We start from the raw sequence: 57671 nt of genomic DNA, 5'->3' as shown, positions 1-57671 counted from the left end.
TATTTTACTCGCCTTTATGGAAAGCTGACCACTTAATTGAGTCAAAACAGATACTATTGGCTCAGCGAAAAGTAGGTACTGACATGTACACAATGGATAGCAATAAAATGAAAAGAGTCGTGATCACCGGAATGGGTGTTGTTTCAAGTATCGGTAATAACAAGCAAGAAGTGACCGAGTCACTGAAAGCGGGCCGCAGTGGTATTACGCATTCAGCTCAGTTTGAAGAGATGCAATTACGTAGCCATGTATGGGGTGACATCAAGTTAAACCCTGCTGAGCATATCGATCGTAAGGCATTGCGTTTTATGGGTGATGCGGCAGCTTATGCCTACATTGCTATGCAAGAAGCGGTTGTCGATGCCAATTTAACTGAAGAACAGTATTCAGATCCGCGCGTAGGTTTGATTGTGGGTACAGGCGGCGCATCATCGTCTAACCAAGTACAATCTGCCGATACATTGCGTGAAAAAGGCGTTAAACGCGTAGGTCCGTATATTGTGCCTCGCATCATGTCGAGCACGGCCAGCGCTTGTTTAGCCACGCCATTTAAAATTAAAGGCATGAATTATTCTATCAGTTCAGCCTGTGCAACTAGCGCCCACTGTATTGGTCATGCTGTTGAACTTATCCAAATGGGTAAGCAAGACATGGTGTTTGCCGGTGGTGCTGAAGAAGTGGATTGGACACTGACCATGGGCTTCGATGCTATGGGCGCACTGTCAACCAAGTACAATGCCACACCAGAAAAAGCCTCTCGTACCTATGATGCAGACCGTGATGGTTTTGTTATCTCTGGCGGCGGCGGTATTTTAGTGGTTGAAGAGTTAGAGCATGCTCTGGCTCGCGGCGCAAAAATTTACGCTGAAGTGATTGGTTATGGCGCGTCTTCAGACGGTTATGACATGGTGGCGCCATCGGGTGAAGGCGCTGTGCGTTGTATGCAAATGGCGATGATGGATGTCGATACCCCAATCGATTACATCAATACTCACGGCACTTCAACGCCAGTGGGCGACGTGCGTGAATTAGAAGCGCTACGTGAAGTTTTCAAAGACAAGTGCCCACCGATTGCATCGACTAAGTCTATGACAGGTCATGCATTAGGCGCCGCAGGCGTACATGAAGCGATTTACAGCTTAATTATGATGGAAAACAGCTTTATTGCCCCAAGCATCAATATTGAAAATCTGGACGAAGCGGCGAAAGATATGCCTATCGTGCGTGAGTATCGTGATGCTGAGCTGAATACAGTCATGAGTAACAGTTTTGGTTTTGGCGGTACAAACGCCACGCTAGTGATGCGTAAATTCAAATAAGTTTGTTTATCAAACGTGATAGAAGGGAAGCTTAGGCTTCCCTTTTTTATGGGCGTTTTTTGTAAACCTGTTGCATCGACAAGGATTTATCCCATTAGTCTTGTTAGAATACCGAGCATCTTGATGCCTTCCATTCCCACTTTTTTAGATCAGGTGCCCATGAAGATTTTAGTCGATGAAAATATGCCCTATGTTGAACCGCTATTTGGCGATCTCGGGGAAATTATTCCTGTTAATGGCCGCACGTTAACCGCAGCGCAAGTGCGCGATGCCGATGTGTTATTAGTGCGCTCAGTCACCAAAGTGAATGCCGAGTTGCTCTCGGACAATCATCAACTGAAGTTTGTCGGCAGTGCCACTATAGGCACAGATCATGTGGATTTAACCTACCTTGCCGAGCGTAATATCCCCTTCTCTAATGCGCCAGGTTGCAATGCGACTGCGGTTGGGGAGTTTGCTTTTATCGCTATGCTGGAGTTAGCACAGCGGTTTGATTCGCCGCTTAAGGGCAAGGTCGTCGGCATAGTGGGCGCGGGCAATACCGGTACTGCAACAGCTAAATGCTTGCAAGCCTACGGTATTAACGTGTTGCTTAATGATCCCATCAAAGAGAAACAGGGCGATCCACGCAGTTTTGTGAGTTTAGAGACCATCATGGCGCAGGCCGATATCATCAGTTTACATGTGCCAATCACGCGAACGGGCGAGCATAAAACCAAATATTTATTCGATGAGGCGCGCTTAAAGGCGCTCAAACCCAATACTTGGTTAGTTAATTGCTGTCGTGGCGATGTGATAGATAACAAAGCACTTGTCAGAGTTAAACGCCAGCGTGATGATCTTAAATTAGTGCTCGATGTGTGGGAAGGCGAGCCAACACCGATGCCTGAACTGGTGCCACTGGCTGAATTTGCCACCCCGCATATTGCAGGTTACAGCTTAGAAGGTAAGGCGCGCGGCACTTTTATGCTCTATCAAAAGCTGTGTCAGTTACTTAATATTACTGCCGATAAAAGTCTGCTGGATCTCTTGCCAAGCTTTAACATTAAGGCGGTCGAACTTGCGACCGCGCCGAATGAAAAAGCGTTATTACAGCTTGCGCGTTTTGTCTATGATTTGCGCGATGATGACAAGATGTTCAGAAATACATTCTTAAATGAGAATGGCTTCGACACTATGAGAAAAAATCACCAACATAGACGCGAATTTAGTGCATTGGCGCTGGCTTATGACGGTCAATCTGAGGTAGATTGGTTGTCCAATTTAGGTTTTTCAGGAGTCGGTCAGTAGCTATGTCACAGGAATTTAATGTTGTCGTTTTAGGTGCATCGGGCGCAGTGGGTCAAACTATGATAGAGATCCTCGAAGAGCGTAATTTCCCGGTTGCCAATTTGTACCCTTTAGCCAGTAGCCGCAGCGCCGGTGAAACGGTCAGCTTTCATGGCAAACAAATTACCATTCTCGACGTAGAAACCTTCGATTGGACCCAAGCTCAAATTGGTTTCTTCTCTGCAGGTGGTGATGTTTCCGCCAAATGGGCACCGATTGCCGCTGAAGCAGGTTGTGTTGTGATTGATAACACCTCTCACTTTAGATACGACATCGATATTCCTTTGGTTGTACCTGAAGTGAATCCGCATGCTATCGCTGATTTCCGCAATCGCAATATCATTGCTAACCCAAATTGCTCAACCATTCAAATGCTGGTGGCACTTAAGCCAATTTATGATGCCTATGGTATCAGCCGCATTAATGTGGCAACGTACCAGTCAGTATCGGGCACAGGTAAAAAAGCCATTGAAGAATTAGCGCATCAGTGCACTAAATTACTGCAAGGTTTACCTGCTGACGCTGAAGTTTATCCAAAACAAATTGCTTTTAACGTATTGCCACAAATCGATAAATTTATGGATAACGGCTATACCAAAGAAGAAATGAAAATGGTCTGGGAAACCCAGAAGATTTTCGGTGACGATGAGATTTTAGTGAATGCGACTGCCGTACGTGTGCCTGTGTTTTATGGTCACTCGGAAGCCATTAATATCGAAACTCGTCAGCCAGTTGATGCCGAAGACGTTAAAGCTTTACTGCGTAATGCCGAAGGAGTGGTATTGTTTGAATCCGATGATGATTATCCAACAGCAGTGACAGATGCCGCAGGAACCGATCCGGTTTATGTGGGTCGCATTCGTAAGGATATTTCTCATTCTCACGGGATTAATTTGTGGGTCGTGTCAGACAATATTCGTAAAGGCGCAGCCTTGAACAGTGTGCAAATTGCCGAGATCTTAGTGAGAGATTATTACTAAGCATTAGATTGCATTTGATGCCCATTGAAAAGCCTGCTGTCAGCAGGCTTTTTTTGTTTTACAATTGTGAACAGTAGCAGGGCGGGGATTTCTGGTTTATAGTAATCTCAATAAATACAATTGCCTAAAGCCTGTTATCAGTGAGATAACTTTATAGCGCTTCAAAGGGAAGGATTGATGAAATTTCGCACTTCGTATCTTGTGGGTCTAATGGCCACTGTTTTAGCTGTTTCTTCTACCGCTTATTTTATTGATCCCGCCGTTGCTGCAGATACACCAAGATTAAAACCCTTAAAAATCATGGGGCCAGACGGACAGATCCGTCAAGTTAACCATCAATATGGTCCAACAACATCGAAAGACACTTTTTGGAGCATAGCGCAAAAAGTCCGTCCTGATGCCAGTGTTAGCGTCTATCAGGTGATGGCCGCCTTATACGATGCTAACCCTCATGCGTTTAACTCTGCCAGTTATAACAGTTTAGAACGCGGTATGATCCTGCTCATTCCGTCTAAAGAAGTCATGCTGTCGATCCCCAATCGTATGGCGATAGCCAGAGCAGAGCAAAGTGATAGACAATCTCGGGCTCCGGCGAAAGCAACATCTAAACCGCCAGCTAAGGTGACGACAGCTAAAGCGCCAGTCACGGCTCCTGCGGTGATTGTTGAAACGAAAGTGACACCACCTAAAGCGGTTGCTGAAACACCTGTTCAAGAAAAGCCCAAGATGCTGAGTTCAGATGTGACGGCGCGGTTAGAAGCGGCAGAAAGCAAAAATCTGTCATTAACCGATGAATTAGCCCGCACGCAAGATCAACTGTCAGTTCGCACTTCAGATGTTGAAGCGCTAAAAGTTAAAGTTGAAGAATTAAATCAACGGATTGCTGTGCTGGAAGAAACACTTCAAGCCAGTAAACTACAAAACCAAGCCTTGAAAGCCGAAGTTGAAGCTGCGCAAGTGCCAGAGACGACAGCTGTTGAAGCTGAAGTAGAGGCAGAGGCACCGATTGAGCCCGATGACTTGTGGCGCAATATCCTTAATAGTCCTGTGTTATTGATTGCCGCGGCTGTGATCCCTGCCTTGTTCTTACTGCTTGCTGTGTTCTGGTTCCTGCGCCGTAAACGCAATAAAGAACGTCGTGAAATGCAGACACAAGAAGCGGTTATGGCCGCCGGTGCCGCTGGGATTGCGGGTACCGCCATCATGGACATGGATGATGACGATTTAGACGATATGGCGGTACATTTAGATTCTGACCATGCGGACTCCATCGATAGTCTTCTTGATATGGGCAGTGTCGATTTACAACCTGAGCAAGATTTGACTGACTCCCACGATCAGATGGATATGGCTTCTGAAATGTTTGTCGATCCGGGGATCTCTGCCGAACCTGAGGTTGAAGACGAAGGGCAATCTCTTGATGACCTGTGGGCAGAAGCTATGGGCGATCAGGAGGATGATATTCCTGAAGAGAAACCCAAATCTGGCAATATTCTTGAGGAAGCCGATCTTGATGCACTATTAGCGGGCCTAGGTTCTGACGACAGCACCGAAGCCGAAGAGAATTTAAGTGAATTAGAGCGTAACTTTGCGAGCGATTTAGCTCAAGAAGATGACAGTAATGATATTACTTCTAAGCTGAATGATGTTGAAGTCGCAGACACTACACCTGCCGATGAAGCCATCGCGGATGACGATGATCTTGATGCATTACTTGCCGAGTTTAGTGTTCCTGCTGAAGATACTGAGATTGCACAAGCGCCTGCACCAGACGTTGTTGCGTCTGATGATGAAGATCTCAGTGCTGCCATCGCGGCAGAACTCAGTGATGAGCTAGATGATGAACTTGGCGGAGAAGACATTGATGATATCGATGCCTTATTAGCTGATTTCGATAAACCAACGCCAGTCGCTGAACCTGAAGTCGAGCCTGATCTTGGCGCTGAAATTGCTGCTGAACTAGATGCGGAGCTTAATGAACTGGGTGTAGAAGACACCGGTGACATCGATGCCCTGTTAGCCGATTTCGATAAACCAGCAGAACCTGAAGTTGAACCTGATCTCGGCGCTGAAATTGCTGCAGAGCTAGACGCTGAGCTTGATGAGCTAGGTGTGGAAGATACCGATGATATTGATGCTCTGTTAGCCGATTTCGATAAACCAGCAGAACCTGAAGTTGAACCCGACCTCGGCGCTGAAATTGCCGCCGAGTTAGACGCTGAGCTTGATGAGCTGGGTGTGGAAGATACCGACGATATTGATGCTCTGTTAGCGGATTTTGATAAACCGACGCCAGCGGCTGAACCTGAAGTCGAGCCCGATATTCGTGCTGAAATTGCCGCTGAGTTAGACGATGAGCTTAATGAATTAGGCGTAGAAGAATCCGATGATATTGATTCACTACTGGCGAGTTTTGATGCTGAGCCTGAACTCAAAGTCGATGCAGAAGATGATGATATCAGTGCAGAAATCGCCGCAGAATTAGAAGCTTCGTTACCTGAAGACATAAAAGCTGAAGCGTCAGGTGATGATGATTTAGATGCACTCTTAGCTGAGTTTGATGTGCCGGAGCAATTGGATGCCGATGAAGATGAATTCGACTTCGATATGGAAACGGCGCAGCTCGATTCAGAAGACAATTCAGTTGACGAAGATAATTTACTTAAAGGCATAGGTGCGGCTCACTCTATCGACGGCACCGATGATACTTTTACATTAGCCGAGGAACTGAGTGACGATAACGACACTGATGTATTAGCGACGGCCGCAGTCACTTTGGCCGCTGCTGCAGCCGCGGCCAGTGTTAAAGAAAAAGAATCTTCTTTCTTTAATGATTTAAAAGCCAATAAGAGCAAAGATCCCCATGTGCTCGATTGGGACTCAGAGCTAGATTTTGCGCCTAAGGCTAAGCCTGCGGCAGCGCAAGCAGATGTAACGGCTAATGATGTTGAGCCTAACAAAGATGCCACAGCGCTCGATTATGCTTCTCAAGAGAAGCCCATTAAGGCTACGCGTAACGATATTGATTTTAGTGAAGATTTTAAACTTGATATCAAAGAAGACGCGGATGATTTTGACCTTGAGCAAGGGCTAGACTTAAGTGACGATAATGTGCTCGCCGCTTTTACAGCCAATACAGATTATGACGATGAAGATGTGTTGACGTCGGAAGACAGTTTCTCTCTGGTCGATGATCATAATCTTACCGTCGATGAAGCCTTGGCTGCACTCGATGCCCAGGAGTCGCGAAAAGCGCAGAAAAAGTTTGTTCCTGACCATGATTTAACCAGTTTTCAAAATGAAAACGGTTTTATCGACATCGACAAGTTGCTGAATGATGCCGATGAAGAGGGCGCAGATACCGATTTGTATTCGGAAGTTGACGTTGAGATGAGTGATGTCGGTGCCTTAATCGGTGATGCTGCGATGATCGATGTTGATGATGAAGAAAACTCAGTCAACGCTAAGCTGGATTTAGCGCGTGCTTATATCGAAATTGACGACAGCGACAGTGCGAAAGCCCTGCTCAAAGAAGTGCAAATTGACGGTAACGAGCGCCAGCAGGATGAAGCAGGACGTTTGCTCAAAGAGATTAGTTAATCTCGGTTGAGAGTGTTTCAATCTAACGGCGCCTTCAGCGCCGTTTTTTTTATGGGCTGCTGTGATAAAATGCGCCGCTAAATCAATTGTGAGGATAAGTGGATGCGGATTGCATTAGGTATTGAATATGACGGTAATGGTTATTTTGGCTGGCAACGTCAGGCCGAAGTCGATTCAGTACAAGGGCAATTAGAACGGGCGTTATCGATAGTGGCTAATGAGCCTATCGGCGTCTTCTGCGCTGGCCGTACCGATGCGGGCGTGCATGCCACAGGCCAAGTGGTTCATTTTGAAACCAATGCCATTCGTAATGAAGGTGCATGGACCTTAGGGGTGAATGCTAATTTGCCCGACAATATTGCCGTACGTTGGGTCAAAGAAGTCGACGAGAGCTTCCATGCGCGCTTTTCGGCGACCGCCAGACGCTACCGCTATGTGATTTATAATCACACTTTTCGCCCTGGGATTTTACGCCATGGTGTAAGCCATTATCACGGCAATATCGATGCTGACAAAATGCACCAAGCGGCACAGGCACTCTTGGGTGAGCAGGATTTTACTAGCTTTCGCGCTGTTCAGTGTCAGTCGAAAACACCGTTTCGTAATGTGCATTGCGTTAATGTCACGCGCCAAGGTATGTATGTGATTGTTGATATCGCCGCGAATGCTTTCTTGCATCACATGGTGCGCAATATTGTCGGTTCATTGTTAGAAATCGGTCTAGGTAATCAGCCACTGACTTGGATGGGCGATTTGCTCGCGTTAAAAGATAGAAACCAAGCCGCAGCAACGGCTAAACCCCATGGACTCTATTTAGTTGATGTGACTTATCCAGAACAATATCAATTACCTAAGCTCGCCCTTGGGCCATTATTCATGTTGGATTGAAAAGATCTTATTTGAGAGATAATCGAATACGAGGATATACGGACATGCTTACAGTACCAGCGTCAAATGCAGCATTGGAACAGTGGTTGGATTATTTGCTATCTATACATCCAACCGAAATCGATATGGGGTTAACCCGTGTCTCTAAGGTCGCGCAAACCCTTGGTCTTTTGGATTTAGGTCCAACCAAGATAGTGACAGTGGCGGGGACGAACGGCAAAGGTACCACCTGCGCCATGCTCGAAAATATTCTGCGCTTATCGGGTTTGACGGTGGGCGTATACAGTTCGCCACACATGCTGAAGTACAACGAGCGAGTGCGTATCAATGGTAGCGATGTCAGTGATAGCGATTTTGTTACGGCATTTGAGCAAATTGAAGCCGCGCGCGGCGATATTTCTCTGACATTTTTTGAATACGCTACGCTTGCAGGCTTGATACTCTTTAAAGCCGCTAAGCTTGACGTGGTTATCTTAGAAGTCGGTTTAGGTGGACGGTTAGATGCCACCAATATTATCGATGCCGACATTAGCGTACTGACGTCGGTCGATTTAGACCATGAAAGTTATCTCGGTAATACCCGTGAGCTTGTGGGCCGTGAAAAGGCGGGCATTTTCCGCCGTGGTAAACCTGCCATTGTCGGTGAACCCAACTTGCCACACACTGTCAATGATGTCGCCAATGAGGTTGGCGCCATCTTGTATCGCGTCGGTAACGAATTCAGTTATCAAGCCCATGGCAATCTGTGGGATTTTCAAGGTCAAGTGCTCAAACTGCACGATTTAGCGTTACCAACTTTGCCATTACCTAATGCGGCGACTGTATTGGCAGTGATTGAGCAGGGCTGGCCGGATATCACGCCTTCAATTATTGCTGAGGGTATTAGCACGGCTCGGTTAACGGGTCGATTAGAGCGGGTGAGTGAGCAGCCGTTAGTGTTACTCGATGTTGCCCATAATCCCCATGCAGCGCGGTTTTTGGTACAACAGTTAGCGCCAATCGTTGTGGGTAAGCGCGTGTTCGCCCTTTGCGGCATGCTGAAGGATAAAGATATTGCAGGTGTGTTGCCTGTGATCAATCCACTGATCGACACTTGGTATTTGGTCAGTCTGCACGGTGAGCGTGGCGCGAGTTCGGCCATGCTACGCAAAACATTAGCCACTGAGGCTGCTGCATTTGAGTTTGAGGACATATCTGAGGCTTGGTCTGCATTAAAAGCGCAAATTAACCCAGATGATGTGGTAATTGTGTTTGGCTCCTTTTACACTGTGGCAGGTTTTAAGTCTCAATTTATGCAGGAAGTCAGTTTTGTCTAGCCAGTTTCATAATCGTTTAGTAGGCACTGTGGTGCTGGTTGCGCTTGGGGTAATTTTTTTGCCGGATATTTTGGATGGCAAAAAAGATCGCCAAGAAGAGCAGTTTTCCGAAATTCCTTTGCGCCCGACCGTGATTGAGCAGCAAAAAGCCGACGATGATATGTTTGAAGTCTTGTCAGCCGAGGATGCTGCCGCGCTGAATGGGACTGAGGTCGCCTTAGCCGAAATGCCAGTTAATGCTGACAATGAAAAGTCTGCCGTTGCGCCAGTAATCGAAGTCGCAAAGCAAGATGTTAAGAAAGACGTTAAGCCTGATGTTAAAAAAGCAGAGCCTAAGCCTGAAACGAAACCTGAAGCTAAAAAAGAGCCGCCTAAAGCCACTGTAAAAACTGAGCCGGCTAAAAAAGCGGACGCTAAAGCGACTACTGTGGCTAAGGCTGAAAAGCCGAAAGCAGAAACGCCCAAAGCCAGTGCAGCCAAAGAGGATGCCGTTAAAGTGGTCAGCCGTGACAGCTTGAAAAGTGGCTTTACCTTGCAGCTTGGCAGTTTTAACAACGCAACGAATGTTAAAGCCTTGGTTGCACAGCTGCGTAAGAGTGGTTTTAAAGCGTACACTATTCCTGAAAACCCTAAAGATGGCGTATTAACTAAAGTGTTTGTCGGACCCGATGTGTCTGAGGCAAAGCTGAAGAAAGTACAAGTTGAGGTGGAAAACCTTACACGTCTCAAGGGCTGGATTGTTCCTTTTAATCCCTTAGAATCTTAATGTTGATACAACACACGAGACTGAAAATGATTTATTTACCTCACTAGGGGTGAGAATCGTTTCAGTCTCTGGTAGAATCGCGCCGTCTTAAAGCCCATGTCGGAAAGCCATCTCAATGGTTTGGATTGATTACGCTATCATATTCGTCATCGGATTATCGACTCTCATCAGTCTGATCCGTGGATTTGCCAAAGAAGCCATGTCCTTAGTGGTATGGTTTGCGGCTTTCTTTGTTGCCAGCCAATTTTACCAAGATCTTGCCGTTCACTTAACACAAATGAACGATGAGATGCTGCGTAATGGCGTTTCTATTGCCATCCTCTTTATTACCACTTTGGTACTCGGTGCCTTAGTTAACTATATTCTCGGACAACTTGTTGTCAAAACCGGATTATCTGGCACTGACAGGCTTTTGGGCTTGTGCTTCGGTGCTATTCGAGGCGCGCTTATTGTTAGCGCCTTGTTGTTTTTCATGGATGCTTTCACAGGATCTCCCAACTCCCAATGGTGGAAAGATTCTGTGCTAGTACCCGAATTTGGCGTTGTTATTCAATGGTTTTTTGACTATTTGGAAAATACCTCCAGCTTTGTACCCAAACTATAAGAAAGAAAATAAAATAATCCTAAGTGATAGAACATCTTACAATGAGGAAGCTTACCCATGTGTGGTATCGTCGGAATAGTTGGCCAATCATCGGTTAATCAGACCATTTATGATGCACTGACAGTGTTGCAGCACAGAGGTCAGGATGCGGCAGGTATTGTGACCATTGATCGTGGTGCTTTCAGACTACGTAAAGCCAATGGTTTGGTTAAAGACGTTTTTGAAGTCAAACATATGCAACGCCTACAAGGTAATGCTGGTATTGGCCATGTGCGTTATCCAACTGCGGGCAGTTCAAGCGCATCTGAAGCGCAGCCTTTCTATGTTAACTCGCCATTTGGGATCTCATTAGCCCATAACGGTAACTTAACCAACACAGTCGAATTAGCCGAAGGGCTGATCAAAAAACGTCGTCATGTGAACACCACTTCGGATTCTGAAGTGTTGCTCAATCTGTTGGCCGACGAACTGCAAAAAACCACGAGTTTGACTCTGACGTCGGAAGAAGTGTTCGATGCGGTCGCTAACGTACACCAACAAGCTCGTGGCGCCTACGCGGTTGTTGCCATGATTATTGGTCAAGGCTTAGTCGCGTTCCGTGACCCATTTGGTATTCGTCCTTTGGTATTAGGTAAGCACGAAACTGCCACTGGCACTGAATACATGGTGGCTTCTGAAAGTGTGGCACTCGATGCAGTTGGCTTTGAAGTGATGCGTGATGTAGCACCGGGTGAAGCGATTTATGTTTCAATTGACGGTCAGCTGTATACCCGTCAATGTGCAGCCGAGCCTAGCTATGCACCTTGTATCTTCGAATTCGTCTATTTTGCCCGTCCAGATTCGACGATCGACAAAGTGTCTGTATATGCAAGTCGCGTCAACATGGGCGCTAAGCTTGGCGAGAAGATTAAGAAGGAATGGTACGATCACGATATCGACGTGGTTATTCCTATTCCTGAAACCTCTTGCGATATCGCGCTGGAAATTGCCCGTTGCATGGACTTACCGTACCGCCAAGGTTTTGTGAAAAACCGTTATATTGGCCGTACCTTCATCATGCCTGGTCAACAGGAGCGCAAGAAGTCAGTGCGTCGTAAGTTGAATGCCATTAACACTGAGTTCAAAGGCAAAAATGTCCTGTTGGTGGACGACTCTATCGTTCGCGGTACGACCTCAGAGCAAATCATCGAAATGGCCCGTGAAGCAGGTGCTAAGAAAGTGTACTTTGCCTCTGCCGCACCGGAAATTCGTTTCCCGAACGTGTACGGTATTGATATGCCAACATCGAATGAGCTTATTGCACACGGTCGTGATGCCGATGAAATCGCCAAGTTAATTGGTGCTGATGGCATTATTTTCCAAGACTTGCCCGATTTAATTGAAGCGGTAAGAATGGAGAATCCTGCGATTAAACGTTTCGAAACGTCCGTATTTGATGGTCACTACATCACGAACGACGTTGACCAAGCGTATTTAGATCACTTGACGCAACTGCGTAATGACGATGCCAAAGCCGATCGAAATAAAGATATCGGCACTAACTTAGAGCTGCATAACGTCTGTCACCCATAAGGATTGTGGGTCATTCAGTATCGTAAAGTTTGTGTCCTTTTTGTTCTAAACGATACAAAAAAAGCCAGTGAGAAATCACTGGCTTTTTAATGGCTTATATTTGCTTAACGGATCATCGTGGTAACGTCTACGTATTTATGCGTTGCGCTGTTTCAGTCATTACATTTTCTTCAGCGTGTTTGCGTTCAACCCAGTAATCCGCATTTTTAATCCCCAGTTTTACCGGGTCGAAAAGTGGCTCTATGCCGAGTGCTTGCTGTGATTCATAATCTTTAAGGCAAGTGAATGCGGTTTTCCTTAATAGAATAATAGCAATAATATTGAGCCATGCCATGAGTCCGACACCAATGTCACCCATTCCCCAAGCCATATCAGCCGTTTTAACTGTGCCGTATACGGTTGAGCCAATGATCACGACTTTGAGAACGACCATGAACCAAGGATGATTTACTTTACGGTTAATATAGGCAATGTTGGTCTCGGCAATGTAGTAATAAGCCACTATGGTCGTAAAGGCGAAGAAGAACAGTGCGATAGCCACAAAGATATTGCCAAATCCTGGCATCATACTTTCCATTGCCGTTTGTACGTAGCCTGGTCCTGCAGCGACTCCGGCAATGCCGGTATAGAGCGCCGCACCGTCTGGGCCCTGAACATTATACAGTCCTGTAATGAGCAGCATGAAACCTGTTGCAGAGCAAACGAATAAGGTGTCGATATACACAGAAAAAGCTTGAACTAACCCTTGTTTGGCTGGATGGCTTACCGCCGCAGCAGATGAGGCATGTGGCGCTGTACCTTGACCCGCTTCGTTGGAGTAAATACCCCGCTTTACCCCCCACATGATGGCTAAGCCTAAAATGGCACCAAAACCCGCATCAAAGCCAAAGGCACTTTTGATAATTAACCATAAAATACCCGGTAGCTGGCCAATATTTAGCGCTATGATGACACAAGCCACTATGATGTAACCCAGTGCCATAAAGGGGACGACGGCACTGGCAAAGTGAGCGATACGTTTTACACCGCCAAAAATAATAAAACCAAGAAGCATAGCCAGTATGGCTGCAGTCACATTAGGATCTATGTTGAAAGCAGTTTTTAAACTTGAACCAATCGAGTTAGCTTGTACGCCCGGCAGCAGGATCCCGCAAGCAAATATGGTCGCAATTGCAAATACCCATGCATACCATTTCATGCCTAAGCCTTTTTCAATATAAAAAGCAGGTCCACCGCGATACTCACCATTGATTTTTTCTTTATAGACTTGACCTAAGGTAGATTCAACGAAGGCGGAGCTGGCACCGAGAAAGGCAACCATCCACATCCAAAATAAAGCGCCAGGACCACCAAAGGTGATTGCTGTGGCGACCCCTGCAATGTTACCTGTACCGACTCGACCCGCTAATGTCATCGCGAGTGCTTGAAAAGACGACACTCCCGCATCAGTACTCTTGCCATCAAACATCAGGCGGATCATTTCTGGCAGATGGCGCAGCTGTAAAAATCGAGTGCGAAGGGAGAAATAGAGCCCGACACCTAGGCAAAGAAAAATAAGTGCAGGGCTCCAAATTACACTATTGATCGCGTTGACAATCTCATTCATAGACTCCGATTCCTTTATTGTGTTGTTTTAGCAGAGTTTTTAGGTTTACGGTTATTCAACAGATGTTGAGTTAGGACATTCACTTTTGATTAAGACATTTTTTGTAAATATCCAAGATACTCAACATAACTATTTTTTAGGGAGCTTCATAGTTAAAGTGTTAAATATTTGAAACCAATGTGTTTTGAAATTGAGTTTTAGCATGGATAAATAGAGCGGAGGGGCGAGTTAACTCGAAATACGGTAGTGATTTATTATGAATGTCAGTTATCCCATTACCCAAAGTAGCATCCACACGCCGAATAAGCTGCTTAAGCTATGGCGCGTGATTTGATGGCTGAGTAATAGAGATAAACTCACAGCAATAGGAATGACGAGAATGAATCCCCATGCTAACGGCATATCGATGATTTTCATTTGTCCCAGCCAAGTACTAGTGAGCATGCTTATTGCGAGTAACATTAAGCTATGGAATATCAATAACTGATTGAATTTTAATATTAATGCTGGAGTTATTGTCATAGCCTGTCGCGCATTTATTGCAAACTGTCTCATAGTCACTCCTTAGTAATTTAGTGTATTTTACGCCTTGTTGAGAATCATTCGCAATTGAATTTACACTTAAGCTTTTACATTTAAGCTCGGTTTACTACAGAAATTTGCACTCAACTGGCGTTTGGGCTAAATTATACTGTAATTATATCCAGTGTTTGGTGTTTGTATGATCCTTTATATCGCAGAGAAACCTAGCCTAGGGCGGGCCATTGCCGATGTATTGCCTAAACCCCATAAAAAAGGTGATGGATTTATCGAAGCCGCCAATGGCGATTGTGTGTCTTGGTGTGTTGGTCACTTGCTCGAGCAAGCAGAACCTGATGCCTATAATCCCGAATTTAAGTCTTGGAAATTCGAGCATTTGCCAATAGTGCCAGACAAGTGGCAACTAAAACCTAAGGCCGCAACCCGCAGCCAACTCACAGTGCTTAAACGATTAGTCAAACAAGCTAACACCTTGGTTAATGCGGGCGATCCCGACCGTGAAGGGCAGTTACTCGTAGATGAAGTGATTGCCTATCTTGGCGTGACGGGGGACAAGCTACATCAAACCCAGCGTTTACTGATCAGTGACTTAAACCCACAAGCTGTAAAACGGGCTCTAACGCAGCTACGCAGCAATCGCGAGTTTATTCCTTTATCCACATCGGCCTTAGCCCGCAGTCGAGCCGATTGGCTCTATGGCATGAATATGACGCGTGCGTACACCATCCAAGGTAAAAAGGTCGGTTATCAAGGCGTGTTATCCGTCGGCCGAGTACAAACGCCATTGCTTGGGCTAGTGGTGCGCCGTGATGAAGAGATTGCTCACTTTCAATCTAAACCTTTTTATGAAGTACTAGCGCATTTGGCGACCGAGAAGCAAGAAACCTTCAGCGCCAAGTGGCAACCTAGCGAAGCTTGTCAGCCTTATATGGATGAAGAAGGACGAGTGTTAGTGAGAGGGTTAGCGCAAAATGTGGTGAGTCGCATCAGTGATAAACCCGCTTTAGTCACTCAATTAGTGGCTGAGGACAAGAAACAGAATCCACCATTGCCCTACAGCTTATCCGCGTTACAGATTGATGCGGCCAAACGGTTTGGTATGAGTGCTAAGGATGTGCTCGATACCTGCCAAAGTTTGTATGAACGTCATAAACTCATTACTTACCCACGCTCCGACAGTCGTTATTTACCCGTTGAGCAACATAACCTTGCGCCTTCGGTACTTAAGGCGATAAGTGCTGGTGCTGCTGAGTTATTGCAAGGTGCTGATGCACCCGATCCCCGTCTTAAATCTAAAGCATGGGATGATAAAAAAGTGGACGCCCATCACGCAATCGTCCCCACAGAGAAGACGGCTAACTTATCTAGCTTGAGTCAGCGTGAGAGGCAGTTATATCTTCATGTTGCTCGCCAGTACTTAGCACAGTTTTATCCGGCTTATTGTTACAGTGAAACCACAGTGCAAGTGACAATCGAGGGTGGCTTATTTAATACCAAGGCGCGTCAGGATAAATCCCTCGGCTGGAAGCAACTCTTTGCCCGCCAAGAGCCAAATGGCAGTAAGGCTAGTGGCAACAAGTCGACGGAAGAAAGCACAGGTAAGGACGATGAGGAGAATGACGAGTTTATCGGCCAATTACCGCCTTTGAAATTGGGACAGGCTTTGCATTGTACTCGAGGCGAATTGTTGGATAAAAATACTCAACCACCAAAGGCCTTTAACGATGCCACTTTACTCGGTGCTATGACGGGTATTAGCCGTTATGTGACCGATCCTGAGATCCGTAAAATTCTTAAAGAAACCGACGGATTAGGTACAGAGGCCACCCGTGCAGGTATTATCGAATTGCTGTTCAAACGCGGTTTTTTACAACGCTTAGGTAAATCTATTGTCTCGACAGACGTGGGGAAAGGATTGATTAACAGCTTGCCCGCGAGTGCGACTACGCCGGATATGACAGCGCTTTGGGAAGCGAGTCTGAATGGCATTTGCCATAAAGAAACCTCTTATCAAGCCTTTATGCAGCCACTGCTCGGCACCTTATCCACGCTTATCCAGAATGCAGGCGCCCAACTGCCAACCGCGCTTAATGGTTTACAAGGCCAAGGTTATCGTAAAACGGCAAGTAATAAATCTGGTTATCGTAAGTTGCCTTACCGCAAAGCCTCGAGCTCGGCAAAACGGGCAGGCACTGCAAGTACAGCTAAAAGCAGTGTGAATAAGTCAGTGGCTAGTGCTGGCGCAAGGAGTCGAACACGCAAAATGGCTACAGAGGTTTAATAGTCACGAGTGCGTTGTGATTCTGTTGTAGGGGATATTCGACCTTAAGCTATAACGCTTTCATAGCACTGAATTTGGGCAAAAAAAGAGTAAACCAAAACGGTTTACTCATACGGAAATAGGTCGTTAAAGCTTGCCAAAATCACTCAATTGATGAGGAGCAGGCATATAATCTCAGCATTAACTTAATTAGCCCTTAAAGCTCATATTTATCTTAGGGTGTCGCCTCGGTTTAAGCTGATGAGCTTATCCAGTATGCGTTCTCCATCCATGCGGATGCCGTTGTGCTCATATTCTGATGTTAACCAATACTTTAGCCTGCCAACTTGTTTTGTGGTTTCTAAACTGTATTGCATCTCTACAAACATATCTTCACTGTAAATGGCTGCTGCAACAGGAACTCGGTTTTGTGCCAGTTGCTCTAGATTGTAAAGTGCTGGCCAATCTGATTTATGGGCAAGGATTTCTGCCGCGGCTTTAAGCGGCACTAAGTGACTAAATTGGTCAAACATCCATGGGTATATCATCTCACCTGTGAATAAAAACGGTTTACCTTGTTGATAGTTAAAGGCGGGGAATTGCTGTCTAACCCTGTGTGCCGACCATTGTGAAGCCGAGTGTTGACAGTAGATGGCTTCATGCAACAGGGCAAAAATCGGGTTAGTGTTGTAATCGAGCATTTGACCGAAATGATTTAAAAATAACGGGTTAACGACTGTCCCTGAAGCCGTGTTGATCAAGGCTTGCTCAAGCAAATAATAAACCGATTCAGGTCCTTGCTCCATTCCGATATTAATACCCAGCAACTGCAGCATTTCAACCGTGAGGCGTTCACCCGTTGCTAAATACACTTCATTTTCAAGTAAATGTTTTGCTAAGCGAGTGACGAGATGTTGAGCATCGTGGAAGCGTTGGAAAAATTGTTTATTCTTCGCCAGTACGCGTTGATAAGTCGCAAGATAGACGTCGTCGCTGCTACGGGTTAATGATGGTATGCCACCCGTGATATAGGCTTCACTGACGCCTTGAGGGGCGGCGCTTAAATAATGTAACACGCAAAATCCCCCGAAACTTTGGCCGAGAATCGCCCACTTATCGGCGGGACAAAGCTGGGCACGAATCGTTTCGGCATCACGAATGATATTGTCAGCCCTGAAATGGCTCAGATAATCCGCTTGAGCTGCGGGATCTAAGTGTTGCAGGCTTTGGTAATTAATCGGTGTTGATAAGCCTGTGCCACGTTGATCGAGTAATAACACTCGATATTCTTTTAATGCGCGGCGGATCCAGCCGCTGTTGCTGGCGGGACGCATGGCCGCAAATCCAGGGCCGCCTTGAAAAAATACGATATAAGGTAGTTTTTTATCTTTGTTTTCTGGGCTACAGAGTTCTCTGGCAAACACTTGGATTTGCTCTGCAATTGGATTTTGATAGTTGAGGGGCAAGGTAAAAGTGTGTTTCTTCGCCAGCACTCCGGCGAGAATAATATCGGGTTTCATCAAACAACCTTAATGGCAGAGGATCATGTTATTGTGATTGGCAGATTGTATACCCAAATAAGCTGAAGATGCAGCAACCTAGGCTACCTGAAACGCGTATCTTCAGCTAACTTGGGTATAGACAAAATAGTTTATGTCGTAAGCTAGGATTATTTGATTAGCTTTTGGTGAAGATCAATTTTTTGGATACAAATTTGAGCCATGATGAGTTTCTTAGCGTAATCTATCGCTTATGGATAACACGAGATTGAAGCTATGAAGTATCAGATTATTCCAGTGACACCTTTTCAGCAAAATTGCAGCTTGATCTGGTGTGAAAAAACCAAGCGTGCTGCAGTTGTGGATCCCGGCGGGAATATTGACAGGATCCAAAACGAAGTAGCGAAACTTGGACTCGTCCTTGAAAAAATCCTCCTTACCCATGGGCATATCGATCATGTCGGTGGTGCACAAGCCTTAGCGAAAGCCGCCAATGTGCCGATTATTGGCCCGCATATTGCCGATAAATTCTGGATTGATAACTTACCTAAGCAAAGCCAAAATTTTGGTTTTCCCCATTGCGATGCCTTTGAACCGGATCAATATCTGCAGGATGGCGATATTGTTAAAGTGGGCGAGCAAAGTTTATCTGTGCTGCATTGCCCTGGGCATACGCCGGGACACATTGCACTTTTCTCCGCCCAATCTAAGTTGGCGTGGGTGGGGGATATTTTGTTTCGAAGTTCTATCGGCCGCACTGATTTCCCCCAATCAAATCATCAGGATTTAATTCACTCGATCACCGAAAAACTGTGGCCCTTAGGCGCCGAGGTTGAATTCATTCCTGGGCATGGTCCTATGTCGACTTTTGGCGAAGAGCGCGAGCATAACCCCTTTGTCGCGGACCAACTTTTACTGTAATTGAGACGCCATTCAGCATTGCTTGATTTGTGAGCGATAATCACTCGCAAATCAAATGATTATTTCAACTAATAAACCAACCTTTTTTATGTTTTCTGTTTTTCCTTCTAGACTTAAAGCAGTTCTTCCGTCTACTGGGGTAAGTATGAAAACAAAAACAATGATGAGCGTGGTCTTTTCGACCATAGTCGCGAGTGCCGTGATTTCTGCGGTATTGAGCTTCAATGTTAAGTCTAAAATCGATCTCTTTAATGATGCGGCTAGCGTCCGATATCAGTCCTATCAAGTCGCCGATGAGTTAAGACAAAGTTCCGATGACCTAACGCGTCTCGCTCGAACTTACGCTGTTACGGGTGATGAAAAATACGAAAAAATGTATATGGATATTTTGGCTATCCGTAATGGTGAGAAGTCTAGACCTGAAAAATATCACCAGATTTACTGGGATTTGGTGCTGAGCTATGGCGATAAGCCAAAACCCGACGGTGCTAGCATTGCGATAAACACGCAAATGAAGTCCCTCGGTTTTTCTGATGAAGAATTCCGTTACCTTGAACAAGCTCAGCAAAACTCAGATGCGTTAGTCGCCCTCGAAGTGAAAGCCATGAATGCTGTCAAAGGTATTTTTATGGACCCCAACACCCAAACTTACACGATCAAAGGTGAGCCTAACTTAACTATGGCGAGGGAGTTATTACATAGCGACCAATACCACAGAGAAAAAGCTAAGATCATGCAGCCGATTGATGAGTTTTTTACAGCATTGGATAAACGTACCGATGGTGATGTGAATAACCGACTCGACTCCCTGCATGCAGCATTAAACTGGTCCCAACTGGTGTTATTTATCGTGATTTTAGCCGCCGTTGGCGGATTTATTATCGTTAAAAGCAGGATTGTGACTCCCTTAGTGCAGACCTGTGTTGAATTGCTCGATATTCAGCGCTCTAAAAATCTTGCGCGGCGGATCTCTGTTACGACTCAGGGGGAAATTGGCGAAATCGTTAATCAAATCAACTTGTTTATATCCTCCCTTGCTAGTTCATTATCGACGACGGATGGCATTGCAAAAGAGGTGGCTGATTTAGCTAAGCAAACTAAAGCATCAATTCAAATTTCGCGTGAAAGCTCAAATCGAGTGGCGAGAGAACTGGACGCCAGCGCCAGTGCGATGGAAGAAATGACCACGACCTTAGTGCATGTGAGTGAGAGCACCTCGAATGCTGAAAGCCGCGCCGCCGAAAATGAAACGCATGTCACTGTAGGTAAACAGACAGTATCGGAAGCGTTGAAAGCTATGTCGGTATTAGAAACTGAGTTTAGGAATACTCAAGACTCTATGTCACATCTAGTGAACGAAAGTACCCAAGTCAGCAATGTGTTGAGTGTGATTAAGGCGATTGCTGAGCAGACGAATTTGCTGGCACTGAATGCCGCGATTGAAGCCGCACGGGCCGGTGAGCAAGGACGAGGCTTCGCTGTGGTAGCTGATGAGGTTCGATCATTAGCCCAGCGCACTCAAGATTCCACCAAGGAAATCGATGATATTGTCGCGAGCCTTCAAAGCCGTACGAATCAAGTGGGTACATCAGTGACTCAAGCGGCGACGCTAATGCAAAAGGCGGGGGTAGAACTGCAACGTATCGTGGCAGTATTTGAGGATATTCGCCATAGTACGGAAGCGATTCATGGGATCAATACTCAGGTTGCCGCTTCAACCGAAGAACAATCCTTGGTTTCTAAAGAAATCGCTTCGAGCATGATGGTGATCCGCGATAATTCCCGTGAAGTATCACAGATTATCGAACAGATTGAATCGACATCCATTAGTCTAGACAACCAATCCCAGATACTGCGCACTAAGGCGGGCGAATACCAGTTTTAGATAAATGTGATTGATTTGCGAACAAACGCCACTCAGACATGGACGTCAATTCTTCCTCTTTAGCTTCCCCTGAACATATTTTATGCTTCAACACTTTTTGAAATCTATTACTCCTTTCAATACGCACACGCCTTTGCTAACTTGGTTGTCCATATGTTTAATGCGAGCGTTTGACGAAGCGGTTTTATGTGCTGATAAAACTTGCGTCAAGCTTTGATGACAAATAGACGTCGATAGCTGCGTTATTAATGGCTGATAGTTTCAATAGCGATAAGCGCATTAAATTTTTTAAATCTCCCTAACCCAATGGAGTCCTTGCGGATGGATCACCAAATCGAAGATTTACTAGAGCATTGGCTACCACTGGCGGATGACGCTTGGGTGCTTGCGGTGATCACCCAAATTCAAGGTTCGGCCTATCGGAAACCCGGTGCCATGATGTTGTTTCATGAGTTTGGTCAAGGCGTGGGTATGTTAAGTGGCGGCTGTTTAGAAGCCGATTTACGTCGCCATGCTCAAAATGCCATGCAGACTAAGCAAGTCATGTGCGTCACCTATGATGCAAGCGATGAGTCCGATGCCAGCTATCGACTCGGTTGTGGTGGCATAGTAGATATCATGTTGATCCCTCTGCTAAAAGAGAATCATGATCTTGGCTTAGTTGAGCTAGTGCAGGCATTTCGCCACGGTCGGTCGGGTTTTTACCAATTGCCTTTAGTCAAAGCGGGGACGGATGCGCGCCAGTATCACGCTGCGTTTTATTCTGAGGAGTTGACGCCGTTCCCCGCCAGCGATTTTGTACGCACGGGCGTCTTCACCCAAGACGCGGGAGAATCATTGATTATTCCCTTGAGACCAAGATTCCATCTTGGGATCTTTGGCGGTGGTATCGATGCTAAGCCCGTTGCCGCCATGGCCCACACTTTAGGTTGGCAAGTGACTGTTTTCGATGGTCGTACCGCCTATGCCAGAGCGGCGGATTTCCCCCATGCCCATATAGTGAAACTGACCGCGGGGGAATTAACCGCGAATCATATCGCTCAATTGGATTGCGCCGTGGTGATGAACCATAACTTGGGCTTAGATGCTGCGGCATTAAAGGTTATTCAAGCGCATCCGCTAGCCTATATTGCCTTGCTTGGTCCTGCCCATCGACGGGATAAAGTGCTTGGAATGGCAGGGCTCAGTACTGAATCTTTTTCTGGGGTATTTTCTGCTCCCGCAGGGCTTGCCCTTGGCGGCGAGTTACCGAGTGCCGTGGCGTTAAGTATTTTGGCCCAGTGCCACGGCGTGCTCCATGGTGCGACCTTAAAACATCTCGATGAGATAATGCGTTGATGACGTTGCCGCCAGTACAAAAGCCTTCTGTACTAATGTCTTCAGCACCAAAGTCGGCAGCGCTAACGTTGACAGAGCAAACGCCACTTTCATCCAAGCGACTGCTGATTGTGGTACTTGCGGCGGGTGAGAGTAAGCGCTTTGATGGGGTAAAGTTAGCGCAACTTCTACCATCACATAGTGCTACGGAAATTCGCGAACAAACCATCATTTGCACTCATGTTGAGCGTTTACAACAGCTTAGTTGCCAAGATTTAGGTTTGGATCGCAAAGACTCTCATTCGCTCCAGCATACGCCTTTGTTAATCATACTCGGTGCTCACCAGCACATATTGCAGCCATTATTAGTCGAGCTTCACTCCCGCCAACCCTTTGATATTTTAGTTAATCCACAGTGGCAAACAGGCTTAGCATCCTCAGTGAGTTTGGCGGCAAGTTATGCCAAGGAACAGGGCTTTGATGCCATGTTGTTGACATTGGCAGACCAAGTGGCCTTGAGTGCAGACGATTATCGACAACTGATTTTGACATGGAATGAAACCGGTAAAGACGTTGCCGCCCATTATTTGGATGATTTAGGCGTACCTGCTATTTTTAATGCCTCTACATTACCGCAGTTCACTCACTTGAGTGGTGATCGCGGGGCGAAATCGATTCTAAAACAACAAGCACAGCGGGGAGCGTTAGTCGCTATAACACTACCCCGCGCCGCAATTGATATTGATACCCAAGCCGATCTTGCGTCGTGGTTGGCACTTAAGGAGTGAGTTATGGCAGAAGTATTATCAACCACTGCAGTTATCAAGGAAGCCAGTACCGCCGCTTCCACCCAAACACTTTTCATCAACGGTAAATCATTCACCTTAGATGCCGATCCTAAAATGCCAATCCTGTGGGCGTTACGGGATATTTTAGGGCTCACGGGCACTAAATATGGTTGTGGTGCAGGGCTATGCGGTGCTTGCACTGTGCATTTAGACGGCCAACCTGTGCGCGCCTGTTTAACCAGTTTGGGGCAGGCACAAGGAAAACGTCTGACAACAATTGAAGGGCTGGATAATCAAAAGCTTAAAAATGCATGGGCCGAACATAACGTGCCCCAGTGCGGCTATTGCCAAGCGGGACAATTGATGTCGGCTGCGGCGTTAGTGGCGCAGCATCCGAAACCTTCTGAAGCACAAATCAACTCTGCCATGTCGGGGAATATCTGCCGCTGCGGCACCTATCCTAGGATCAAAGCCGCACTGCAAAACTATGCCAAACAGGAGGGCTAATATGAGTACTTTTACTGCCGTAGAAAATATCAGCCGCCGCGACGTGTTAAAACTGTTTGGCGCAGTAGGGGGCGGACTTGCATTAGGGGCGAGTGGATTAACTTGGAGCCCCATGGCGTTGGCGCAGGATAAAGAAGCGCGGCTGAATCTGTTTATTGCCATTGGTGAAGACGACAAAGTGTACCTCACTTGCCATCGCTCCGAGATGGGACAGGGGATCAGAACCGGCATTCTGCAAGTCTTAGCCGAAGAGTTAGAAGCGGATTGGGATAAAATTGTCCCTATTCAAGGTTTAGCTGATAAACGTTATGCCAGCCAAAACACTGACGGTAGCCGCAGTATTCGCGAAAATTACGACCGCATGCGCCAGATGGGGGCGATGGCAAGAACCATGCTTGAGCAGGCCGCCGCCGCACGTTGGAAAGTTCCCGTGAGCGAGGTGCATACCGCCGACCATAAAGTGTTGCATGCTAAAACGGGCCGCTCGGCCAAGTTCGGCGAGTTAGCGTTAGCCGCATCAGAGCAACCCGTACCTGCCGTTGAGTCGTTAACCTTTAAAGAGGTTAAAGATTTCAAGCAGATTGGCGCATCACGTCAAATCGTTGATATGGATGCCATGTTAAGTGGCAGCGCGATTTATGGTTACGATATTAAACTCGATGGCATGCTTTACGCCAGCATAATACGCCCGCCGGTGCTCGGGAGCGATGTGGCAAGCTTGGATGATACCGCAGCGCGCAAAGTGGCCGGTGTCGTGGATGTGTATCGTTTGCCCGCCGCTAAGGGCGCTCCCGCGTTTCAGGCTTTGGGCGGCGTTGCTGTTATCGCCACAAACACGTGGAGTGCCCTTGAAGGGCGCAAAGCCTTAAAAGTCACTTGGACTCAGGCCGACAACAGTCAGCATGATTCAAGTCTTTATTTGAAGTCACTGGTCGAGCGGGTACAGCAAAGCGGTAATGTCGTGCGTCAAGCTGGTGATGAAATCAAAAACTGGCCCGAGGCGAATACGCTAAAAGCGGTTTATACCGTGCCTTATTTAATCCATTCCTCTATTGAGCCGCCCGTAGCTACTGCCCATGTGACTGAAAAGGGTTGTGAAATCTGGGCATCGACCCAAACGCCGCAAAGTACACAGCAAAATGTGGCCGCTGCGCTGGGTATGGAAGAAGATGCGATTAAAGTGAATGTCACCCTATTGGGTGGTGGTTTTGGGCGTAAATCTAAACCTGATTTTAGTGTTGAAGCCGCACTATTATCGAAGCAATTCAAGCGTCCAATTAAGGTGAGTTGGAGCCGCGAAGATGAAATTCAAAACGGTTATTACCATGCTATCAGCGCTCAGTCCTATCAGGCACTGTTTGATGCCAGCAACAAACCGACCGCTCTTTTAGCCCGTACGGGATTCCCATCGATCAGTTCAACCTTTGCTGAAGGGGTGGAATATCCCTCTGGCGGTGAGTTGGATTTAGGCTTTGTGGATGTGCCCTTTGCTTTGCCGAATTTAAGATACGAAGCGGTAAAAGCGCAGGCGCATAGCCGTATTGGTTGGATGCGCTCTGTGTGTAATATTCAGCACGGTTTTAGTGTCGGCAGTTTTGTCGATGAAATGGCTCATCGTTCTCAGGTTTCTTGCCCTGCAATGTGGCGTAGCCTGTTAGGTGAAGCAAGGCGTGAGACCTTTACCGACCAACAGTTTAAATATGGCAACTATGGCGAAGAGCTCAATCGTCACCCTGTGGACGTCAGTCGCTATTTTGGGGTCATTGATGCGGTCGAAAAAGCCCAAACTAAGGCGCCCAAGGCGGGCAAAAATCAGGGCTGGGGTTTTGCCGTGCACCGCAGTTTTGTGAGTTACGTTGCTGTGGCTATGCTGGTGGAAGTGTCCGAGGATAAACAGCTTAAAGTACTGAATGCCATCGCAGCTATCGATGCGGGCACGATAGTTAACCCTGATAGGGTAAAAGCCCAGACAGAAGGTGCGATTATATTTGGCCTGAGTTTAGCCTTGATGGGGGAAATCACTTACAAAGAGGGCAAAGTGCAGCAATCGAATTTCCACGATTATCCTTTGCTGCGACTTCCCCAAACCCCCGATATGGAGATCATCATTATTGCATCCGATGCGCCGCCCGCAGGCGTGGGTGAGCCGGGTGTACCGCCCGTAGCCCCAAGTTTGACCAATGCAATTTTTGCGGCGACGGGGCAGAGGATCCGCGATCTTCCCGTGAGTAAACTATTGCGAGTGTAAGTGTCGGCAAGAGGGGTAACTGAAAGCCGTTTGAACAAAAAAGCGCCTAATAAGCGCTTTTTTCGTTTTTTTACCACAAAAAATTTGCTTGTTAGCGATTTTACGGGCATTAATGCCGAAAATTAGCAATAGATCAGGTTTTTGTTACCAAAATAGAGGTAATTTAACCAATATGTTTACCCAAGCTACCTCAAAATACACATTTTAGAGCGCCCAAGGGTATTAAACTTCCGTGAATAGAATTACTAAAGGGGTCATCCATGGGAAATCGTTGGCAAGTCGCTATTTCTGCCGGCCTATTGGCGGCTATTTGGTGTGGCGTCGCAGATGCTTTTCATCTGGTCACTTGGATCGGCTTTTTAGGTTGTAGCACTTTTTTTGCTCAACCTAAGGCTGGCTTTCAGGGCGTGATGATGGCGTGGTGCACAAACCTGTCCGGTGTATTTTGGGCTTGGCTCATTATCTCGGGTAGCAGCTTTTTTATTTCGCCCGTATTTGGGTATATTTTTACCGGCATAGCCACTTCGGCCATGTGTTTACAGGCAAGTTATCAAAAGCTTAGCTTTATTCCCGGCGCATTTATTGGCTGTTGCACTACCTTTGCTATGGCGGGTGATGTGGCCAATGTCGTGCCGTCGTTGATCATTGGTGGCTTATTAGGTTTTAGCATGAGCCTGTTAACGGGGCAGTTGGTTACTCTGACACAAAAGTGGTCTGCCGCCACACGTAACCAAGTTGCTAGCACGGATTAGCATAATACCTGCTCAGATCTTATGACTGACATAGTTGTCGTGGCAATCTGAGCTATACTGCTGATTTAGTGCCAAATAGCATTTTGTTCTTAGGAATTATCAAGATGAAACAAATCCAGTTTCGTACCATTGATGCCATATTGATCAAGTTCAGTCTCAACGGAAAGTTTTGGGTAGTGTGTTCTATGGTGGCGCTGATCACGGCCGCCGTGGCGCTTGTCAACTATCAACATGCACACCGTAACCTTGAGCAGGCCTCTATCGCTCGGGTTCAAGCTAGCGTCGATACCTTAGCGCAAGTTGCAACGGCGCAAAAGCTACAAGCTGACGCCTTATCTCAATTTGCCAGCCAATACGGGTTAACTGTAACTTCAAGGCAAAGTGACGCGCAGCGTCAAGGGGATAAAGTGACGGTCAGCGCCAGTGTGTCAGGTCAAGCCTTACAACTGACGCAGAATGTCCATGAGTGGGAAGCCGATGCGCGTAGCGATGCTAACTTTATGTTCTGGTTAGCGTTAGTGGGTTTGTTGCCTTTATTCCAACTGAGTTACTGGATTTCAACTTCACTCGGTGGTGGATTATGGGACATGTACTTAGCCATCAAACGCTTAGCCGATGGTGATTTGAGCTTTAGATTAAACTTCTTTGGTACTGACGATTTCAGTTTGATTGCCCGGGAAATCGATCGCTGCGCCGACAATATGAGTGAAATGGTGTCAGCTATTGGCAAAAATGCACAGACCTTATCATTGGCATCCGATGAATTTAATCAACAGGCGGCCACCAGTGATAAACTGATTGGGTTCCAACATCAATTCCTCGATTCCGTTGCTGTGGCGATGGCGCAGATGACCTCCGCGATTGAAGAAGTCTCTGTTAATGCGAGTAATACTTCGTTGCAAACCAAGGAAAATTCAACCCAAATGTTGGCCAGTCGTGGGCGTATTAGCCATACAGTGGAAAGCATTGGTTTACTCTCAACTAAGATTGGCGCGGCGTTTTCATCGGTGGAACAATTGTCTAAGGATGCGGCGAGTATTGATGCCGTGGTCACAACCATTAACAGTATTTCCCAACAAACCAATTTATTAGCCTTAAATGCGGCCATTGAAGCGGCCCGTGCCGGTGAGCAAGGTCGTGGCTTTGCTGTGGTAGCCGATGAAGTGCGTACCTTAGCGGGTCGAACTCAACAGGCCACGGTAGAAATTCAGGCCATGATTGAAGGCTTACAATCTGGCACGAGTCGTTTATCGAGCATTACCATGGAGATAGTCGATCAGGCCGATGAAGGTCGCAGTGCGATTATCGCCGTCGGTGACGATGTTCAAGGCATGGCGCAATCGGTCAATGCGGTATTTGATATGAGCAGCCAAATTGCCGCCTCGGCGGAAGAGCAGAGTGTCGCCGCTCGCGATATTGCCGGACAATTGAATGAAATCCGCCATCAGTCGGAAACCATCAAACAAACGGCCCAGCGCAGTGTGACCTTAGCCAATGATCTGCACCATGCTTCGGTCGAGTTAGATGGCATTTTAAAGCAGTACCGCACGAGTTAATGTGTCACCTTTAATGTGAGTCGTCGGCATGGGGTGTTGAGCAATAACGCCCGATACTGAGTCTCATGTTAAGTAGTAACGTATCATCCGACAATGGCGGAAATCTTAGATTTCCGCCATTTTAATTTGGAAGTACCCAAAGAACTATTTAGTTATATTGCCCCATTCCGTTCTATCAGCGTGACATTATCTAAATTGACGGTCATAGATTTCAGGGGAGAAAGTTATGTCTGAAAATGTCCTTTTTGCGGAGGGTATTTCACTGTGGTTGGCGGTGGAAATCTGTGTTTTGTAAAAATAGAATTTGGGGAAATTGATGGTTTCTATATGGCTGATTGTGTTAACCTTTATCGGAAATATTTAAGAAAAATATCAAGCAATTTTAAATTGTTTGTTGATGATAAACGTTCACCAGAGTATCACTTGTTCGCCTCGGTCAATTAAAATTGGCTTGGGACGCCGCTTAACGTTAGGCAACAATAATTATGAATAACGATCCATTTCGAAACCCGACAGATACCGAAATAGCTAGCGCAGAAAGCAAACTGGGCATCAGTTTTCATGATGACTACCGATCATTTTTGAAGTCTGGCAGCGATGTTGCAAACGCTACCTTTGAGCCTGCGGTAATTTTACCCGGCTCTGGCCATCTTGATATCTTTGACATTGCTGAAACAGCCTGGAATGTCATGGGTCTTCCAAGAGACCTTTTGCCATTCATCGAGGATAATGGCGACTATTTCTGCATAGCAAAGACGGGTGAGATAATTTATTGGTCTCACAACGGCAGCACTAAGGAAGAATGGCCGAATCTTTCTGCATGGCACAAGCAGGTTTGTGTAGACCTTGAGTAACTGTGATAGCCTAAATAGTGGTTCAAATCGTTCGCTCCGCTCTCAGTGATGGGTTAAAGCCTGCCCCTTAGCCAAGCGTTAACCCATACAAGCATTTAAAGCGGGATTGCTAACAGTTTGCTCGACTTCGCTTCGCTACACAATTTTAGCAAACGATTATCAGCCCCTTAAATGGGCGTTAAGCATTATGAGCAAATATCGAGATAAATTCGAATATCCGGAAAATCCAGCAAGTGCTGAAGAAATTCAGGCTCTTGAGAAATGGTTAGGAACAGATCTTCCGAGTGAGTATAAGAAGTTCTTGCTTGAAACTAATGGGGCAGAAACTCCGATTGGCGTGCAAGAACCAGATGACTCAGTTGTGCTCTGGAGCGCTAAAGAGATATCCGAATTAACAGAAGCCTATTGCTACGAGCAATACTTGCCTGGGTTGGTTGCTATTGGTTCAGATGGTGGGGGAGAGTCAATTGTCTTCGATACCACACATAATATAAGTTCAGAAGACTGGCCAGTTTATAGGGTACCTTTCGGCGATTTAACGAAAGAGTCTATGGTATTGTTGGCGGAAAATTTCAATGAGTGGGTTTCCAGTGGTTATTCGCTCAAGTTCTAAAATGTTTAACAAGGCCAGTCAATCTGACCTCCGTAAACTGTCTTCTTTTTTGCAAAAAGACGTAAAAAAGCTTCCAACTCACTCCGGCAGTTGCTGGCGGCGTTATGTTTAAAGCGGTAGAAATTAGAAAGAGGGCATCAATATGTCAGGAGAGCGAATATCGGGTGATGGAGAACGAGAACGATGTCCTGTACATGGGCATACGAGAAGGCTATCTAGCAAAGAAATTAATGAGATTAAGCACGCTGTAGAAGTTGCTAACTCACAAGCTAAACGTAAGGGCGTTACACCTAAAGATCCTCAAATTGGTCTTTTCAGTTGTAAATGTAATTGCTTCTATGTGAAAGTTGAATAATGGTCCATCAATATGTTGATAGTATTATCAGAATGCGAACATAACAAATTGCTGTATCTGACATTTTTCCGTTCCTTCTTTTTTGTTTGATAACACAAAAGCTTCTACTCCAAAAATGCAGCTGAGCAAGGCGTTACACCATAGACATTTCTATGCGAAATTCACTTGTTATAGCTGATGAACTAATACGCTTTTGTCCCAAAGCTTGCTACGTATTTCTTTAAAACAAACAGGCTTCGCCGATGCTAAACAGGTGAACCATGGTGATTTGCGAGACGACCGTCCGCCCCATGGCCGCTCTTTGGCGTCCATGCCATCGCGGCATTTGTGAATCCTTTCACATCAGATGGGGCGGTCGAGCATCCACGGATGGACTGGCTGCGAGTCGACGAGCAAATACCATGGCAAGCATGTGTGAGTGGACATCAGCAAACGCTAAACTCCTCACAACTAGAATTATTGGTCCCCAAACACTCGTCTTCAAGACATATCTGTCCAAAAGTGAATTACGTTCAGTATCACACCTGACTCATTGACTATTCATCGAACGATAAAGATAAAATATGTTTCGCCCATAAAAAACATCGACCTAAGCCGATGTTTTATATCTACTAAGATGATCGAACGTTAGCGGGTTAAGCCTCTTTGAACGTGCTCCAGATGGGGGCGTGATCTGAGGGCTTATCTATGCCGCGTAGATCGTAATCGACGTCGGATTCGACTAAACGTGCTGCTAGTGAAGGCGTTGTTAAAATCACATCAATACGCAGGCCACGGTTGTCATCGAACCCTTTGCTGCGGTAATCGAACCAAGAATAACGTTCGATGCGCTCTGGGTGTAATTGACGGAAAGTGTCGATTAAGCCCCAGTCTTGTAAGGTTTTTAACCACTCACGCTCTTCCGGTTGGAAGCTACATTTGCCGGTTTTTAGCCAACGTTTACGATTGACTTCGCCTATACCTATGTCTAAATCGGTCGGCGAAATATTGATGTCACCTATGATGGCGATATCTTCATCGTTGCTGTGATTTGTCTGCAAGTAGTGCATTAAATCCTGATAAAACTTACGTTTAGCAGGATATTTTGTTGGGTGGTCTATGCTTTCGCCCTGGGGGAAATAGCCGTTGAACACAGTCAATGGACGACCATTCGCTTGGGTAAATGTGCCGATAATCATGCGGCGCTGGGCATCTTCATCATCGCTTGGAAAACCCTTTTGCAGTTTTTCTGGTGCGACTTTAGACAGCATGGCAACACCATAGTGAGCTTTACCGCCGTGGTAATGCACTTGATATCCCATAGCTTCGACTTCGGCTAATGGAAACGCCTCATCGTGCACTTTGGTTTCTTGCAGGCCGATAATGTCGGGCTGGTGGCTATCGATTAAGGCTTGCAATTGATGCAAGCGTGCCCGCAGACCATTGATGTTAAAGGACACTATTTTCATTAAGGCAGGACTCGTTTAAAGGGTTTAACCACAACACTTTGGTAAACGCCCGCTTCGATATAGGGATCGGCATCGGCCCAGTGTTTTGCTGCGACTAAGGATTCAAAATCTGCGACAACCAGTGAACCACTAAAGCCTGCATCACCAGGGTTTTCACTGTCGATGGCTGGGTGTGGGCCAGCGATCAGTAAACGACCTTCATCGGCGAGGGCTTGCAGGCGAGCTAAATGGGCTGGGCGTGCGGCTAAACGTTTTTCTAAACTATTCTCAAAATCTTGAGCTGAAATCATATACCACATTATTTGAGTTCCTTGCGTTGATCTTCGGGAAGGTGTTTATAAAGATAAAATACGGTCAGGACAGTATTAATTAAGGTTAAAGCGGTTAAACCAAACACTTTAAAATTGACCCAAGTTTCTAATGGCAAACTAAAGGCGACATAAATATTGACTAGGCCACAAGCGGCGAAAAAGATCACCCAATACCAAGTTACACGAGCCCAAATTTTGTCGTCTACTTGCATTTCTTTGCCTAACATCGACTTTAATATCGATTTATTGAGCAATTGACTGACACCTAAGGCGATGGCAAATAAACTATAGATGATGGTCACTTTCCACTTGATAAAAGAATCATCGTGAAACACTAAAGTGAGTGTGCCAAACACTGTCACCATAGCAAAGGTGATTAAGTGCATCTTTTCAAGTTTCTTATATAGCGCATAGGTCACGATCAATTGAAGCGCGGTGGCTGCGATCAATGCGCCGCTGGCGATATAAATATCGAAAAATTTATAAACGGCAAAAAAGATGACGAGGGGCAGGAAATCAAGCAGTTGTTTCATAAATAATCATGTTAAAGAGACATGGGCTTGAGTGTAGCATGTGCAACATAAGGGCAAAAGCACCATGGGCCTAGGATTGCGATCTTGCCCATTAAATGGGTTTAATGGGCAAGTTAGACTTGTGCCTGTTTGGTTGCGTTTGTCTTAGCGTTAGGACGACTTAGTAGTGGGCAATCGTGGCATTGGCCAGTGTTGGCGAGTTGATACCTTAGGCAGCAAGTACGGCGAATGCATTGGATGTTTGTGCTGTCTTCTTTGGGGTCAACAATCAAATTGATGCTGTTATACAGTGGATTTTGGGTGCCATCAAAAAAGGTCGCTCTGCGAAACAGAGCTTGCTTAAGTTGCTGACTTTGTTGCTGAGATAATCCCAACTCTCCTAGATACCAGTGGATCAGATAGCCTAAGTGACTCCAATATAATTTAGCGGGCACGGGGCTCAAAGTGAGTAGGCGCTCAACACTCGGTTGCAGTAAGTTTAATATAAGGCCTTGTAGGGCGAGTTCTTTATCAACTGGCGGCTTATATGGGGTTAATGGCGAGTGTACCTTAGTGTCTGTCTTGAAACTTGGCTTAGTGTTTATTTGGGAAAGTGGCTCGATGTCGTGGTGTTTTTTAAAGGCCAAAGCGGTATTTGGCTGGGGTTTTGCGATGTTAAATTCAAATTTTGCCACTCGGCCACTGGCGTGTACCTGCATAAAAACGGACTGTGGCTGCCAGTGAATAGGCTCGAAATCGGCTTTTTTTGCGTTAAAAATCCACTCCATCACAGGCGGAACTAAAAGGCCAAAATACCATTGACCCCAAAGTGAATGCAGCGCTTTGCGAGTGTCTTTTCTACTGGCCGTAGTGCTTTTACTGACTAAGGCGCTTTTACTGGCGAAAGCGGGCGCTCGGCTGGTTGCAGCTGTTTTACTAACCTCGGTTTCAACCTGAGTTTCTGCGCTAGGATGTGCGATGGCAAAACGTGCAATGAGTTTTTGATAAGTATCGACGTTACTCCATTCATCAAAACTGAGCCCTGTAGGTGACTGCGTTGCGCGAAGGTGCTCGCCATAGAAGGGTGCCCGTTGATGTAACAGCTGATTGAGTGACAAAATAGTTTGATTCAACGCGTTGTGGCTTGGCGCTGTATCGCACAATGTTTGCAGTCTGGTGTCTCTCCGTTGGCTTGCCATAGTGACTCCTTAATGGCTGTGATTGATTGCCGCGGTTATCGATAAGTCCATGTAAATGATTACCTTGCGAGCCCAAGATTTGGGCTCACAAGGTTTTTCGAACGATCTCAATATAAATCTGACTTAGAAGCGATAGTCTAAGGTTAAGCTGGCACTTCGCGGCGTACCGTATTGGAATTGGCTGTATTGACCGACTTGGCTGTAGTAGCTTTTATCTAAGGCGTTGTGCAGGTTTGCGCTGAGCTTAAGTTGCTCGGTGAAGGCGTAACTCGCCATTAGACTCGCTAGCGCGTAAGAGCCTTGCTCGACTTCGACTTTGCCAAGTGGCGAATTAACTGTTTGGTAGACGCGGCTCTGCCAGTTAACCCCCGCACCTATTTGCAATTTATGCCAATCACCGCCAAAGGTATAAGTGGTGAAGAGTTTTAATTGCTGGCGTGGTGAAGTGGTACTGACACGTTTGCCTTCAGGATCTTCGCTAGTGAACTGGGTGTAACCTAAGTAAAGATTCCAGTCATCAGTGATTTTACCCGTCGATTCAAATTCGAATCCCTGTGTTTTTGTACCGTTTACGCCTTCATACACTTGCGTTGTTGTTCCTGGGATCACATCGCCAGTGCTGACTCCGACATTGTCTTGCCTGATCTCAAACACCGACAGCGACATATCTAAAGCCTCATCGAACAGGCTCGCCTTAATCCCGCCTTCGTAGTTTTTCCCTTTGACTGGATCTAGGTAGCTTTTATCGATTCTTTGCTTAGTTTGCGGTGCAAAAATATCCGTATAACTGGCATAGAGCGAATATTGCTCGGTCAGGGCGTAGGTGAGGCCGAAGTAAGTGGTGAGTTCGTTGCTGATGTTGAAATCGTAACGGCTGCCAAAATTATCTTGGTCGGTTTCCCACTCATTGAGGCGTAATCCGACGAGGACAGCTAACGCGTCGCTGAGATTAAGCTGAGTCGCCACATAGGCTGCACTCTGTTTGGTTTCGCCAAATGAACCCGTGGTATAGGTTTCCTTCCATTGAGGTTTTGGATATTGGAAGTTCGGATCGCGAAAATCCCCCAAAGGCGGTACTGCCGCAGTGGGATAATAGTAGGGATTGGCGAACTCTTGGCGTTGGCCATTCCAGCCAAACATCAATTGATGTTCCTGACCAAAGAGTTGGTATTGTCCTTCGGCGCGCAAATCCACATTGTGTTGGGTGCGACTGCCGTCGACATAGGCGATAGAGCCTGCAGTGGCGCCGATATTGGTTACAGGATCAGGATATCCCGTGGCCCATAGTACATCGAACTCCAATGAGTTATCGCCGTAGGTGTAAGTCCCTTTTAGGTTCCAACCGTTATCTAATCTGTGTTCGAGACTCGCAAAGGTGTTGAGTCCTTGGGTATGCGCCGAGCCCCAATCGGGCGCCGTTGAAGTGGCACGATCATAATTAGTGCGACTGCCATCGCTGTAAAATAGCGGTAAACCGCCCGACATAGTGCCGCTCGGCGTAGCATCTTGGTAATCGACACCAAGGGTGAATAAGGTGTTATCACCAATATCGGTTTCGACTATGCCGTATAGCGTTGTGCGCTGCTGCTCGTACCTGTCTTGGAATGAATCCTTATCTTGATAGGCGGCGACCACGCGACCGCGCACAGAACCCGAGTCATTTAAGCCGCTGGAAACATCGACCATACCGCGCACATTATTCCAGGAGCCCACACTTAGGGATGTGTTGCCCATAAACTCTTGAGTCGGGCGTTTACGGATAAGGTTAATGGCCGCCGAGGGATTACCGGCTCCCGTCATGAGGCCAGTCGCGCCGCGTACCACTTCTACTCGCTCGTATATGGCGGTGTCGATCAGATTATCCCCATAGTTGAAGCGGGTATCGTAGGTGGTTGGCACACCATCGTACAAAATGCTGGTCACGGCAATGCCGCGGGCACTAATACTGTATCTGTCGTTATCCATTGGGCGGGCATTGATCCCCGCAACGCTGGTCATGGCATCAATCACGCTATTAAGCTGTTGATCATTCATCATTTGGCGGGTGATAGACGTGACCGACTGCGGCGTTTCTAGATAGGATAAATCGAGCCCAGTTGCCGTGTTCATCGCTTGTGTCTTATAGCGATTGTCGTGTAAATCCTTAGCGCCAATGACATTGATGACTTCAATTTCTTTCTGGTGCTTTTTAGTTTTACTATCCGCATCGACAGTGTCAGCTGTGGCATGGGGAACCGTGGCTAACATGGCTGAGCACAGCAATAGCTTCGGGTTAACGAGGGCTTGCCGACAGACGAGTGCGATGCTGGAGAGAGGAAAAGTCTTCATAATGTTGATCTTTAATTCCGTTTAGGTTGGGGGTTAAACAAGCTGGGCCAACATTGGCCCTGCTAAAGTTTCGGGGTTATCCACTTTGTGGCGTGTTAACGTGTCCTTTGCTCAGCGCTGCTAAGCATAGGGCGCTTAAAGGCATGGCTTTGTCTAAAGGCCGCCAAGGGATTGTCGATGCCACCAGCAAAACGCAGGTTTTTCTCCCTGTCGGCGAGGTCTATCATTTGTTGGTTATTATTCAATTGGATACGATTGAGGCACGTGCGTACAAAGCTGTCCTTAAACAGATCGTATTGGGCAAACTTGTCGGCCAAATGTGGATGCAGGGCTTGGTAATCACGTACATTGTCCGCCACTAACTCCCAGAATTGGCTTTCACTGACACTGGTTTGCTCATCGAGCAGCGGTGCTAAATAGCGGAAAATACAGTCACAAATATCCAGTAAGATGTAGTTAAGCTTCATCTCTTCTTCAAGGCTCACCGCAAGGCGTTTTACATCATCAGGTAGCGGCTTCGCGCCATTGAGTACCGCGACTTCTTCGCCTATGTCTTTCATCAAAATCTTGACTGGCACATATTCATCGAGCACTAAGATCAGGTTTTCCCCGTGCGGCATAAAGACCAGATCGTAGGCAAAAAAGGCATGTAACAGCGGCGATAAATACAGGTTTAAGTAGCGACTGACCCAATCCTTTGCTGGTAAGCCTGAGGCGGCTATCAAGGCTGCAATAAGGGCCTTATCTTCATGATCCGTATGCAGTAGCGCAGCCATGGTCATCAGATTTTGCTTAGGCTCAATGTGTGGCAGTGGGCTTTCGCGCCACAGGGCAGAAAGCATTTTTTTGTAGGCGCTATCTTGGGTGAGTGCCTGCTCGTAATAGGTGTGGTGATAACCTATGGCGGCAATTTCTTTGAGGATCACAAAGCCTTGTTGGGCAAAGTAAGGATCGTTTTCAACCAAGTTTGCAACCCAAGCATTGATCTGCGGTGTGCAGCTCATGTAAAGGGGCGATAGACCACGCATAAAGCCCATATTAAGGATAGAAAGCGCGGTTTTGACGTAGCACTTTTGCGGTGATGCAAGATTGAAGAAAGTGCGTATCGATTGCTGTACTTGGTACTGTTCACTCCCTTCGCCAAGATAAACCAGATCGCCACGGGCTATGTCGCCGGCAAAGACGCGGGCGATTTTTTCACGCCACTGCCAAGGATGCACAGGCATAAAGTAGAAGTCCTGCGGATCATGCTGCTGGGTTTTAAGACGTTGTTGGAAGTCAGTGAACTGCTGGCCAAGCTCCTCCTTAAGTAATGCGTCGTGACTCAAGTTTTCGAGGGCGGCAAATGTGGTTTTGCTCTTGCGCACGCCTAGCCAGACTAACTGCATCGGCATCGCGCTTTCTGGGGCAAATTGACGGTAATCCTGCATATCAAAACCAATACGGCCGTTATTGGCAATAAACACCGGATGGCCCTCAGTCATGCCCGCTTCTATGCTTTGATAATCGGCTCGCGCCAGTGCGGCAGCGGGGATCGCCTGATGCGCTAACTTGTACGCCTTGCTGTAGAGGGTGCTGGTGATTTCTTCTAAATAGGTAGGCAGTAAGGTTTCGCTGATCCCTAAGTCATTTTTAAGGGAAATGATCAGCGACATCGCATCGAGGGTTTGTTCTTTGCCTGCAAGTGAAACGCGGATGGTATCGGCATCAATCGCGAGATGATCTAGCTGATAGTGCCGCGCACTAAAATAGTAGGTGCTGTCTTTGAGCCGCAGTTCATAGTGGTTAAGCCCCGTTTTTTGCCCGTACAGGGTCGGCGTAATGAGCTTCTCGTGGGTGAATTCGCAGAGGATTTTCTTCACTAAATGACGATTAGCCGCTTGCCAATAGGCGGGAGTCAAATGTTCTGGCATAGAAGTTGATGTTGTCGATAGCGCCGAGCTTTGTTGAGCATGTACTGCTTGAGCATGATGATCTTGCGTTGGCAATGGTTTCATTAATAAGGCTTTTGTGGGTAAGTTCATCTAATTCACCTGAAGAGTCGATAATGTCATGGGAGAGATTGCAGATGCCGCGTGCGAGCTTGGCTTTGCTAGGGTTGGGCTTGCTAAGTATTGTTCTGCTAAGTATTGTTCTGCTAAGTATTGTTCTGCTAAGTATTGTTCTGCTAAGTTTGGCAGAGCAGGCATTGACTGATCTGAGCTTGGCAGGGCTGAGGTTGTTTGGGCTAGACTCGTCAAAGAGGGCGTGCTCGATGGTCGAAGGCGCTGGGCCGCAGTGCAAAATCCGAGGAAAGCCGTTTTAGTGCTTAATTGAATCGCTTTTTCATAGCGAATGCCTATCAGGCTATTTAAGCGATGAATTTTGCTATTGAGTTGATCGGGTTCAACCACCAGGCGATTAAAGGCCAGTTTTTCAAGCACGAGCTGCGCTATCGCATCCATCACCTTCAAGGATAAGCCGCTGACGGGTTTACCATCTGGCGGCGCGATAATGAGATGCATACCACAATCACCCGGCGCAACACGATAGTGCTGACCGACTTCATCGTGGACGGGATCGTAGAGTTCCACCATAAATAGCGCTTTGGCCTGCCATTCACCTATCAAGACAAACTTGTGTTCTGTTGTTGCTAACAGATTTTTTATGGCATCAAGGTTCAAGCCCTGCATACCCCAAAACTTGGCGTAATCTTGGTTAAACCAAGACTGTAGTGTTGGAATGTCTTGTGTAAGGTCTAACGCTCTGAACTGAAAACCATTAATGCTCGAAATAGCGGATAGTTGCGTTAAACATAGTTGCGTTAAACAATGGTTACTAAATTGGCTTGCCATTATTATGCCTCCTGGTTCGGCGCCATTAAAACCGGCATATTGGTTCCCGCGCCTGAACTCACGGTTGAACTTGCGCCAGAACTTGGAATCTTGGTTGGAGGGATAGTTTGTGGCGCATCAACTTGAGTTTTTCTGTGTGGCGCCTTAGGAAAATGTCTTGGATTAAGATCCAACGTGTTAATTGCATTGGCGCCGCAGGGCTGATGACTGGCAAGTTTGGCTGGATCGAAGGTTTGAAACGCGATATGTTCCTCAATGTGGTAGGGCGCATAACCGAGCACAGCTTTTAAGATGGTGCCGTTGCGATAACAGCCCATACCCAGATCTGGAGAGCTTATCCCATGGGTATGCAAACCGACATTCTGGACAAAAATATCCCCTCGAATATCTATGCTGTAATCACGCTGCACGCTAAGTTGTCCGGCGTCATCGAATTCGACTTGTTGTTTAATACCACTGATAAACTCGGGTAAACGATAGTGGTAACCTGTGCCTAAAATGACGGCGCCCGTTTCTTGCTCAAAGGTGTGATTTTTTTCATTGTGGTGGAAATGCAACTTGAGCATATTGGCTTGGGGCTCGATATGAGTCAGCGCCGCATTCGTCATCAGTCGGCATTGAAAATCGGCCAATAGGCGTTTTTGATATAACAAATCGTAAATGTCGTTTATCAGCTCAGAATTTATTCCTTTGTAGAGTTGTTTCTGGCTGGCGATCAGTGAGCATCTTTGATTAGGGGTCAACTCGTGGAAGTAATCGACATAATCTGGCGAGGTCATCTCTAAAGTAAGCTTGGTATATTCCAAGGGATAAAAACGCGCTGATCGTGTCATCCAATTGAGTTGATAACCATAAGTATCAATCTCTTGCAGTAGATCGTAAAACACTTCCGCCGCACTCTGGCCACTACCAATTACTGTGATGGCACTCTGACTCTGCAGGTAGGTTTTTTGCTGCATATAACTGGCGGTATGCATGACCCGTGCATCTTGGATTGGGCAATCCTTTGGTAGATAAGGTTCAGTGCCAGTGCCTAGCACTAGCTTTCGGCATTGATAGGTATGGGTTTTACCACTGCGCCTATCAAAACCTGTAACTCGATAAATACTTTCACCTGCGTTGTAATCCACTTGAGTGACCTTAAAACCAAATTTAAGGTTGCTGAGTTGTTGGCTCACCCATTGGCAATACAAGTTGTATTCGTGGCGAGGTAAAAAGAAATTCTCACGAATATAAAAGGGATAAAGCCTGCCCGTTTGCTTGGCAAAATTAAGGTAACTGTAGCGGCTGGTGGGATCGGCCATAGTCACCAGATCCGACATAAAGGGTGTTTGTAATCTTGAGGATTTGAGTAGCATGCCTGGATGCCAGTCAAAACTGGTTTTAGCATCTAAAAATAAGCAGTTAAAGCCGTCAATAGGTTCTGATAAGGCGGCGAGGCCAAGATTGAATGGGCCAATGCCTATGCCAAGTAGATCAAAGATTTCGCGATCCATTTCCCTTTGCTGTGTACTCACTTACGCCTCCTTGGCAACATGCTACTGCGCGTTGCCGATCCAGTAATCAGTTACCTAAGGACGCAAACCAAAGTGAATGCGGTTATCAAAATAGACTGTTTGGCTATTTATCTTGCGTTGATCAACTCGCTATTTTTAGCTCAGTCCTTAGGTCATTTCCTGCTGTCTCTGTCCCGACAACGGTAGGTAAATTAGCATGTGAAAATATTCAAATGCAAACCATTCTCATTTGCGTGGGGTTATGGGTTAATACTTTTAACTGATAAATAAGGGGGGCAGATACGGTTAATGGTACAAATAAGTAAATGATAAAGGGGTGATAATTAGGCAGCGTTTTGGGGATATATCATTTAGGGTTTTACGAGCTCTATTTTTATAAAAGATATAAATACAGTGGGTTACATTAATGCTTGAGTTGGTTCGAGAGCAGAGGAAAATTGATTTAGGTGGGGGTCATGTCATCCTTATACAATAAACATAGGTGCCGCTAAACGGTCAGTGTAAATCCATTGTAAAGCGTGGACAGGGGGCTCAATGAGCGCTTTGATTTAATACGATTGGTATGGTGTAGGTCGTACTGTTTTAGTTTAAGTGAATGTTGGCAGGGTAACAGATCGAACAATTATCGATGTGATTTTTAGCCGCTGTACGCATAAGAGAAGGAGTTCAATATAAAGCCGTCCTAAAACGGCTTTGAAATAAAACAGTTAAATCGGAAGATTAAGTCGTAAAACTAGCGTAAATCGACAAAATGAGCTGTGATTTTACGCACCAAAGGTAACACCATCAGCAGTGTCGGAAAGGCGACAACCCATGAGATCAGCCAAGCGCCGAGCCAGAGTTCGAGAAATTGCGGTGAAGCGCCAACGCCATTGAAAGTGCTGATCCCAGAAACGATACAACTCATGAGAATAGAGAGAAAAAATGGCATCACCACAGTGGCATATTTGGCCGGTAATTTGGGTGTTCCCAAAAAAGTACGAGGTTTGTTATCGGGTAAAGATTTAGAAATGGTCATCGGATCCTCTAATGGATATGTATCAGGCGAATGATTTGTTACAGGCTAGCACTATACCTTTTTTTATCGACTCAATTCATCCAATTTGTTACCCAAAGCTCGCCTGTTACATTAACCCAATGGCCTAGCGAGATAGGGGATTTCCCAAGTTCATTATCAAAGGGGATCGGTAGATTTGATTGCAGCAGGTAAATTGTATCTTCGGGTGTTTGGCTGATGTCGATGATTTGTCCTGAAGCTTCAAAGTGACAGTTATGCAACGGGAATTTCAGATGCTGGTGTGGCGTTTGTTTAATCATATCAGCTTGAAGACTGGCACTTGCTAATCGGCCAAGCAATTCAACTGTGACCCATTGGTTAACCGGAAAGCGAATTTCGGCCTGCTGATCGCTACCTTGGTAGTAAAACCAAATTGGCGCACCATTATCGCATTTACCTGCAACTTCACCTTCAAAACCACAGCCCCAAGGCGTTAATTCGAGAATATAGATCCGATACTGCATAAAAAGTCCGTTTTTCTTCGATAGGGCATTCTATCGAGGAACTGTGACTAAATAAATACGCTGTCAGTGTAGTACTGCGTGAGTGTCAGTATTGCCTTGATAGATAGTCTTTGCGGGAGATAAAGGCTGAGTAAACATAGAGCTTGGTAAATACAAACAAAATAAGCGAGGCGACGAGTCTACCTCACTTATTTTATTTGTAATTGAATTCTTGATTTATATTGGATTATTTAAATCAAGACTCGCTTAGGTTGCAGCCTTCATTGCGCGAGTAAATTCCCCAAGCGTTGTAAGTAGCTTAACTTCATCGTGCTGGTGGGTTTCGATGATTTTTACTACGGCAGAGCCAGAAATAGCCCCCGCAGCGCCCGCTTTGATGGCGGCGCTTACCTGTGAAGGCTCGGCAATACCAAAACCGAGGAGCGGTGGCGGGGCGTTAAAGGCTTTTAATTTAGATAAAATTTCCTCTACCGGCACGCCAGCTTTCGTGTCTGTGCCTGTGACTCCCGCGCGGGATAAGAGATAGGTGTAACCTTCACCACTTTTACTCACTTGCTCAAGGGTTTCACTGTCGGCATTGGGCGGTGCGATAAAAATCGGCGCAATACCATGGGCTTTAGCGGCTTCGCTAAAGGGCGCTGATTCTTCCACTGGCACATCGGCGATAAGTACTGAATCCACACCCGCTTGCTGCGCTTTGGCGTAAAACGCATCTATGCCGTTAGCAAACACCAAGTTCGCATACAGCAGCAAACCGATTGGTAGTTCTGGGTATTTTGCACGCACTTGCGCCAGTAATTCAAAACACGCCGTTGGAGTCGTACCTGCGGCTAAAGAGCGCAGGTTAGCGCCTTGGATCACTAGGCCATCGGCCAAGGGATCGGAAAACGGAAAGCCCAGTTCTAAGGCATCGGCGCCGTTTTGCACTAAGGTATCGATAATTTTTAGCGATAACTCAGGGCTAGGATCGCCAAGGGTAACGAAGGGGACAAAAGCGCCACGGCCTTCGGCGTTGAGTTTGGCAAAGGTGGCTTGGTAACGGGCCGCTTGGTAAAGGCCTGGGTTAGTCAATGTATCACTCATGTTCGTTATACCTCTTTACCATTCAAAATGTCAGAAACAGTGAAAATATCTTTGTCGCCACGACCGGAAAGATTGACCACTAAAATGGTTTCTTTGGTGCACTCGCGCGCCATTTTGACGGCATAGGCGATAGCATGCGCCGATTCTAATGCGGGGATAATTCCTTCACAGCGCGCCAGTTGTTGGAAGGCTTCTAAGGCTTCATCATCGGTAGCCGATTCATAACGGGCGCGGCCTGTGGCATTAAGATGCGCGTGCTGCGGGCCAACGGAGGGGAAGTCCAATCCGGCTGAAATCGAGTAAGATTCTTCGATTTGCCCTTCGCTGTCTTGCATCAAAGGCGCTTTCATGCCGAAGAAAATACCAGTCTTACCGTGTTTAAGCGGCGCGCCGTGCATTGGCGTGTCTATGCCTTTACCCGCAGGTTCGACGCCAATCAGTTCGACACTAGGCTCGTCGATAAAGTCAGCAAACATGCCGATAGCGTTGGAGCCGCCGCCAACACAAGCGATAACGGCATCGGGCAGTCGACCTTCACGTTCCAGCATTTGCTTCTTGGTTTCTTCACCAATAATGCGTTGGAATTCACGCACTATGGTTGGGAACGGATGTGGCCCCGCAGCTGTGCCCAGAAGATAGTGGGCCTTTTCGTAGCTGCCAGACCAGTCGCGCATCGCTTCGTTGCAGGCATCTTTTAAGGTGGCAGAACCTGAGGTGACAGGGATCACTTCTGCACCCATCAAACGCATTCTAAATACGTTAGGTGATTGGCGCGCAACGTCTTTGGCACCCATATAGACTTTACATTTTAAGCCTAACAGCGCGCAGGCAAGGGCGGTGGCAACGCCGTGTTGTCCTGCGCCGGTTTCAGCAATAATTTCTTTTTTACCCATGCGCTTAGCAAGCAGGGCTTGGCCTAACACTTGGTTGGTTTTATGGGCGCCGCCGTGGAGTAAATCTTCCCGTTTAAGGTAGATTTTCACCATAGGATTTGGGCTTAAATTGCGGGTTAAGGTGAGTGCTGTTGGGCGACCCGCGTAGTTTTTCAGTAAATCGGTAAATTCGGCTTTAAAGTCGTCATCTTCCTGCGCTTCCACAAAGGCAGTTTCTAATTGCTTAAGGGCTGGCACTAAAATCTGTGGCACATACATGCCGCCGTATTCGCCGAAATAAGGGTTAAGCTTTAACTTTGACATACCTTTTTCCTTATCTTATCAATCAGTTTGTCAGTGGCTTGATGGTGCTAACAGCGTCTTGGGGTTAACCGCATCATAGTGTTAACTGAGTTGTTATCTATTTGGCCACTGGCATTAATAGGTTCATATTTTTGTCGAGCATCACGCTTGTCGAGCACCAACTGCATCTAGGGCTTCTTGCTTAGCGCGATAGGCTAGAGACGTAAATGGGTAAAAGCCGTTTGGATCAGTTGCGCCGATTTAATTCCTGCGGCGGTTTCTAGGCCAGAATTAAAATCTAAACCGTAAAATCCTTGGGCATTGGCACTGGCCGCATTGCCTGGATTGAGTCCGCCCGCCAACATGGCATGGGCTTTTTGTGGGCAGAGGGATTTCGCATCAATGCTTTGCCAATTAAAGGCTTGGCCCGAGCCGCCAAATTGGTCTGCCGTTTTACTATCAAACAGATATCGCGATGCTCCCTGAGGTAAGTTACCAAGCTCACCCGTTTGCGCATCGACGCTGACGGCTTTCCAAATTTGAGTAGTGAGTCCCGCTTGCTCAAGTCGCTCTGCGAGTTGTGCGATTTCAAGTTCAGTTTCAGTGCCATGCAGCTGTACGGCAGATAACTGCAAACTGGCTGCGGTATCCGTAATGGTGCTTGGCGCGGCATTAACAAACACACCGACGAATTCAATGGCGGGAGCCGCGGATGCGCGATATTCCCTGAGCAATTGTTCAGCTGCATTAAGGGTTAATGCGCGCGGGGATTTTTCAGCAAAAATCAGCCCGGCATAGACGGCGCCTGACGTTGCCGCGGCGCGAATATCTTCCATGCGGGTGAGGCCGCAGACTTTATTGTGACCGAAGATCAATTTACGGCAGGCTAAGTCGATATCAGCCTCGGCCATTATCGAACTACCGACGAGGAAACCATCAACCAGTGGACTCAGGCGGCGTACTTGCTGATTGTTGTAGATGCCTGATTCGCTGATCACCACGCGGTCGCTGCTAATGTGTGGCGCTAAGGCTTCTGTGGTGGCGAGATCGGTACTTAAATCCCTTAAGTTACGGTTATTGATCCCGATAATCGGCGCATCTAATGCGATGGCGCGTTTAAGTTCTTCTTCGTTACTGACTTCAGTCAGCACATCGAGTTGATACTTAGCGGCTTCTTTCGCTAGGCGGTGATATTGTGCATCATCGAGTACGGATAGCATTAACAGAATGGCATCGGCGCCTTGGTGGGCGGCGAGTTTAATTTGGTATTCATCGACAAAAAAATCTTTGCACAGAATAGGTTGGTTCACCCGAGCTCGCACCTTAGGGATATAGTCCATATCCCCTTGGAAAAACTGCTCGTCGGTTAATACTGAAATGCCCGCCGCATATTTACCATAGATATCGGCGATGGCTTCCACATCAAACACCTCACGGATAAGCCCTTTGGAGGGGCTAGCTTTTTTACATTCTAAAATGTAACCCGCCTTGGGCGCCTTGAGTGCGGCAAACAAACTGCGGTCAGAGATTTTTGGCGACAAGCTTGCCTCGGGGAAACGCAGCTTCAGGGCGGCAATATGGGCCGCTTTGGTATCGACTATACGGGTTAACACATTACTTTTTGGCATAGGGTTTGTTGCTGCCTGTGGCTGAGTTCTCATATCTTGGCTATTTGTTATCAGTTCTTGAGTCATTGCCACTTATTCCTTTGTTTCACTGCTGACTTTAGCTAATTGGCTTAACAATTCAAAGGCTTTACCGCTTTGTATGGTACTGAGCGCAAGTAAGGTTCCTGTTTTCACTGAATCTGCAATTCCACACACATATAAAGCACAACCGGCATTGATGGCGACCGCATTGGCATGCGCATCTGTGCCACAACCTTTTAAAATTGCCTCGGTGATCAAGGCATTCTGCGCGGGTTCGCCGCCTTCTAAGTCACTGATTTGTGCTAAAGGCACACCTAAATCGGTGGGCGTGAGTTGATACTCTATGATGTCGCCGTCTTTTAATTCGGCCACTTGGGTGTTGCCGTGCAGCGCGACTTCATCTAAACCACTGCCGTGCACTACCATAGCGCGTTTTGTGCCAAGCGCCTTTAATACTTTCGCTATCGGTAAGACTAACTCAGGGCTATAAACGCCAAGTAACATAAACTCGGGGCGGGCGGGATTGATAAGTGGCCCTAACACATTGAATAAAGTGCGCGTTTTCAGTGCTTGCCTGACCGGCCCCGCATGTTTTACTCCGCCGTGGTAGTGGGGCGCAAATAAAAAGCACAGGTTCAATGCGTCGAGGCAACGACTGGCGGTGTCTGGCGACATGGTTAAGTCGATGCCAAACTGCGCCAAAAGATCCGATGAACCCGATTTACTCGATACGCTACGATTGCCGTGTTTGGCGACCTTAGCGCCCGCCGCTGCGGCAACAAAGGCCGCTGTGGTGGAAATATTAATGGTATTAAAGCCATCACCCCCGGTGCCAACTATGTCAACGATGCCATTGCTAAGGTTATCGCCATTCGAGTAGGGAAACGTCTTGGCGGCGGCGCGCATGGCATCGGCGGCGCCGCTGATTTCATCTATGGTTTCGCCGCGCATCTTGAGCGCGACTAACATGCCCGCCATAGTGGCTTCACTCATTTCACCGCGAATTAACGCGCCAAAGAGTTCGGCGGTGTGCTCGCGACTTAAACTCTTACCTTGGTATAAAACGTCGAGTAAAGGCTGAATATTGTTTGTACTCATGCATTTACTCCTGCTGTCATGTCTTGGGTCAGAAATGCCAAGGTTTGAATGAGCAGTGTGCTGCCCAACGTTGTCAGAATTGATTCTGGGTGGAACTGAAAGCCAACGGCTCTATGCTCAGGGTGCATAATTGCCATCGGCATAGCGTCAGTGGTTGCAATCACTTGCAAGCAATCCGGTACTTGAGTGGCAACGAGACTGTGATAGCGGGCAACGGGCAGGGGAGAGGGCAAACCAGCAAATACGCCAGTACCGTCATGTAAAGTGGGGCTTGCCTTGCCGTGTACCACAAAAGGTGCGCGTGCCACTGTGCCGCCGTAATATTCCACCATGGCTTGATGCCCAAGGCAGATACCCAGCATAGGCACCTTACCCGCAACTTTGGCGATAAGTGCCATCATAGAGCCTGCTTCATGGGGGGCACCTGGTCCTGGTGATAACACGAGGGCTGCAGGCTCTTGTTCGTTAAGCAGTTTTTCAGCGATATAATCGGCGGCAACATCGTTGCGGTAAATCACCACTTCACAACCTAGGCTGCGAAATTGATCCACTAGGTTATAAGTAAAGGAGTCAAAGTTATCGAGTAGATAGAGTTTCATGTTTGGCTCCTATTTATATTGTGCTGAAGAGGATTGTGCTGAAGTGGATTGAGCTGACGATTCATTCACTGGTGATTCAGTTACTAGCAGTCCAGCGCCCATCTTGATGGCCGAAATCACGGCTTGGGCTTTTTGACGGGTTTCATCTGCTTCGCTTTGTGGATCAGAATCAAATACCACGCCAGCGCCCGCTTGAATAAAGGCGGTGCCATTTTTAACAAAGGCGGAGCGGATCACGATGCAAGTGTCCATGTCACCAAGGGCATTAAGGTAACCCACAGCGCCGCCATAGCTGCCGCGACGGGCTTTTTCTGCTTGGCGTACCAGTTGTGATGCACGTACTTTTGGTGCGCCCACTAATGTGCCCATATTCATACAGGCCTGATAAGCATGCAGGGCATCTAAATCTTGGCGCAGTTGACCCGTTACACGGCTGACGAGGTGCATCACATGGGAATAGCGGTCAACTTTCAATAATTCGGCGACTTTGCGGCTACCGCTTTGGCTGATGCGTGCGATATCGTTGCGAGCTAAATCGACCAGCATTAAGTGTTCCGACAGTTCTTTTTTATCTAAACGCAGTTCAAGTTCAATACGGCTGTCTAAGTCAAAATCAATCTCGCCCGTGGCGGTTTTACCGCGTTTGCGGGTGCCGGCAATCGGGTAGACTTCCACCTGATTACTGCTGGCATCAAATTTGAGCGCACTTTCTGGTGAGGCACCAAAAAGCGTGAAATCTTGGCCTCTGAAATAAAACATGTAAGGGCTTGGGTTCGTCAGGCGCAGGGCACGATAAGCCCCTAAAGTATTCGGGCAAGGCAAACTAAAGCTACGGGATGGCACTACTTGGAAAATATCGCCCGCAATAATGTGTTCTTTCAAATCGATAATGGTTTGTTTAAACACCTCATCGGAAATATTGACTTGCTCAGTTGCGTCGATGGCGACCAGTGTCGGTATATCAGCAGGTGAATTACCCAGAGTTTTACATTGTGTGCTTAACTGCTGAACTCGCTCGCTTAGCGCTGCGGTAATGGCGGCATACTGGTCGGAATCGCCACTAAAATTATGGGTAATGATGTCAGCTTGTTTCAGTTTATGGTCAATAAGGATTAAGGTTTCAGCGAGGTAAAATAAGTAATCAGGGCAATCGTTATCGCGGTTCGGTACGGCTGGCAGTGGTTCGACGGTATCAATCAAGTCGTAGGCCAGCACGCCACCTAAAAATAGATCCTCAAAGGCGGGTTTAGTCTGGCTGTCAGTATGAGCGCCACAACCAATCTGCTGGATAAACATCCGCAGACCATCGAGTGGCGAGGTCGATTTTAAGCGTGCCTCTTCATCCTGCAGCTGAGTGTCTTTTTGCAGTGTGACCACTAAGGTCAAGTTATCTCTGGCGACATTAACAGCAGTACTAAAAAATAGCGCGATGGGAGTAAGTAAGCTCGCGCCATTGTCGGTCAGTGCTGTGAAGGTCAGCTGATAACCGTCACAGCGGATCATCATGGCGGCATGGGTCATTACCATGCTTTTTAAGTGATCTTTACTGTCGATTTCGGCCGATTCGAGCAACATAGTATGGGGCGCATCTTGGGTGATGTGCTGATATAAGCGTAGTGGATCGCTGTGGTAGGTTAATGCCGCCTTGAGTGTGCTTGAGCGTGCGAATGTCTGTTTGGGCATGTTCATATTCCTGCTACCTTATAAAATGTCTTTAACATCATGAGTTATCTCGCTTTCTTAATTTTTTTACCCGAGTCTGCCGACATTTTTCGCACCTAACAAAAAAGCCCGCATTTCTGCGGGCCTCTTGTTGATTCTGGTCACTTTCAAATGAGCACAGAGCTTCACACCACCCGCTACGTTGGGAAGTGCCACCACCAAATGATGTTTAATGAAGCGTTAATGTGTGTCATTCAAAAGGGTCTCGCTAATTCGTTAATTGATGTATAGAAAACCTTAGCTGGAGCTGAATGTCAATTGAATATTTTTCACTTCCTGCGATTTATTCGCTGCAATGGTGCATAAAATTGATGTTACTCAGCCACAAAATACGAGATAGCAGCGCATTTGTTAACAAGTTCGCGTACAATAGCGCCATGAATACTCAAAGCATATTGGCTGATCTACATAGCCACACGACCGCGTCCGATGGTCAGTTAACGCCGTCTGAATTGGTGGCAAGAGCCCTTGAAAAGGGCGTGCAGTTATTTGCCATTACCGATCACGACACAGTGGCTGGTTTACCTGAAGCCCGTGCCTTTAATCAGGCTCAAGCTACTCCATTGAAATTGATTTCTGGCGTGGAAATCTCTACTCGCTGGAACAGTTACGATATCCACATAGTGGCGCTTAACTTCGATGCTGATAATCCAGCGTTATTAGCATTTTTAGAAAACCAGCGTGAATTACGTGAATTACGTGCTCAAGAAATTGGTCATAGATTAGCTAAAGCTGGCATTGAAGGTGCCTACGAAGGTGCTAAGGCGTTGGCGGGTGATGCGGCATTGAGCCGTGGACATTACGCTCGCTGGATGGCTGAAAATGGTCATGCTGTGGATATGCCGAGCGTCTTTAAACGCTACCTTGCCCGCGGTAAAACCGGTTATGTGCCTAATAATTGGGGTGATATGGCCAGTGCCATTGATATCATCCATAACGCAGGTGGATTAGCTGTGTTGGCGCATCCCAGTGGTTATAAGTTATCGGCTAAGTGGCTTAAGCGCTTAGTGCGTGAATTTAAAGAAGCGGGTGGAGATGCCATGGAAGTGGTACTCGGCCAGCAAACGTTAGACGACAGGGCCAATCTTGTGGCGCTGAGCTTACAAAATCAATTGCTTGCATCGATAGGGAGTGATTTTCACTTTCCGAGCAATTGGATAGAATTAGGTAAAAATCTGTATCAGCCCCAAGGTATTGATTGGGTCTGGCAATCGGAATCTTGGATGGAACGACCATGAGTCAGTTTTTTTATGTACATGAAGTAAATCCGCAAACGCGGCTTATAAGTCAGGCGGTTGCCGTATTGAAAAGCGGCGGTGTAATTGTTTATCCCACCGATTCGGGCTATGCCTTAGGCTGCTTGATTGGTGAGAAAGACGCGATGACGCGGATGGCGAGAATTCGTCAAATTGAGAACGATCATAACTTTTCCTTGATGTGCCGCGATTTATCCGAGCTTGCGACTTACGCTAAAGTGGATAATCAGGCGTATCGCATCCTAAAAAGTTGCACGCCTGGGCCTTATACGTTCATTTTCAAAGCGACTAAAGAAGTACCGCGTCGCTTACAAAATGACAAGAAAAAGACCATAGGTATTCGTGTGCCCGACAATGTGATCGCACTGGCGTTGCTTGAAGCCTTAGATGCGCCGCTGATGTCGACCAGTTTAGTGATGCCGAATGCGGAATTTGCCGAGTCTGATCCTGAACAAATTCGTGATTTGCTCGAGCATCAAGTGGATGTGATTATCCACGGTGGTTATTTAGGCGAAAAGCCAACGACTGTGATTGATATGTCTGAAGATGGCGCCGAGATTTTACGTGAAGGCGCGGGTGATATCACGCCGTTCCTCTAAATTTGCCGCATTAGATTTATCGCTAATGGATGCGGGTAAGTGATTCGGATAGTGGTAGTCAACATTTGGCAGTTTTATCGCCGTAGATTTACAGGTATAATCGCGCGTTTGGCGTTAGCCTAGGTTGGATAGCGCAGTGTTGACGGAGCAAGATAGCGGATGCAGGGCACGCAACAAAGTTTACCCTTAGCCGTTATTCGTGGTCAGGCAATGACCGAAATGCCGCTGGATTTGTTTATTCCGCCTGAGGCATTAGAAGTATTCCTTGAGTCCTTTGAAGGGCCATTGGATTTGCTTTTATATTTGATCCGTAAGCAAAAATTAGACGTTGTCGATTTACCCATTCAGCAAATCACCGCGCAGTATTTAGAATATATTACGTTGCTGACTCAGGCTCGAATCGAACTTGCTGCCGATTACTTAGTGATGGCGGCAACGCTTGCCGAGATTAAATCCCGTTTGCTGCTGCCGCGTATGGTGGCCGAAGATGAGGTTGAGGAAGATCCACGGGCACAGCTTATTCGGCAGCTTAAAGCCTATGAAGTGATTAAAGAAGCGTCGCAAAAACTCGATGATTTACCGCGGCTCGAGCGGGATGTATTTCAAGCCAAAGCAGTGGCAGCACCCGACATTAAGCCGTTAATGATCCCGCCAGAAGTCTCGTTGTTTGAAATTGCCCGCGCTTTTGGTGATGTACTCAAACGTATCGATGCCTATGAAGATCATCATGTTAAGCGTGAACAGTTATCGACCCGTGAGCGCATGAGCCAGATTTTAGCCATGTTGAACTCGGAAGATTTTACGGCATTTGAACGTTTATTTACCCTAGAAGAAGGCCGTGCCGGCGTGGTAGTCACCTTCTTAGCTTTGATGGAATTAGTCAAAGAATTATTGGTCGAATTGTACCAAACAGAGCCGTTTTCAACTATTTACGTTAAGGCCTATTAATTGATGCAGATAAATCCGACTCAATTAAAACAGCTTATTGAAGCGAGTTTGTTTGTATTGGGGAAACCCTTGTCGGCGAAAATGTTGAAAGACACTGTATTGGTGGATTTCACTGTTTCCAGAGACAAAATAAAAGCTGCATTGGATGAGCTGCAGCAGGATTATCAAGACAGAGGTGTGCAACTTGTGAAAGTCGCTGGAGGTTATCGCTTCCAGACCTTAGAAGTCTTGAGTCCTTTTTTGCAACCCCTGTGGCAAGAAAAGGCGCCTAAATATTCGCGTGCGACATTAGAAACCTTGGCGGTGATTGCTTATCGTCAACCTGTGACTCGCGGCGATATTGAACAGGTGCGCGGTGTGGCCATTAGTAGTCACATCATAAAAAGTTTGTCAGATAGACATTGGATTAAAGTAGTTGGCCATAAAGAAGTACCGGGGCGACCCGCGTTATATGCCACTACCTTAGAATTTTTAGCATATTTTGGCTTAGATACCTTAGCGGATTTACCGCCGCTGTCGGATACTGAGTCATTGCAGGCGGTTTTTTCAGGTTTGAAATCAGCGCCAGAACAGTCAGAAGAGCAAAATACTAATGAGTGAAAAATTGCAGAAAGTCTTGGCCCGTGCAGGCCATGGCTCCCGTCGTGAGATGGAGGCATGGATTGCTGCAGGCCGAGTTAGTATTGATGGTGAAATTGCTAGCCTTGGGGATCGTATTGAAGCTGATGCTAAAGTACGTATCGATGGCAGAGCCATTTCGTTAAAGTCTGCCGAAGATGTGATTTGCCGTGTGCTGGCATATCATAAACCTGAAGGCGAAATTTGTAGTCGTAAAGATCCTGAAGGCCGTCCAACGGTATTCGATCGCTTACCTAAAGTGCGTGATTCACGCTGGGTAGCGGTTGGTCGTTTAGACATTAACACCTCAGGCTTATTGTTGTTTACGTCAGATGGTGAGTTGGCGAACCGTTTAATGCATCCATCGAACGAAGTCGACCGCGAATACGCAGTGCGTACCTTTGGTGAAATCCCTGAGGCGACAGTGCAACGTTTACGTACTGGCGTCATGTTAGAAGACGGCCCTGCGCAGTTTGATAGCATCAAACCAGCGGGCGGCGAAGGCATGAACCAGTGGTGGCATGTGTGTTTACGCGAAGGTCGCAACCGTGAAGTGCGCCGTTTGTGGGAATCTCAAGAAGTGCAGGTGAGCCGTTTGATCCGTATTCGTTATGGTATGGTCGAACTGCCAAAATCACTGCCTCGCGGTGGCTGGGTTGAATTGCCCGTAGAGCAAGTTAACTACTTGCGTAAGCTGGCAGGTCTTGAGCCCGAAACTCGTACTATGCTCGCCGCTGATAAACACAGCGTAGCCCGTGCTCAGGTGAAGAGTGCTAAAATTCGCCGCGCCGTACGTAAGCATAAAGTAACCGGATCGGGAAAACCTAAGCCATCGCGTCAGCGCAGCTAAGTTGTTTTATCCCAATGAAAAAGGCCGCTAAGCGGCCTTTTTGCTTTCTGTTATTTGCAGCTATGTTATAACAAGTCTCAGTTGGATTGAGGAGTGAATGGATGAAGCTAATTTCAGTGAAACGGATTTGGGAACACGCTGCCCATAATGCGTTTACCGATTTAATCACGTTTCAGGGGGCAATGTTTTGCGTTTTCCGTGAAGGGACAGCCCATGTGTCACCCGATGGTGCGCTACGAATTCTACGCTCAGCAGATTTAGGCGACACTTGGCAGAGCGTGGCGCTGATCCGTTCGGATGAGGCGGATTTACGCGATGGCAAACTGATTGAGTATCAAGGGGAATTACTCTTACTCGGCGGCGGGACTTTACACGATAAGTCTGGTTTACAATCACATCTTTGGCGCTCAGCCAATGGGCTAGCGTGGTCGGATGCGTTAAAAGTCGCTGATAAAGGCTATTGGTTATGGCGCTTAACCGAGCATCAAAATGCACTCTATGGCGTGGGTTATCGCGCTGGGCCTGATGGCGATACCCGCTTGTATAAAAGTGATGATGGGGTGCAGTTTGAGACTTGGTTAAAGGTGTTTAATAATCAAGGTTATGTCAACGAAACTGCCATTGTTTTTCATCAAGAAAACGGCTTTTGTCTATTGAGGCGCGATCCCGTATGGGGCCCAGAATTTGTCGGTTTACTCGGCCGCAGTAAAACGCCATTCACCGATTGGCAATGGCAAGAACTCGATAAGCGCATTGGTGGGCCAGTGATGTTGATGTATCAATCCCGTTTGTTGGCTGTGGTGCGTTTATACGATGAACAAGTTCGCACGGCTTTAGTTGAAATTCATCCAGATACTGGCGTGGTTCAAGAGTTATTGACGCTGCCATCGAAGGGCGATACCAGTTATGCGGGCGTTGTGATTGACGGAAATGAGTTGTGGGTAAGTTATTACTCCAGCCATGAGTTAGCTGACGCACAGCTGGATACGCAAAATTCGCTTGATGAATCAAACAGAGTAGCCAAAGCTAAAACGATGATTTATTTTGCAAAAATTCAGTTAAGCTAAGATTGGCGGTGCGCTATCTTTGTCGTACTTAATGTCATCGACAAGTTCTGGGTTTCATTTTGAGAATATCTAAAATAATAAAGAGCCCTTGATAGGCCCTTTAATATTGCTGAATCATATCGGCAGAAACTGAATAAGCGATTCGATTACTGTGCGTTAAACTGCTGTCCGTTGACGGCACTAGAATCTTGACCCATCAAATATAAATAGGTCGGCATGATCTCTTCAGCGGTTTTGAGATCCAGTGGATTCTCTGCAGGGTAGGCTTTAGCGCGCATCTCAGTGCGGGTAGCTCCTGGATTGATGCTGTTAACTCGAACTGAGGTGCCATCGCATTCATGGGCGAGAACTTGCATCATGCCTTCGGTGGCAAATTTAGAGAAAGCATAAGGTCCCCAATAGGCGCGGCCTTGACGACCTACACTGCTCGACGTAAAGATAATAGATGCACTGGGTGCTTGGCGCATCACAGGTAGTAATGCTTTAGTTAGCATGACTTGGGCCGTGACGTTCACTTTGAGCACGTCTTCGAGTGATGGAATATCTATGTGTTCAAACGGACCTAAGGCACCGAGTAAGCTAGCGTTATGTAATAAGCCGTCTAAATGATCGAATTGTTCGGCTATGGTATCGGCCATATCGCGATAATTTTGTTCCGTTGCGCCCTTAAGATCCAATGGCACTATGGCAGGTTTGGGATAACCGGCTTGTTCTATTACGTCGTAAACTGCTTCCAATTTTTTCACTGTTTTACCAAGTAAAATCACAGTGGCGCCGTGTTTTGCAAACTCAATGGCGGCGGTTCGGCCTATGCCAGCACCAGCGCCTGTGACTAAAATCGTCTTGCCCTTGAGTAAATCTTTTGTTGCTTGATATTCCAACATGAGTCTCTTTTTCCTCTTGGCGAGAATGCCCGCCACTTCTAGAGTCGCCGAAGTGATAAACGCATGTTTCAAACAAATGAATGAAACTTTGTTATCAATAGCTAAAATCTTTGTGACAAACTTGTGGCTAACTCAATATTTTTACGTTAACTTGAAATGAGTTAGGGGCTAACATAAGCCCTATTGGTCACAGATCTAAAAGCTATTGTGACTAATTTCTTGGGGAAAACAAAACTATTACAACAAGATTTGGGGAAAAAAGATGAAAAGACTCATTTTGGGTGTTGCGATTGCATCTGCACTGGGCCTCACAGGATGTGGTGAGGACAGTTTTAATGAACTCAAGGATAAGACAGAAGTGCTCATCCCTGAATCGCACATGGTGTTCGACCCTGCTAATTCAAAAGTTCCATTACCGAATGATTTGCTGTTCAGTGGCACCAAAGATGGCACATTATCAATTCCGGGTGAAAGCTCGGGCAATTATGTTGATCCACAAATAGCGCTTGGGGCGTTAGATGGGTGGTCGACAACATCACCGATTTCTATTGATATCGATTTGGCGAAAAAACATGACGGTACACCGCTGACCTTAATGGCGGCATCGGTTTCACAACCGGGTGCTGTCAGAATGTTTGAAGCCACAGTAGGCGGCGCATTATCATCTGATCCCGAATGTAAGGCTAAACCTTCAGTTTCAGCCTGTAAAGTGGGCGCTGAGTTGCAGTTTGGCGTTGACTTTATATCAACCGCTTCGGGCAAAAAAGTGGTAATAATTCCGCTTAAGCCACTCAAAGCTGGGCAATCTTATATTTATGCGACAACGAATCTTATTCAAGATTCTGAAGGTCGTGGTATCGCTCCTTCAACGACCTATGGTTTGTTGAAGCTGGATATCAATACGTTACCTTTAGAAACGCCAGACCAATTGATGCTGCAAACCTTAGTGAATAGTTATGAGAAAGGGATTGCTGCGGCCCATAAGGTCGATCCTTTAACCATCAGTTACTCTGGCTTATTTACAACTCAGTCTGTTGCTAACGTCTATGAAACCACCAAATTGCTGATGGCGAAGGGTGCTCCCTATGCACCAAGCTTTGCCCAGATGCCAACACCAACTGGATTGACTGTGGCTCAAGTGGCGGGCTTAACACCAGCTGCTGGATCTGCCTATGTTGCCGCAAACTTGGCTGATGTGTATACGGCAAAAATTAAACTGCCTATTTACGGTGATTGTTCTTCAGTTGGTTGTTTATCCGCTGAAGGTAAACCATTAATTAATGGTCATTGGAAAGCCCAAGGTGATAGCCCTGTATCTGTGCTACTAGCATTGCAAGCGGGCACACTCAGCCAGAATAATTTTGGTATGCAAGCGGTGGCTAATGGTATTGCCAACCCTGCAGATGCTTTAGCCAATCCCTCGTTAATGGCGGGTAAAACATGGGTTTTAGACGATGGTACGGCAGTTGATAAAACCAAACATCTGACTAAATTCAATCCTATTCCAGCAATCAAAGGTTATGAAACAGTATCTGTACTGATTTCTATGCCCAATGCAACGAAATTGGCCGCTTTTTATCAACAGCAAGGTCGTGAGTTTATTCCTCCTACATCTGGTTGGCCAACAACAATTGCCCTTCACGGTTTAGGTGGCGGTAAAGAAATGTCATTGGCCTATGCCGGTACGTATGCCGCAATGGGGGTTGCGACTGTTGCTATTGATATGCCACTTCACGGTGCGCGTTCATTCGATGCTAACGGTGATGGGATTTATGAAGTCTCTGCGACAGATCCTGCCTTCGGTGCAGTTGTCGGTAAACCGGACGCCTTTAAAAATGGTAACCCGTTGGTGTTTGTGAATATTTCTAGCACTTTGTCGGTGCGAGATAACTTCCGTCAAGCGACGATGGACCATTTAGGGGTGCGTCTTGCCCTTACGGGCTTAGCACAGGGCTTAGCACAAGCAGGTCAGCCGCAAGTATTTGATGTGACTAAAATCAGTGCTCAAGGTCTGAGTTTAGGCGCCATTGTGGGCACCGATTTTGCGACCTATGCCAGCACAGGCATGAAGAATCCAGCAACCGGCGATGCCTTGCCAAATGCTTATGCTATCAATGCTGTATCCTTAGTTGCGCCAGCAGGTGGATTAGCAGGATCATTCGCAGGTTCTGCAACCTTTGGCCCAGTACTGTTTAGTAATATTACGGCATCTGCAACTTTCCAAGCACAGGTCGATGCGGCTAATACAGCAGGTTATGAGCCCGGTAGCCCTGAATATGCGGCACTGGTGCAGGGGGTATATGCCCAATTTATTCCGACTTTTGCCTTTGCGGTTCAAACAGCGGTAGATTCTGCAGATCCTGTTAACCATGCTGCTA

General features: G+C 46.7%; 46 protein-coding genes, 1 pseudogene and 1 other annotated feature (1 of these 48 only partly in view). Of the genes and pseudogenes, 27 read left to right on the top strand and 20 right to left on the bottom strand.

Annotated elements, in window-relative coordinates:
* Positions 1-107: 107 nt before the first annotated feature.
* The 9 genes from fabB (at position 108) to purF (ending at position 12374) form a co-directional block, all read left to right on the top strand.
* On the top strand, positions 108-1319 hold the full coding sequence (gene fabB / locus KO533_RS09405) for a beta-ketoacyl-ACP synthase I (protein WP_219253842.1): 1212 nt from the start codon (positions 108-110) through the stop codon (positions 1317-1319).
* A 159-nt stretch (positions 1320-1478) separates the two neighbouring features.
* Positions 1479-2609 (top strand): 4-phosphoerythronate dehydrogenase, encoded by a 1131-nt coding sequence (locus KO533_RS09400; RefSeq protein ID WP_219253840.1) that lies wholly within the window; start codon positions 1479-1481, stop codon positions 2607-2609.
* A gap of 2 nt (positions 2610-2611) precedes the next feature.
* Positions 2612-3628: an aspartate-semialdehyde dehydrogenase gene (locus KO533_RS09395; protein ID WP_131523510.1), complete on the top strand. Its 1017-nt coding sequence runs from the start codon at positions 2612-2614 to the stop codon at positions 3626-3628.
* Between the two features lie 177 nt (positions 3629-3805).
* Positions 3806-7228: a FimV/HubP family polar landmark protein gene (locus KO533_RS09390; RefSeq protein WP_219253837.1), complete on the top strand. Its 3423-nt coding sequence runs from the start codon at positions 3806-3808 to the stop codon at positions 7226-7228.
* 102 nt (positions 7229-7330) lie between these two features.
* Entirely contained in the window at positions 7331-8116 is a 786-nt protein-coding gene (gene truA / locus KO533_RS09385) for a tRNA pseudouridine(38-40) synthase TruA (RefSeq protein WP_219253834.1), read from the top strand.
* Positions 8117-8160: 44 nt separating this feature from the next.
* Positions 8161-9432 carry a bifunctional tetrahydrofolate synthase/dihydrofolate synthase gene (gene folC, locus KO533_RS09380; RefSeq protein WP_173244056.1) on the top strand — a complete coding sequence of 424 codons (1272 nt, stop codon included), beginning with the start codon at positions 8161-8163 and terminating at the stop codon, positions 9430-9432.
* Positions 9425-10198, top strand: a complete 774-nt coding sequence (locus KO533_RS09375; RefSeq protein ID WP_028761031.1) for an SPOR domain-containing protein — start codon at positions 9425-9427, stop codon at positions 10196-10198. Before folC ends, KO533_RS09375 begins: the two co-directional genes overlap by 8 nt.
* A gap of 115 nt (positions 10199-10313) precedes the next feature.
* A complete protein-coding gene (locus KO533_RS09370) occupies positions 10314-10802 on the top strand; it encodes a CvpA family protein (RefSeq protein WP_028761030.1) in 489 nt (162 codons plus the stop codon).
* Between the two features lie 57 nt (positions 10803-10859).
* Positions 10860-12374, top strand: a complete 1515-nt coding sequence (gene purF / locus KO533_RS09365) for an amidophosphoribosyltransferase (RefSeq protein ID WP_028761029.1) — start codon at positions 10860-10862, stop codon at positions 12372-12374.
* 127 nt (positions 12375-12501) lie between these two features.
* On the opposite strand, the gene KO533_RS09360 is transcribed toward purF, so the two are convergent.
* Both KO533_RS09360 and KO533_RS09355 read right to left on the bottom strand, forming a co-directional pair.
* The gene (locus tag KO533_RS09360) at positions 12502-13980 is read right to left on the bottom strand and encodes an alanine/glycine:cation symporter family protein (RefSeq protein ID WP_105252099.1); all 1479 of its coding nucleotides are present in this window, start codon (positions 13978-13980) and stop codon (positions 12502-12504) included.
* Between the two features lie 267 nt (positions 13981-14247).
* Positions 14248-14535 carry a hypothetical protein gene (locus KO533_RS09355; RefSeq protein ID WP_219253832.1) on the bottom strand — a complete coding sequence of 96 codons (288 nt, stop codon included), beginning with the start codon at positions 14533-14535 and terminating at the stop codon, positions 14248-14250.
* A gap of 166 nt (positions 14536-14701) precedes the next feature.
* On the opposite strand from KO533_RS09355, the gene KO533_RS09350 reads away from it, so the two are divergent.
* Positions 14702-16801, top strand: coding sequence for a DNA topoisomerase III (locus KO533_RS09350; RefSeq protein WP_219253830.1), 2100 nt, complete (start codon positions 14702-14704; stop codon positions 16799-16801).
* Positions 16802-17010: 209 nt separating this feature from the next.
* Here the strand turns inward: KO533_RS09350 and KO533_RS09345 are convergent, their stop codons facing one another.
* Positions 17011-18300 (bottom strand): alpha/beta fold hydrolase, encoded by a 1290-nt coding sequence (locus KO533_RS09345; protein ID WP_219253828.1) that lies wholly within the window; start codon positions 18298-18300, stop codon positions 17011-17013.
* A 255-nt stretch (positions 18301-18555) separates the two neighbouring features.
* Here KO533_RS09345 and KO533_RS09340 point away from each other — a divergent pair, with 255 nt between their 5' ends.
* The 10 genes from KO533_RS09340 (at position 18556) to KO533_RS09295 (ending at position 29720) form a co-directional block, all read left to right on the top strand.
* Positions 18556-19200 (top strand): MBL fold metallo-hydrolase, encoded by a 645-nt coding sequence (locus tag KO533_RS09340; protein ID WP_219253826.1) that lies wholly within the window; start codon positions 18556-18558, stop codon positions 19198-19200.
* A gap of 145 nt (positions 19201-19345) precedes the next feature.
* On the top strand, positions 19346-21085 hold the full coding sequence (locus KO533_RS09335; RefSeq protein WP_028761018.1) for a methyl-accepting chemotaxis protein: 1740 nt from the start codon (positions 19346-19348) through the stop codon (positions 21083-21085).
* A gap of 321 nt (positions 21086-21406) precedes the next feature.
* The gene (locus KO533_RS09330) at positions 21407-22423 is read left to right on the top strand and encodes an XdhC/CoxI family protein (protein WP_028761017.1); all 1017 of its coding nucleotides are present in this window, start codon (positions 21407-21409) and stop codon (positions 22421-22423) included.
* A gap of 35 nt (positions 22424-22458) precedes the next feature.
* The gene (locus KO533_RS09325; RefSeq protein WP_219253823.1) at positions 22459-23190 is read left to right on the top strand and encodes a nucleotidyltransferase family protein; all 732 of its coding nucleotides are present in this window, start codon (positions 22459-22461) and stop codon (positions 23188-23190) included.
* Positions 23191-23193: 3 nt separating this feature from the next.
* Complete coding sequence (locus tag KO533_RS09320) at positions 23194-23697, top strand: (2Fe-2S)-binding protein (protein WP_028761015.1); 504 nt, start codon at positions 23194-23196, stop codon at positions 23695-23697.
* Position 23698: 1 nt separating this feature from the next.
* Complete coding sequence (locus KO533_RS09315) at positions 23699-25945, top strand: molybdopterin cofactor-binding domain-containing protein (protein ID WP_219253821.1); 2247 nt, start codon at positions 23699-23701, stop codon at positions 25943-25945.
* Positions 25946-26205: 260 nt separating this feature from the next.
* Complete coding sequence (locus tag KO533_RS09310) at positions 26206-26697, top strand: DUF1097 domain-containing protein (protein ID WP_219253820.1); 492 nt, start codon at positions 26206-26208, stop codon at positions 26695-26697.
* Positions 26698-26801: 104 nt separating this feature from the next.
* Positions 26802-28253 (top strand): methyl-accepting chemotaxis protein, encoded by a 1452-nt coding sequence (locus KO533_RS09305; protein ID WP_219251507.1) that lies wholly within the window; start codon positions 26802-26804, stop codon positions 28251-28253.
* Positions 28254-28738: 485 nt separating this feature from the next.
* The gene (locus tag KO533_RS09300; RefSeq protein ID WP_028761011.1) at positions 28739-29107 is read left to right on the top strand and encodes an SMI1/KNR4 family protein; all 369 of its coding nucleotides are present in this window, start codon (positions 28739-28741) and stop codon (positions 29105-29107) included.
* Positions 29108-29294: 187 nt separating this feature from the next.
* Complete coding sequence (locus tag KO533_RS09295) at positions 29295-29720, top strand: SMI1/KNR4 family protein (protein WP_131523523.1); 426 nt, start codon at positions 29295-29297, stop codon at positions 29718-29720.
* A 990-nt stretch (positions 29721-30710) separates the two neighbouring features.
* On the opposite strand, the gene xthA is transcribed toward KO533_RS09295, so the two are convergent.
* The 16 genes and pseudogenes from xthA to KO533_RS09215 form a co-directional block, all read right to left on the bottom strand.
* Positions 30711-31523 (bottom strand): exodeoxyribonuclease III, encoded by an 813-nt coding sequence (xthA, locus tag KO533_RS09290; RefSeq protein ID WP_219253818.1) that lies wholly within the window; start codon positions 31521-31523, stop codon positions 30711-30713.
* Positions 31523-31822, bottom strand: a complete 300-nt coding sequence (locus KO533_RS09285) for a YciI family protein (RefSeq protein WP_028761008.1) — start codon at positions 31820-31822, stop codon at positions 31523-31525. The genes xthA and KO533_RS09285 overlap by 1 nt, the downstream gene beginning before the upstream one ends.
* Positions 31822-32367 carry a septation protein A gene (locus tag KO533_RS09280; protein ID WP_028761007.1) on the bottom strand — a complete coding sequence of 182 codons (546 nt, stop codon included), beginning with the start codon at positions 32365-32367 and terminating at the stop codon, positions 31822-31824. The genes KO533_RS09285 and KO533_RS09280 overlap by 1 nt, the downstream gene beginning before the upstream one ends.
* 113 nt (positions 32368-32480) lie before the next feature.
* On the bottom strand, positions 32481-33545 hold the full coding sequence (fhuF, locus tag KO533_RS09275) for a siderophore-iron reductase FhuF (protein WP_219253816.1): 1065 nt from the start codon (positions 33543-33545) through the stop codon (positions 32481-32483).
* 123 nt (positions 33546-33668) lie between these two features.
* Complete coding sequence (locus KO533_RS09270; protein WP_219253813.1) at positions 33669-35873, bottom strand: TonB-dependent siderophore receptor; 2205 nt, start codon at positions 35871-35873, stop codon at positions 33669-33671.
* Between the two features lie 95 nt (positions 35874-35968).
* A complete protein-coding gene (locus KO533_RS09265) occupies positions 35969-37897 on the bottom strand; it encodes an IucA/IucC family siderophore biosynthesis protein (protein ID WP_219253811.1) in 1929 nt (642 codons plus the stop codon).
* A gap of 174 nt (positions 37898-38071) precedes the next feature.
* Positions 38072-38707 (bottom strand): annotated as a pseudogene (locus KO533_RS09260) (GNAT family N-acetyltransferase); the annotation flags it as partial.
* Positions 38708-38709: 2 nt separating this feature from the next.
* Positions 38710-40224 (bottom strand): lysine N(6)-hydroxylase/L-ornithine N(5)-oxygenase family protein, encoded by a 1515-nt coding sequence (locus tag KO533_RS09255; protein ID WP_219251502.1) that lies wholly within the window; start codon positions 40222-40224, stop codon positions 38710-38712.
* Between the two features lie 733 nt (positions 40225-40957).
* The gene (locus KO533_RS09250; protein ID WP_028761002.1) at positions 40958-41242 is read right to left on the bottom strand and encodes a DUF2798 domain-containing protein; all 285 of its coding nucleotides are present in this window, start codon (positions 41240-41242) and stop codon (positions 40958-40960) included.
* Positions 41243-41313: 71 nt separating this feature from the next.
* Entirely contained in the window at positions 41314-41745 is a 432-nt protein-coding gene (locus KO533_RS09245) for a glycerate kinase (RefSeq protein WP_219253807.1), read from the bottom strand.
* A gap of 246 nt (positions 41746-41991) precedes the next feature.
* Positions 41992-42828 carry a tryptophan synthase subunit alpha gene (trpA, locus tag KO533_RS09240; protein ID WP_219253805.1) on the bottom strand — a complete coding sequence of 279 codons (837 nt, stop codon included), beginning with the start codon at positions 42826-42828 and terminating at the stop codon, positions 41992-41994.
* A 5-nt stretch (positions 42829-42833) separates the two neighbouring features.
* A complete protein-coding gene (gene trpB / locus KO533_RS09235; protein WP_012089560.1) occupies positions 42834-44024 on the bottom strand; it encodes a tryptophan synthase subunit beta in 1191 nt (396 codons plus the stop codon).
* Positions 44025-44218: 194 nt separating this feature from the next.
* The gene (trpCF, locus tag KO533_RS09230; RefSeq protein WP_219253803.1) at positions 44219-45697 is read right to left on the bottom strand and encodes a bifunctional indole-3-glycerol-phosphate synthase TrpC/phosphoribosylanthranilate isomerase TrpF; all 1479 of its coding nucleotides are present in this window, start codon (positions 45695-45697) and stop codon (positions 44219-44221) included.
* 6 nt (positions 45698-45703) lie between these two features.
* Positions 45704-46750 carry an anthranilate phosphoribosyltransferase gene (trpD, locus tag KO533_RS09225; protein ID WP_219253801.1) on the bottom strand — a complete coding sequence of 349 codons (1047 nt, stop codon included), beginning with the start codon at positions 46748-46750 and terminating at the stop codon, positions 45704-45706.
* The gene (locus tag KO533_RS09220; protein ID WP_219253799.1) at positions 46747-47349 is read right to left on the bottom strand and encodes an aminodeoxychorismate/anthranilate synthase component II; all 603 of its coding nucleotides are present in this window, start codon (positions 47347-47349) and stop codon (positions 46747-46749) included. The genes trpD and KO533_RS09220 overlap by 4 nt, the downstream gene beginning before the upstream one ends.
* Before the next feature lie 9 nt (positions 47350-47358).
* Positions 47359-49032 (bottom strand): anthranilate synthase component 1, encoded by a 1674-nt coding sequence (locus tag KO533_RS09215; RefSeq protein WP_219253797.1) that lies wholly within the window; start codon positions 49030-49032, stop codon positions 47359-47361.
* A 98-nt stretch (positions 49033-49130) separates the two neighbouring features.
* Positions 49131-49238: a sequence feature (Trp leader region), on the bottom strand.
* Positions 49239-49448: 210 nt separating this feature from the next.
* On the opposite strand from KO533_RS09215, the gene KO533_RS09210 reads away from it, so the two are divergent.
* The 6 genes from KO533_RS09210 (at position 49449) to KO533_RS09185 (ending at position 54409) form a co-directional block, all read left to right on the top strand.
* Positions 49449-50309, top strand: a complete 861-nt coding sequence (locus tag KO533_RS09210; protein ID WP_219253898.1) for a PHP domain-containing protein — start codon at positions 49449-49451, stop codon at positions 50307-50309.
* Positions 50306-50926, top strand: coding sequence for an L-threonylcarbamoyladenylate synthase (locus tag KO533_RS09205; protein ID WP_028760994.1), 621 nt, complete (start codon positions 50306-50308; stop codon positions 50924-50926). The genes KO533_RS09210 and KO533_RS09205 overlap by 4 nt, the downstream gene beginning before the upstream one ends.
* Before the next feature lie 159 nt (positions 50927-51085).
* Positions 51086-51874, top strand: coding sequence for a ScpA family protein (locus tag KO533_RS09200; protein WP_105252121.1), 789 nt, complete (start codon positions 51086-51088; stop codon positions 51872-51874).
* A gap of 3 nt (positions 51875-51877) precedes the next feature.
* On the top strand, positions 51878-52474 hold the full coding sequence (gene scpB / locus KO533_RS09195) for an SMC-Scp complex subunit ScpB (protein ID WP_011788946.1): 597 nt from the start codon (positions 51878-51880) through the stop codon (positions 52472-52474).
* A complete protein-coding gene (gene rluB / locus KO533_RS09190) occupies positions 52467-53342 on the top strand; it encodes a 23S rRNA pseudouridine(2605) synthase RluB (protein ID WP_028760991.1) in 876 nt (291 codons plus the stop codon). Before scpB ends, rluB begins: the two co-directional genes overlap by 8 nt.
* Positions 53343-53443: 101 nt before the next feature.
* Positions 53444-54409: an exo-alpha-sialidase gene (locus tag KO533_RS09185; RefSeq protein ID WP_219253795.1), complete on the top strand. Its 966-nt coding sequence runs from the start codon at positions 53444-53446 to the stop codon at positions 54407-54409.
* Between the two features lie 146 nt (positions 54410-54555).
* On the opposite strand, the gene KO533_RS09180 is transcribed toward KO533_RS09185, so the two are convergent.
* Positions 54556-55293, bottom strand: coding sequence for a YciK family oxidoreductase (locus tag KO533_RS09180; protein WP_168824184.1), 738 nt, complete (start codon positions 55291-55293; stop codon positions 54556-54558).
* A 262-nt stretch (positions 55294-55555) separates the two neighbouring features.
* On the opposite strand from KO533_RS09180, the gene KO533_RS09175 reads away from it, so the two are divergent.
* Positions 55556-57671 carry the 5' portion of a VolA/Pla-1 family phospholipase gene (locus KO533_RS09175; RefSeq protein ID WP_219253793.1) on the top strand. The gene runs 368 nt beyond the window's last position, so only the first 2116 of its 2484 coding nucleotides appear in the window; it begins with the start codon at positions 55556-55558; its stop codon lies off the right edge, out of view.

The organism is Shewanella sp. NKUCC05_KAH (assembly GCF_019345585.1).
In the GTDB taxonomy this organism is placed as follows: Bacteria; Pseudomonadota; Gammaproteobacteria; order Enterobacterales; family Shewanellaceae; genus Shewanella; species Shewanella oncorhynchi.
The sequence above is the reverse complement of the archived record's forward strand: the minus strand, read 5'-3'. Positions and strand labels throughout refer to the sequence as shown.

Bases quoted from the DNA above. Each gene is read 5' to 3' on its own strand.
- KO533_RS09250 (WP_028761002.1), bottom strand. From the start codon at position 41,242: ATGACCATTTCTAAATCTTTACCCGATAACAAACCTCGTACTTTTTTG.
- KO533_RS09265 (WP_219253811.1), bottom strand. From the start codon at position 37,897: ATGAACTTACCCACAAAAGCCTTATTAATGAAACCATTGCCAACGCAA.
- KO533_RS09245 (WP_219253807.1), bottom strand. From the start codon at position 41,745: ATGCAGTATCGGATCTATATTCTCGAATTAACGCCTTGGGGCTGTGGT.
- trpD (WP_219253801.1), bottom strand. From the start codon at position 46,750: ATGAGTACAAACAATATTCAGCCTTTACTCGACGTTTTATACCAAGGT.
- xthA (WP_219253818.1), bottom strand. From the start codon at position 31,523: ATGAAAATAGTGTCCTTTAACATCAATGGTCTGCGGGCACGCTTGCAT.
- trpCF (WP_219253803.1), bottom strand. From the start codon at position 45,697: ATGACTCAAGAACTGATAACAAATAGCCAAGATATGAGAACTCAGCCA.
- purF (WP_028761029.1), top strand. From the start codon at position 10,860: ATGTGTGGTATCGTCGGAATAGTTGGCCAATCATCGGTTAATCAGACC.
- truA (WP_219253834.1), top strand. From the start codon at position 7,331: ATGCGGATTGCATTAGGTATTGAATATGACGGTAATGGTTATTTTGGC.
- KO533_RS09220 (WP_219253799.1), bottom strand. From the start codon at position 47,349: ATGAAACTCTATCTACTCGATAACTTTGACTCCTTTACTTATAACCTA.
- trpA (WP_219253805.1), bottom strand. From the start codon at position 42,828: ATGAGTGATACATTGACTAACCCAGGCCTTTACCAAGCGGCCCGTTAC.
- KO533_RS09295 (WP_131523523.1), top strand. From the start codon at position 29,295: ATGAGCAAATATCGAGATAAATTCGAATATCCGGAAAATCCAGCAAGT.
- KO533_RS09280 (WP_028761007.1), bottom strand. From the start codon at position 32,367: ATGAAACAACTGCTTGATTTCCTGCCCCTCGTCATCTTTTTTGCCGTT.
- KO533_RS09325 (WP_219253823.1), top strand. From the start codon at position 22,459: ATGTCTTCAGCACCAAAGTCGGCAGCGCTAACGTTGACAGAGCAAACG.
- folC (WP_173244056.1), top strand. From the start codon at position 8,161: ATGCTTACAGTACCAGCGTCAAATGCAGCATTGGAACAGTGGTTGGAT.
- trpB (WP_012089560.1), bottom strand. From the start codon at position 44,024: ATGTCAAAGTTAAAGCTTAACCCTTATTTCGGCGAATACGGCGGCATG.
- KO533_RS09210 (WP_219253898.1), top strand. From the start codon at position 49,449: ATGAATACTCAAAGCATATTGGCTGATCTACATAGCCACACGACCGCG.
- KO533_RS09350 (WP_219253830.1), top strand. From the start codon at position 14,702: ATGATCCTTTATATCGCAGAGAAACCTAGCCTAGGGCGGGCCATTGCC.
- KO533_RS09185 (WP_219253795.1), top strand. From the start codon at position 53,444: ATGAAGCTAATTTCAGTGAAACGGATTTGGGAACACGCTGCCCATAAT.
- rluB (WP_028760991.1), top strand. From the start codon at position 52,467: ATGAGTGAAAAATTGCAGAAAGTCTTGGCCCGTGCAGGCCATGGCTCC.
- KO533_RS09395 (WP_131523510.1), top strand. From the start codon at position 2,612: ATGTCACAGGAATTTAATGTTGTCGTTTTAGGTGCATCGGGCGCAGTG.
- scpB (WP_011788946.1), top strand. From the start codon at position 51,878: ATGCAGATAAATCCGACTCAATTAAAACAGCTTATTGAAGCGAGTTTG.
- KO533_RS09300 (WP_028761011.1), top strand. From the start codon at position 28,739: ATGAATAACGATCCATTTCGAAACCCGACAGATACCGAAATAGCTAGC.
- KO533_RS09215 (WP_219253797.1), bottom strand. From the start codon at position 49,032: ATGCCCAAACAGACATTCGCACGCTCAAGCACACTCAAGGCGGCATTA.
- KO533_RS09390 (WP_219253837.1), top strand. From the start codon at position 3,806: ATGAAATTTCGCACTTCGTATCTTGTGGGTCTAATGGCCACTGTTTTA.
- KO533_RS09345 (WP_219253828.1), bottom strand. From the start codon at position 18,300: ATGAAACCCGATATTATTCTCGCCGGAGTGCTGGCGAAGAAACACACT.
- KO533_RS09285 (WP_028761008.1), bottom strand. From the start codon at position 31,822: ATGTGGTATATGATTTCAGCTCAAGATTTTGAGAATAGTTTAGAAAAA.
- KO533_RS09205 (WP_028760994.1), top strand. From the start codon at position 50,306: ATGAGTCAGTTTTTTTATGTACATGAAGTAAATCCGCAAACGCGGCTT.
- KO533_RS09355 (WP_219253832.1), bottom strand. From the start codon at position 14,535: ATGAGACAGTTTGCAATAAATGCGCGACAGGCTATGACAATAACTCCA.
- KO533_RS09335 (WP_028761018.1), top strand. From the start codon at position 19,346: ATGAAAACAAAAACAATGATGAGCGTGGTCTTTTCGACCATAGTCGCG.
- fabB (WP_219253842.1), top strand. From the start codon at position 108: ATGAAAAGAGTCGTGATCACCGGAATGGGTGTTGTTTCAAGTATCGGT.
- KO533_RS09310 (WP_219253820.1), top strand. From the start codon at position 26,206: ATGGGAAATCGTTGGCAAGTCGCTATTTCTGCCGGCCTATTGGCGGCT.
- KO533_RS09340 (WP_219253826.1), top strand. From the start codon at position 18,556: ATGAAGTATCAGATTATTCCAGTGACACCTTTTCAGCAAAATTGCAGC.
- KO533_RS09200 (WP_105252121.1), top strand. From the start codon at position 51,086: ATGCAGGGCACGCAACAAAGTTTACCCTTAGCCGTTATTCGTGGTCAG.
- KO533_RS09400 (WP_219253840.1), top strand. From the start codon at position 1,479: ATGAAGATTTTAGTCGATGAAAATATGCCCTATGTTGAACCGCTATTT.
- KO533_RS09270 (WP_219253813.1), bottom strand. From the start codon at position 35,873: ATGAAGACTTTTCCTCTCTCCAGCATCGCACTCGTCTGTCGGCAAGCC.
- KO533_RS09305 (WP_219251507.1), top strand. From the start codon at position 26,802: ATGAAACAAATCCAGTTTCGTACCATTGATGCCATATTGATCAAGTTC.
- KO533_RS09360 (WP_105252099.1), bottom strand. From the start codon at position 13,980: ATGAATGAGATTGTCAACGCGATCAATAGTGTAATTTGGAGCCCTGCA.
- KO533_RS09370 (WP_028761030.1), top strand. From the start codon at position 10,314: ATGGTTTGGATTGATTACGCTATCATATTCGTCATCGGATTATCGACT.
- KO533_RS09180 (WP_168824184.1), bottom strand. From the start codon at position 55,293: ATGTTGGAATATCAAGCAACAAAAGATTTACTCAAGGGCAAGACGATT.
- fhuF (WP_219253816.1), bottom strand. From the start codon at position 33,545: ATGGCAAGCCAACGGAGAGACACCAGACTGCAAACATTGTGCGATACA.
- KO533_RS09330 (WP_028761017.1), top strand. From the start codon at position 21,407: ATGGATCACCAAATCGAAGATTTACTAGAGCATTGGCTACCACTGGCG.
- KO533_RS09315 (WP_219253821.1), top strand. From the start codon at position 23,699: ATGAGTACTTTTACTGCCGTAGAAAATATCAGCCGCCGCGACGTGTTA.
- KO533_RS09320 (WP_028761015.1), top strand. From the start codon at position 23,194: ATGGCAGAAGTATTATCAACCACTGCAGTTATCAAGGAAGCCAGTACC.